62 protein-coding genes, 3 tRNA genes and 4 pseudogenes are annotated in these 57,671 nt (G+C 35.1%); 39 read left to right on the top strand and 30 right to left on the bottom strand.

What is annotated here, in order from left to right; genetic code table 11:
- Nucleotides 1-143: 143 nt before the first annotated feature.
- Nucleotides 144-311 (top strand): annotated as a pseudogene (locus AACK98_RS01175) (IS982 family transposase); the annotation flags it as partial.
- Between the two features lie 196 nt (nucleotides 312-507).
- Here the strand turns inward: AACK98_RS01175 and AACK98_RS01170 are convergent.
- The gene (locus AACK98_RS01170; protein ID WP_339041665.1) at nucleotides 508-870 is read right to left on the bottom strand and encodes a hypothetical protein; all 363 of its coding nucleotides are present in this window, start codon (nucleotides 868-870) and stop codon (nucleotides 508-510) included.
- A 21-nt stretch (nucleotides 871-891) separates the two neighbouring features.
- Nucleotides 892-1,527 carry a hypothetical protein gene (locus AACK98_RS01165; protein ID WP_339041663.1) on the bottom strand — a complete coding sequence of 212 codons (636 nt, stop codon included), beginning with the start codon at nucleotides 1,525-1,527 and terminating at the stop codon, nucleotides 892-894.
- A 716-nt stretch (nucleotides 1,528-2,243) separates the two neighbouring features.
- On the opposite strand from AACK98_RS01165, the gene AACK98_RS01160 reads away from it, so the two are divergent.
- The 3 genes from AACK98_RS01160 to AACK98_RS01150 all read left to right on the top strand — a co-directional run bounded on the left by AACK98_RS01160 (nucleotide 2,244) and on the right by AACK98_RS01150 (nucleotide 6,303).
- A complete protein-coding gene (locus tag AACK98_RS01160) occupies nucleotides 2,244-2,477 on the top strand; it encodes a hypothetical protein (protein ID WP_339041661.1) in 234 nt (77 codons plus the stop codon).
- A gap of 698 nt (nucleotides 2,478-3,175) precedes the next feature.
- On the top strand, nucleotides 3,176-4,234 hold the full coding sequence (locus tag AACK98_RS01155) for a hypothetical protein (RefSeq protein ID WP_339041659.1): 1,059 nt from the start codon (nucleotides 3,176-3,178) through the stop codon (nucleotides 4,232-4,234).
- 653 nt (nucleotides 4,235-4,887) lie between these two features.
- Entirely contained in the window at nucleotides 4,888-6,303 is a 1,416-nt protein-coding gene (locus AACK98_RS01150; RefSeq protein WP_339041657.1) for a sodium:solute symporter family protein, read from the top strand.
- A gap of 895 nt (nucleotides 6,304-7,198) precedes the next feature.
- Here AACK98_RS01150 and tnpA read toward each other — a convergent pair.
- Nucleotides 7,199-7,600: pseudogene (tnpA, locus tag AACK98_RS01145) on the bottom strand (IS200/IS605 family transposase); the annotation flags it as partial.
- A 650-nt stretch (nucleotides 7,601-8,250) separates the two neighbouring features.
- Between tnpA and AACK98_RS01140 the strand changes: the two are divergent.
- The 7 genes from AACK98_RS01140 (at nucleotide 8,251) to fabI (ending at nucleotide 13,519) form a co-directional block, all read left to right on the top strand.
- Nucleotides 8,251-8,325 (top strand) — tRNA-Cys (locus AACK98_RS01140).
- 22 nt (nucleotides 8,326-8,347) lie between these two features.
- The gene (miaA, locus tag AACK98_RS01135; protein WP_339041655.1) at nucleotides 8,348-9,250 is read left to right on the top strand and encodes a tRNA (adenosine(37)-N6)-dimethylallyltransferase MiaA; all 903 of its coding nucleotides are present in this window, start codon (nucleotides 8,348-8,350) and stop codon (nucleotides 9,248-9,250) included.
- A 214-nt stretch (nucleotides 9,251-9,464) separates the two neighbouring features.
- Nucleotides 9,465-9,752 (top strand): hypothetical protein, encoded by a 288-nt coding sequence (locus AACK98_RS01130; RefSeq protein WP_339041653.1) that lies wholly within the window; start codon nucleotides 9,465-9,467, stop codon nucleotides 9,750-9,752.
- A 30-nt stretch (nucleotides 9,753-9,782) separates the two neighbouring features.
- Nucleotides 9,783-10,529, top strand: coding sequence for a flagellar type III secretion system pore protein FliP (gene fliP, locus AACK98_RS01125; RefSeq protein WP_339041651.1), 747 nt, complete (start codon nucleotides 9,783-9,785; stop codon nucleotides 10,527-10,529).
- A gap of 99 nt (nucleotides 10,530-10,628) precedes the next feature.
- Nucleotides 10,629-11,807, top strand: coding sequence for an MFS transporter (locus AACK98_RS01120; RefSeq protein ID WP_339041649.1), 1,179 nt, complete (start codon nucleotides 10,629-10,631; stop codon nucleotides 11,805-11,807).
- A 345-nt stretch (nucleotides 11,808-12,152) separates the two neighbouring features.
- Nucleotides 12,153-12,440 carry an Asp-tRNA(Asn)/Glu-tRNA(Gln) amidotransferase subunit GatC gene (gene gatC / locus AACK98_RS01115; protein ID WP_339041647.1) on the top strand — a complete coding sequence of 96 codons (288 nt, stop codon included), beginning with the start codon at nucleotides 12,153-12,155 and terminating at the stop codon, nucleotides 12,438-12,440.
- A gap of 275 nt (nucleotides 12,441-12,715) precedes the next feature.
- Nucleotides 12,716-13,519, top strand: coding sequence for an enoyl-ACP reductase FabI (gene fabI, locus AACK98_RS01110; protein ID WP_339042497.1), 804 nt, complete (start codon nucleotides 12,716-12,718; stop codon nucleotides 13,517-13,519).
- A gap of 467 nt (nucleotides 13,520-13,986) precedes the next feature.
- On the opposite strand, the gene truB is transcribed toward fabI, so the two are convergent.
- The 8 genes from truB to AACK98_RS01070 all read right to left on the bottom strand — a co-directional run bounded on the left by truB (nucleotide 13,987) and on the right by AACK98_RS01070 (nucleotide 20,645).
- A complete protein-coding gene (truB, locus tag AACK98_RS01105) occupies nucleotides 13,987-14,913 on the bottom strand; it encodes a tRNA pseudouridine(55) synthase TruB (protein WP_339041645.1) in 927 nt (308 codons plus the stop codon).
- Between the two features lies 1 nt (nucleotide 14,914).
- Nucleotides 14,915-15,520, bottom strand: coding sequence for a lysophospholipid acyltransferase family protein (locus AACK98_RS01100; RefSeq protein WP_339042495.1), 606 nt, complete (start codon nucleotides 15,518-15,520; stop codon nucleotides 14,915-14,917).
- 154 nt (nucleotides 15,521-15,674) lie between these two features.
- Nucleotides 15,675-16,232, bottom strand: a complete 558-nt coding sequence (locus AACK98_RS01095; RefSeq protein WP_339041643.1) for a cytochrome c family protein — start codon at nucleotides 16,230-16,232, stop codon at nucleotides 15,675-15,677.
- 833 nt (nucleotides 16,233-17,065) lie between these two features.
- Entirely contained in the window at nucleotides 17,066-17,434 is a 369-nt protein-coding gene (locus AACK98_RS01090) for an IS1 family transposase (RefSeq protein WP_339042493.1), read from the bottom strand.
- Complete coding sequence (locus AACK98_RS01085) at nucleotides 17,341-17,724, bottom strand: hypothetical protein (protein WP_339041641.1); 384 nt, start codon at nucleotides 17,722-17,724, stop codon at nucleotides 17,341-17,343. Before AACK98_RS01085 ends, AACK98_RS01090 begins: the two co-directional genes overlap by 94 nt.
- 106 nt (nucleotides 17,725-17,830) lie before the next feature.
- Nucleotides 17,831-18,004, bottom strand: a complete 174-nt coding sequence (locus AACK98_RS01080; RefSeq protein ID WP_339041639.1) for a hypothetical protein — start codon at nucleotides 18,002-18,004, stop codon at nucleotides 17,831-17,833.
- A 70-nt stretch (nucleotides 18,005-18,074) separates the two neighbouring features.
- Nucleotides 18,075-19,208, bottom strand: a complete 1,134-nt coding sequence (locus AACK98_RS01075) for a hypothetical protein (RefSeq protein WP_339041637.1) — start codon at nucleotides 19,206-19,208, stop codon at nucleotides 18,075-18,077.
- A 201-nt stretch (nucleotides 19,209-19,409) separates the two neighbouring features.
- Nucleotides 19,410-20,645: a hypothetical protein gene (locus AACK98_RS01070; protein WP_339041635.1), complete on the bottom strand. Its 1,236-nt coding sequence runs from the start codon at nucleotides 20,643-20,645 to the stop codon at nucleotides 19,410-19,412.
- Nucleotides 20,646-20,854: 209 nt separating this feature from the next.
- On the opposite strand from AACK98_RS01070, the gene ccoG reads away from it, so the two are divergent.
- The 9 genes from ccoG to AACK98_RS01025 all read left to right on the top strand — a co-directional run bounded on the left by ccoG (nucleotide 20,855) and on the right by AACK98_RS01025 (nucleotide 28,413).
- Nucleotides 20,855-22,237 (top strand): cytochrome c oxidase accessory protein CcoG, encoded by a 1,383-nt coding sequence (ccoG, locus tag AACK98_RS01065; protein ID WP_339041633.1) that lies wholly within the window; start codon nucleotides 20,855-20,857, stop codon nucleotides 22,235-22,237.
- Between the two features lie 200 nt (nucleotides 22,238-22,437).
- Nucleotides 22,438-23,874, top strand: a complete 1,437-nt coding sequence (locus AACK98_RS01060) for an ATP-binding protein (RefSeq protein ID WP_339041631.1) — start codon at nucleotides 22,438-22,440, stop codon at nucleotides 23,872-23,874.
- A gap of 621 nt (nucleotides 23,875-24,495) precedes the next feature.
- The gene (locus AACK98_RS01055) at nucleotides 24,496-25,059 is read left to right on the top strand and encodes a phosphodiester glycosidase family protein (protein WP_339041629.1); all 564 of its coding nucleotides are present in this window, start codon (nucleotides 24,496-24,498) and stop codon (nucleotides 25,057-25,059) included.
- Between the two features lie 101 nt (nucleotides 25,060-25,160).
- Nucleotides 25,161-25,577: a hypothetical protein gene (locus tag AACK98_RS01050; protein WP_339041627.1), complete on the top strand. Its 417-nt coding sequence runs from the start codon at nucleotides 25,161-25,163 to the stop codon at nucleotides 25,575-25,577.
- On the top strand, nucleotides 25,540-25,818 hold the full coding sequence (locus tag AACK98_RS01045) for an IS1 family transposase (protein WP_339041557.1): 279 nt from the start codon (nucleotides 25,540-25,542) through the stop codon (nucleotides 25,816-25,818). Before AACK98_RS01050 ends, AACK98_RS01045 begins: the two co-directional genes overlap by 38 nt.
- Nucleotides 25,819-25,886: 68 nt before the next feature.
- Nucleotides 25,887-26,735, top strand: a complete 849-nt coding sequence (locus AACK98_RS01040) for an outer membrane protein (protein ID WP_339041625.1) — start codon at nucleotides 25,887-25,889, stop codon at nucleotides 26,733-26,735.
- 39 nt (nucleotides 26,736-26,774) lie between these two features.
- The gene (locus tag AACK98_RS01035) at nucleotides 26,775-27,236 is read left to right on the top strand and encodes a hypothetical protein (RefSeq protein ID WP_339041623.1); all 462 of its coding nucleotides are present in this window, start codon (nucleotides 26,775-26,777) and stop codon (nucleotides 27,234-27,236) included.
- A 135-nt stretch (nucleotides 27,237-27,371) separates the two neighbouring features.
- On the top strand, nucleotides 27,372-28,025 hold the full coding sequence (locus AACK98_RS01030; RefSeq protein ID WP_339041621.1) for a hypothetical protein: 654 nt from the start codon (nucleotides 27,372-27,374) through the stop codon (nucleotides 28,023-28,025).
- A 64-nt stretch (nucleotides 28,026-28,089) separates the two neighbouring features.
- Complete coding sequence (locus tag AACK98_RS01025; RefSeq protein ID WP_339041619.1) at nucleotides 28,090-28,413, top strand: hypothetical protein; 324 nt, start codon at nucleotides 28,090-28,092, stop codon at nucleotides 28,411-28,413.
- Nucleotides 28,414-28,422: 9 nt separating this feature from the next.
- On the opposite strand, the gene AACK98_RS01020 is transcribed toward AACK98_RS01025, so the two are convergent.
- A protein-coding gene (locus AACK98_RS01020; protein WP_339040258.1) for an IS630 family transposase occupies nucleotides 28,423-29,293 on the bottom strand; the annotation gives its coding sequence in 2 pieces (ribosomal slippage) (nucleotides 28,423-28,968 and nucleotides 28,970-29,293; 870 coding nt in all).
- A 60-nt stretch (nucleotides 29,294-29,353) separates the two neighbouring features.
- Here AACK98_RS01020 and AACK98_RS01015 point away from each other — a divergent pair.
- The 9 genes from AACK98_RS01015 (at nucleotide 29,354) to AACK98_RS00975 (ending at nucleotide 35,678) form a co-directional block, all read left to right on the top strand.
- The gene (locus tag AACK98_RS01015) at nucleotides 29,354-29,725 is read left to right on the top strand and encodes an outer membrane protein (RefSeq protein WP_339042491.1); all 372 of its coding nucleotides are present in this window, start codon (nucleotides 29,354-29,356) and stop codon (nucleotides 29,723-29,725) included.
- Nucleotides 29,726-29,791: 66 nt separating this feature from the next.
- Nucleotides 29,792-30,142, top strand: a complete 351-nt coding sequence (locus AACK98_RS01010; RefSeq protein ID WP_339040208.1) for a hypothetical protein — start codon at nucleotides 29,792-29,794, stop codon at nucleotides 30,140-30,142.
- Nucleotides 30,111-30,500 carry an IS1 family transposase gene (locus tag AACK98_RS01005; RefSeq protein WP_339040210.1) on the top strand — a complete coding sequence of 130 codons (390 nt, stop codon included), beginning with the start codon at nucleotides 30,111-30,113 and terminating at the stop codon, nucleotides 30,498-30,500. The genes AACK98_RS01010 and AACK98_RS01005 overlap by 32 nt, the downstream gene beginning before the upstream one ends.
- A gap of 162 nt (nucleotides 30,501-30,662) precedes the next feature.
- On the top strand, nucleotides 30,663-31,079 hold the full coding sequence (locus AACK98_RS01000; protein WP_339040770.1) for a hypothetical protein: 417 nt from the start codon (nucleotides 30,663-30,665) through the stop codon (nucleotides 31,077-31,079).
- A complete protein-coding gene (locus AACK98_RS00995) occupies nucleotides 31,042-31,320 on the top strand; it encodes an IS1 family transposase (protein ID WP_339041617.1) in 279 nt (92 codons plus the stop codon). The genes AACK98_RS01000 and AACK98_RS00995 overlap by 38 nt, the downstream gene beginning before the upstream one ends.
- Nucleotides 31,321-31,513: 193 nt before the next feature.
- Entirely contained in the window at nucleotides 31,514-32,182 is a 669-nt protein-coding gene (locus tag AACK98_RS00990) for a hypothetical protein (protein WP_339041615.1), read from the top strand.
- Nucleotides 32,140-32,817, top strand: coding sequence for a hypothetical protein (locus AACK98_RS00985; protein WP_339041613.1), 678 nt, complete (start codon nucleotides 32,140-32,142; stop codon nucleotides 32,815-32,817). The genes AACK98_RS00990 and AACK98_RS00985 overlap by 43 nt, the downstream gene beginning before the upstream one ends.
- Before the next feature lie 104 nt (nucleotides 32,818-32,921).
- Nucleotides 32,922-34,160 carry a hypothetical protein gene (locus AACK98_RS00980; protein WP_339041611.1) on the top strand — a complete coding sequence of 413 codons (1,239 nt, stop codon included), beginning with the start codon at nucleotides 32,922-32,924 and terminating at the stop codon, nucleotides 34,158-34,160.
- A gap of 675 nt (nucleotides 34,161-34,835) precedes the next feature.
- The gene (locus tag AACK98_RS00975) at nucleotides 34,836-35,678 is read left to right on the top strand and encodes an outer membrane protein (RefSeq protein WP_339041609.1); all 843 of its coding nucleotides are present in this window, start codon (nucleotides 34,836-34,838) and stop codon (nucleotides 35,676-35,678) included.
- Nucleotides 35,679-35,993: 315 nt separating this feature from the next.
- Here the strand turns inward: AACK98_RS00975 and AACK98_RS00970 are convergent, their stop codons facing one another.
- A complete protein-coding gene (locus AACK98_RS00970; protein ID WP_339041607.1) occupies nucleotides 35,994-36,194 on the bottom strand; it encodes a zinc-finger domain-containing protein in 201 nt (66 codons plus the stop codon).
- Nucleotides 36,195-36,247: 53 nt separating this feature from the next.
- Nucleotides 36,248-36,994, bottom strand: coding sequence for a YebC/PmpR family DNA-binding transcriptional regulator (locus tag AACK98_RS00965; protein ID WP_339041605.1), 747 nt, complete (start codon nucleotides 36,992-36,994; stop codon nucleotides 36,248-36,250).
- 511 nt (nucleotides 36,995-37,505) lie between these two features.
- On the opposite strand from AACK98_RS00965, the gene AACK98_RS00960 reads away from it, so the two are divergent.
- From AACK98_RS00960 to AACK98_RS00945, 4 genes are all read left to right on the top strand, one after another.
- Nucleotides 37,506-38,918 (top strand): hypothetical protein, encoded by a 1,413-nt coding sequence (locus AACK98_RS00960; RefSeq protein ID WP_339041603.1) that lies wholly within the window; start codon nucleotides 37,506-37,508, stop codon nucleotides 38,916-38,918.
- 129 nt (nucleotides 38,919-39,047) lie between these two features.
- Nucleotides 39,048-39,425: a hypothetical protein gene (locus AACK98_RS00955; RefSeq protein WP_339041601.1), complete on the top strand. Its 378-nt coding sequence runs from the start codon at nucleotides 39,048-39,050 to the stop codon at nucleotides 39,423-39,425.
- The gene (locus tag AACK98_RS00950; RefSeq protein WP_339041599.1) at nucleotides 39,388-39,666 is read left to right on the top strand and encodes an IS1 family transposase; all 279 of its coding nucleotides are present in this window, start codon (nucleotides 39,388-39,390) and stop codon (nucleotides 39,664-39,666) included. The genes AACK98_RS00955 and AACK98_RS00950 overlap by 38 nt, the downstream gene beginning before the upstream one ends.
- Nucleotides 39,663-40,073, top strand: a complete 411-nt coding sequence (locus AACK98_RS00945) for a phosphodiester glycosidase family protein (protein ID WP_339041597.1) — start codon at nucleotides 39,663-39,665, stop codon at nucleotides 40,071-40,073. Before AACK98_RS00950 ends, AACK98_RS00945 begins: the two co-directional genes overlap by 4 nt.
- A 389-nt stretch (nucleotides 40,074-40,462) precedes the next feature.
- Here AACK98_RS00945 and AACK98_RS00940 read toward each other — a convergent pair whose 3' ends face one another.
- On the bottom strand, nucleotides 40,463-41,212 hold the full coding sequence (locus AACK98_RS00940; protein ID WP_339041595.1) for a D-alanyl-D-alanine carboxypeptidase family protein: 750 nt from the start codon (nucleotides 41,210-41,212) through the stop codon (nucleotides 40,463-40,465).
- Between the two features lie 376 nt (nucleotides 41,213-41,588).
- Entirely contained in the window at nucleotides 41,589-41,936 is a 348-nt protein-coding gene (fdxA, locus tag AACK98_RS00935) for a ferredoxin FdxA (RefSeq protein WP_339041592.1), read from the bottom strand.
- 398 nt (nucleotides 41,937-42,334) lie between these two features.
- Here fdxA and AACK98_RS00930 point away from each other — a divergent pair.
- The 5 genes from AACK98_RS00930 to AACK98_RS00910 all read left to right on the top strand — a co-directional run bounded on the left by AACK98_RS00930 (nucleotide 42,335) and on the right by AACK98_RS00910 (nucleotide 44,000).
- Nucleotides 42,335-42,420 (top strand) — tRNA-Leu (locus tag AACK98_RS00930).
- A gap of 47 nt (nucleotides 42,421-42,467) precedes the next feature.
- Nucleotides 42,468-42,911, top strand: a complete 444-nt coding sequence (locus AACK98_RS00925; RefSeq protein ID WP_339041589.1) for a 6,7-dimethyl-8-ribityllumazine synthase — start codon at nucleotides 42,468-42,470, stop codon at nucleotides 42,909-42,911.
- The gene (gene nusB / locus AACK98_RS00920; protein ID WP_339041587.1) at nucleotides 42,883-43,380 is read left to right on the top strand and encodes a transcription antitermination factor NusB; all 498 of its coding nucleotides are present in this window, start codon (nucleotides 42,883-42,885) and stop codon (nucleotides 43,378-43,380) included. The genes AACK98_RS00925 and nusB overlap by 29 nt, the downstream gene beginning before the upstream one ends.
- A gap of 167 nt (nucleotides 43,381-43,547) precedes the next feature.
- Nucleotides 43,548-43,637: transfer RNA gene (locus AACK98_RS00915), tRNA-Ser, on the top strand.
- 126 nt (nucleotides 43,638-43,763) lie between these two features.
- Nucleotides 43,764-44,000: a GIY-YIG nuclease family protein gene (locus tag AACK98_RS00910; RefSeq protein WP_339041585.1), complete on the top strand. Its 237-nt coding sequence runs from the start codon at nucleotides 43,764-43,766 to the stop codon at nucleotides 43,998-44,000.
- Nucleotides 44,001-44,296: 296 nt separating this feature from the next.
- Here the strand turns inward: AACK98_RS00910 and AACK98_RS00905 are convergent, their stop codons facing one another.
- From AACK98_RS00905 to AACK98_RS00855, 11 genes are all read right to left on the bottom strand, one after another.
- A complete protein-coding gene (locus AACK98_RS00905) occupies nucleotides 44,297-44,830 on the bottom strand; it encodes a hypothetical protein (protein ID WP_339041584.1) in 534 nt (177 codons plus the stop codon).
- 274 nt (nucleotides 44,831-45,104) lie between these two features.
- The gene (locus AACK98_RS00900; RefSeq protein WP_339041582.1) at nucleotides 45,105-45,638 is read right to left on the bottom strand and encodes a cytochrome b; all 534 of its coding nucleotides are present in this window, start codon (nucleotides 45,636-45,638) and stop codon (nucleotides 45,105-45,107) included.
- Between the two features lie 611 nt (nucleotides 45,639-46,249).
- Nucleotides 46,250-47,578 carry an ATP-dependent protease ATPase subunit HslU gene (hslU, locus tag AACK98_RS00895; protein ID WP_339041580.1) on the bottom strand — a complete coding sequence of 443 codons (1,329 nt, stop codon included), beginning with the start codon at nucleotides 47,576-47,578 and terminating at the stop codon, nucleotides 46,250-46,252.
- Nucleotides 47,579-47,945: 367 nt separating this feature from the next.
- Nucleotides 47,946-48,680 (bottom strand): 3-oxoacyl-[acyl-carrier-protein] reductase, encoded by a 735-nt coding sequence (gene fabG, locus AACK98_RS00890; protein ID WP_339042489.1) that lies wholly within the window; start codon nucleotides 48,678-48,680, stop codon nucleotides 47,946-47,948.
- Nucleotides 48,681-49,068: 388 nt separating this feature from the next.
- Complete coding sequence (gene fabD, locus AACK98_RS00885; protein ID WP_339041578.1) at nucleotides 49,069-50,028, bottom strand: ACP S-malonyltransferase; 960 nt, start codon at nucleotides 50,026-50,028, stop codon at nucleotides 49,069-49,071.
- A 114-nt stretch (nucleotides 50,029-50,142) separates the two neighbouring features.
- A complete protein-coding gene (locus tag AACK98_RS00880) occupies nucleotides 50,143-51,927 on the bottom strand; it encodes an ABC transporter ATP-binding protein (RefSeq protein WP_339042487.1) in 1,785 nt (594 codons plus the stop codon).
- An 895-nt stretch (nucleotides 51,928-52,822) separates the two neighbouring features.
- Nucleotides 52,823-53,191: an IS1 family transposase gene (locus tag AACK98_RS00875; protein WP_339042483.1), complete on the bottom strand. Its 369-nt coding sequence runs from the start codon at nucleotides 53,189-53,191 to the stop codon at nucleotides 52,823-52,825.
- Nucleotides 53,098-53,481, bottom strand: coding sequence for a hypothetical protein (locus AACK98_RS00870; protein ID WP_339041576.1), 384 nt, complete (start codon nucleotides 53,479-53,481; stop codon nucleotides 53,098-53,100). Before AACK98_RS00870 ends, AACK98_RS00875 begins: the two co-directional genes overlap by 94 nt.
- Nucleotides 53,482-54,057: 576 nt before the next feature.
- Nucleotides 54,058-54,420, bottom strand: a complete 363-nt coding sequence (gene rplT / locus AACK98_RS00865; protein WP_339041574.1) for a 50S ribosomal protein L20 — start codon at nucleotides 54,418-54,420, stop codon at nucleotides 54,058-54,060.
- Between the two features lie 30 nt (nucleotides 54,421-54,450).
- Nucleotides 54,451-54,657 (bottom strand): 50S ribosomal protein L35, encoded by a 207-nt coding sequence (gene rpmI, locus AACK98_RS00860; RefSeq protein ID WP_339041572.1) that lies wholly within the window; start codon nucleotides 54,655-54,657, stop codon nucleotides 54,451-54,453.
- Nucleotides 54,658-55,063: 406 nt separating this feature from the next.
- Nucleotides 55,064-55,192: a transposase gene (locus tag AACK98_RS00855; protein WP_339042485.1), complete on the bottom strand. Its 129-nt coding sequence runs from the start codon at nucleotides 55,190-55,192 to the stop codon at nucleotides 55,064-55,066.
- Nucleotides 55,193-55,276: 84 nt separating this feature from the next.
- Between AACK98_RS00855 and AACK98_RS00850 the strand changes: the two genes are divergently transcribed.
- Nucleotides 55,277-56,147 (top strand): IS630 family transposase gene (locus tag AACK98_RS00850; RefSeq protein WP_339040258.1). Its coding sequence is split into 2 segments (ribosomal slippage): nucleotides 55,277-55,600 and nucleotides 55,602-56,147, totalling 870 coding nucleotides; the frame shifts between segments, so codons are not numbered across the junction.
- A 9-nt stretch (nucleotides 56,148-56,156) separates the two neighbouring features.
- Here AACK98_RS00850 and AACK98_RS08020 read toward each other — a convergent pair.
- From AACK98_RS08020 to AACK98_RS00845, 3 genes and pseudogenes are all read right to left on the bottom strand, one after another.
- Nucleotides 56,157-56,264 (bottom strand): annotated as a pseudogene (locus tag AACK98_RS08020) (IS200/IS605 family transposase); the annotation flags it as partial.
- A pseudogene (locus tag AACK98_RS08015) lies at nucleotides 56,258-56,338 on the bottom strand (transposase); the annotation flags it as partial. The pseudogenes AACK98_RS08020 and AACK98_RS08015, both read right to left, overlap by 7 nt.
- A 135-nt stretch (nucleotides 56,339-56,473) precedes the next feature.
- Nucleotides 56,474-57,520, bottom strand: a complete 1,047-nt coding sequence (locus AACK98_RS00845; RefSeq protein WP_339041570.1) for a DMT family transporter — start codon at nucleotides 57,518-57,520, stop codon at nucleotides 56,474-56,476.
- Nucleotides 57,521-57,671 lie beyond the last annotated feature (151 nt).

Raw genomic sequence — 57,671 nt, 5'->3', positions numbered from 1 at the left:
CAGTGTTTGCTTAGGTACATGAGTAATAATATATACAAAAATTAGGGCAGTGCTAAGTCTTGTGCTAATTTTGGCACATTTAACTTCTCCACAAAAATTTATTTGCTACGCAAATAAATTTTTAGCGGACGGACTTTTGAAACAAGCGTAACTTTATTGAAACAGCTATAAGATAACTGAAGAATATCTGTCATATACAGCACACAAAGCATAGATCCACAACTAATTTCTTAGCAAACCTATTTGCTGGAATCATTGCTTATACTTTAAAAACAAACAAACCAGCAGCATGGAAAAATATAGCCAACTAACTATAAAATAGTTATAAAAGAAGGAAAAAGGAAATGTTAAAAAGATGGCGTATTCATTAGATTTTCGTCTAAAAATTGCTCAATTGATGAACTGTTCTCTATAATTATTTTATAGTTAGTTGGCCATAAAATAATAAACTTAACTCTTATATCGAACTGAGGTTATTTATCCAACAAAGCTAACAAAAGATTCAGCTTAGAGTTCAGAGCTGTGGAGAGCATCATTTGTATTACTATGCTCAATAACAGATCCGCTATTAAATGCATCCAGTAAGTGATCTTGCAAAGTCTGATCCGCCTCTTCTGATCTTTCATCTATAACATTGTTATGAGATATATTTGATTCCTTTATAGCACTATAAGATTGCAACACTTCAGCTAGTAATAATTCTTCTTCATCATTTAGGATATAAGATTCTTGAGTAATATTATTATCTAGTAAAGCTTGGGATATTAACTCCTTTTCTTCAGTATTAAGATTATTATAAGGTAGAGCTAACTCATGAATGGAAGTGCCTTTCACAATCTCCACTACTGCTTTTGCTCCATCGTAGCTCATATTGCAAGCAGCGAAAAATATTCATACTATGTTGGAATTATATTTCGATGCACTAGCTACGGCTTTTGCTCCTTCATCGCCAATATTGTTCAAACTAAGAAACAACTCGCCAATATTGTTCAAACTAAGAAACAACTCGCCAATATTGTTCAAACTAAGAAACAACTCGCCAATATTGTTCAAACTAAGAAACAACTCGCCAATATTGTTCAAACTAAGAAACAACTCGCCAATATTGTTCAAACTAAGAAACAACTCGCCAATATTGTTCAAACTAAGAAACAACTCGCCAATATCAATATTATTTTTCACAGCTTCAGCTATTGCTTTTGCTCCCTCATGACCAATGTTGTTTTTAGATAGGTCCAACGCCGTTATAGAAAGAAAAGTATTGTATTTTAATGCCTCAGCTATTGCCTTTGCTCCTTCGTCACCAATGTTGTTCACACCAAGCATTAAAATTTTCACACCAATATTATCTTTCAAAACCTCAGCGATTGCTTTTGCTCCCTTAGGACCAATATTGTTTTTAGATAAAAATAACTCTGTAATAGCAGAATTATTCTTTAAAGCTTGAGCTAGTTTTTCTTTTACTCCTTCATCTCCAAGATATTGATTAGATAGATCTAGTCTGTTGAATTCTGAAAAATCACTCATCTTTTAGCACCACATAAGAATATATTGTATAAGCACTGAAAAACGGCATACTATAGCCGCTTGCATAGTACATTATGCATCAAGTAGTGAAATTGTTCTACTTTTTGATTCATTACAGCCTGAAGTATTGCTCTAGCGTCTCAAAGTTGTCAGGATGTAAAAGCTAATGCTGACTTATTTAAGCCAGTTCGACATGTGGATGCTTCGCTCATAAATATCAAATTTTACCTGACAAAAATACAATTTAATAAATTTAAGATTATGAATTTTTTTAAGAAACATTAAACCAAATATACCACATGGAAATAATCAACTTTTATACTCCAGAGTAATAGATCAACCTTTGTAACATTAACCATCACGGCTGAATCACTAACTCCCAACCTTAGTGTAACTTGCATGCTGCATAATTTTTATGCGGTATGTCAGGTAGCGCTATAGGTTTATTTGGTATGCACTATTGGTATTATATCAAGGTACTCTGAATATTAGCACGCAGCAGGCAAAATTTACGGAAGATATAGAGATATACGACAAGATCGCACAAGCAGAGTCCAAAGAAAGTAAGTATGATATGCACAGATTTAAAGATGAGGAAAAGCAAGTTATAACAATAGACCTCTTGCATAACCTCATTCTGAGGTAGAAATTCTTATAGAGTAGATTTTTGCAAAACGTCACCAAACAATGATCCACGTGAGTGTTTTTATGTTTTAGTGACAATCAAATCACAGTTTGGAACAGGTTATGCAAGAGGTCTAATATATGATCAATTACAAACTAGGAATTTTATCATAGATATAAAAAAAAGTAAAAATGAAGGTATTGAAAAAGGACTAATGGAAGTTGCAGGCAACCTTTTATTACAGAGTTTTGACACTGAAACAATGGAACGTGTAACCGGCATATCTAGAGCTGATTTAATGAAACTGAAGCAAGAAAACAAGTAGGGCAAACAACGTAGATATAGAGTAAAACTTAAGAAGAGTAATAGTGAATATCACATTTGAGCCTTTAAGTGAGTCAGATTTCACATTACTGCTAAAATGGCTTGAGTCCCCCTCATGTCAAAAAGTGGTGGGACCGAGATATTGTCTATACGATGTATTTTGTGAAAAAGAAATTTAGTAAGCGTATGCATAAACTAGTCATTTCGAATCATTCAAATACAAAAATATACTCATATTGTTATTATCATGGATAAGGCAAAATAGGTTATATCCAAGCCTATAATATCCGTGATTTTACACATGGAAGTTGCTTGGCTCCAACAAAATTACAGATTCTGTATGCGGGGTGGATTTATTTATAGTGGAAGTCAATTATCTGCATCAAGGCATTGGGCCATACATCTTGAATGAATTTGGCAAGCAGGTGTTTGCGTCTGTTACACTTCGATTATTGCCTTATTGATCCTTCTTGTGGCCAATAAGGCGGCAATTAAAGCTTTGAAAAAAGCAGGATTTACATTCGCTGTACAATTTCAAGCTGAGCAGACAACTTGGATGATAAAATCACTATCCATTAAAAGTTCCTAAACTCATATGATATATAAATTCCTTATGTTTTAAGCTGGTGTTACAATATAATTTTCTAGCACTAGCAATTTATTAAAGAATTATACATAATGTAATTAAACAACCATACATTGAAACAACTATATATTGCTTTAGATATGTCAACACTAGCCGTTGCAGATATGTCTCTTGATACTATAAAAGAGAAATTGGAGTCTGCTCAGAATTTTCACAAAGTTTACCAACAGATAATGGGCAATGATAGTATGCCCGATGAGATCAGAAGTATAACACACGATGTGTATTCAAAATATAGTTCTGGTATGTTGATTTTCTTTGATGAATTAAAAAAAGAAGAAGTAAATGGAGAAAGGAAAGAGGATATCTCAAAGTTACTTACGCGCTTCAAAGAAGCAGAGCTGGTTAGTACTCAATACCAGCATTTATCATCAGCAAGCATTAAAAGTATCGATGATGATACTATTCAAGCTGATAGAGAACGAGTAAAGAAATTTTTCACTCAAGCATCTAATAATCAGATGCATAAGTTAAAGATTACACAAGCATATGACTCTTTAGCAAAACATATAGAAGCTACCAAGATTGATGCTAAAGACATAAAAGAAGAACTTGGTATTTATCCGACTATATTTGAGCTATTTTTTGAGCTACTTCGCTCTATTTTTGTTCAGCACGATACACAGAAATTGATAGATATAGATAAAAGAGGCAGAGGTATTATTCACTCTGCTTTACAGCAAAAAATCGAACATTATTCGGCAGAATTAACCTCTTTGGGCAATGAAGGTCGACAATATCTAGAGCAAAAGATAGACCGTTATAAAAACTTAAGAGATGTTGTTGCAGCTAGTGCATTAAGTAGAGAAAAAGTACTCAGTAATGAGCAGCTAAGTATAGAGAAAGATGAGCTAGATACTATACTGCAGAGTGACGCGAAACAAGTTCGACAAACATTAGAACAAAAGAAGCAAGCTCAAGTAAGTGAGCTTGATATTCATGCTAGGATATCTGATTTTTTGAAAATGAGTGAAATGTATATGAGCTATTTAAAGCAAGATAAGGAGAAGATTTTAAGTAAAACAGTGGAATTAGAAAAGCAACCAGGATCTATGTCAGAAAAAATACTTGCAAGTCGTAGAAACAGCAGTATATTGGGTCAAATTCCATAATGGTACATATCTAGCAATAGAAATTTAGCAAACATCTATCAGTATTTTTTCGCCATGATGATTATGCTGAATTTTTGGAAGTGGGATCCCGGCTGTATCTTTGAGTTTTTCATCTGAGAAATCATATTCTCCAAACCTGAATTATGGATTAGCGATATGGTATGTATTAGCAATAGATGGTTTTTGAGCCTTTAATTGATAAGTAATTAAAGTAGCAATTATATGAATAAAAGCATTAACTGGTGACCTATGCCTTGAATGTTCTAGTTGTAGTTTGTTTTTTTAGGTAGTCAAAAACAGTTTCTACGATAGAGCGCTTTCTTAGGAATAAAATGAGAAATGCAGAAAGCAATTGATTGGATATATAAAACAATCTCCCAGTAATGATGATATCTGCTTGAAGGCAGATACGTACTATAAGAGAACTGCTAAAGAGCGATTTGAAAAAAAGCACACTAGGTAAAATAGATCTTGCAGAATTAAAACCCAAAACCAGAAAAGCGTGCATACAATAGATCTCATAATCATTAGACCTCTTGCATAACCTGTTCCAAACTGTGATTTGATTGTCACTAAAACATAAAAACACTCACGTGGATCATTGTTTGGTGACGTTTTGCAAAAATCTACTCTATAAGAATTTCTACCTCAGAATGAGGTTATGCAAGAGGTCTATTATTTCTTATCTTACATTATGTGTATTATCAGGATTTTACAGAGCTAAACAAATTCACTCCTTAAGAGATTATACACTGGGCTCAGGTAGATTTTCTGACATCATCTTAGTATCTACTATCTTTATGACTTTCATCGGTGCGCCGGAAATCATTGGGACAACAGGTAAGGTGTACATGCTTGGAATTTTCTTTGTTATAGCTAAACTAGTTTCACCTTTATTTTGGCTCATTACATCTTGGATCTTTGCTAGGAATATAAGCCAATTTCATGGCCATATATCTATCAGTGGTATTATGTTTCAACTATATGGTTCAGCAGGCATGTGGGTGACGAATGTTGCGTCGATACTACTGTCGATTGGAATGATATCAATACAATCATTAGCTTTAGGTTATATATTTCAGTATTTTCTTCATATACCAAAAATATATGGAATGTGTTTTGGTATGGCAATAACTACTATATATTCTGCACTTGGAGGGATAAGAGCTGTCGCGCTCACAGATGTATTTCAGTTTGCTGTTGTGATAATTGCAATACCAATACTTTGCTCTTTTGCATACCATGATGTTGGTGGATATCAAGGGATTATGTATGCTCTGCCACATGAAATGATGGTACTAGACATCAATAGGGACAATGTTCTGTTGTTTTGTAGCCTTATTTTTTATGGTTTATTACCAGTAAATGGTGGCCCATATCTGCAGAGATTTCTAATTGCTAGTACTACCAAACAAATTACTAAGGTAATGAAGATAATTCCTGCAATTCATTTTTTCTTCATAATTATAGTTTGTATTCTTGGATTGATTATAAAAATAAAGTCGCCTGATACTGATCACAATGAGGCATTATACTACTTCATTAATCATTATGCCACAGTTGGAGTGCTCGGTATAATTTTAGCAGGCTTGCTTGCTACTATAATGTCAACAGCTGATTCCTGGTTGAATACCACTGGGATTTTATTTGCCCATGATGTGATAAAACAGTTATTTCCTAGATTAAATGAAAAAAATGAATTAAGAATTGCACGTATTGCTACTTGTATTGCGTCTATTATAGCTATTTTACTAGCTAGTATAGGAAAGGATGTTTTGGAGCTACTTTGGTTTACTGACAATTTCTGGCTTCCACTGACGATCGTACCATTAATCGTAGGGTTTTTAAGATTCAGAACTAATGGTAAGTCGTTTATAGTTGCTACAATAATAGCAATATTATCTACTTCCATCAGCGGATATATAGTAGGAGATTTAGGGACTATTAGCCTAATGTGTGGTATGATAGGTAGTGCTTGCAGGTTTATTTGGTATGCACTATTGGCAGGTGCATCAAGGTACTCTCAATATGAATACTATGATCAAAAGAGATGCAGATATAGATCATAAAATTGAAAAAGGAGAATTGAAAGACAGTACTAATTTTACCAACATGTTTGAAGGCGGAGAAGAGAAAACTGCAACAATAAACAATAGCAGATGAATTAAGAGAGCAGAGCTTTATTCAAGGCGTGGCAGAGTAGCATGCATGCTGCAAAAAACCTTTTATCACAGGGCTTTGACATGGCAGCCATAGAAAAAATTCAATCTGTATTGATAGTTATGAAAATGATTATAGAATCACTTTCTATATTTCGTTCTATATTTCGTTATAATAGCTTGCGCTATACGTTCGCCTGATTCAACAGCAGCTTCCATAGTGCCTATACATTCTAGAATAGTTGCATGTTCACCAACAAAAAATATAGAATCTTGAATGGGCAAAAATATCGTTTTATAACATACACCGTTATGGTATGTAATATTATCAAGTTTTTTTGAGATTGAAGTTGAAGATTGAAGTTGAATATCCTGAATACGCACCCATTGAATATAAGTCATTATGCCAATGGTGTTGAATAGGCTCTTTGTAGATACTATAGTGCTGTTGTATAGCTTTTGAGGGTTCGTTTGAAAATTCTTGCTGCAGTGTAGTACCCAGACCTACAGCAGTAATATCCATAAACCTTGATGCGTTGAATATTGGTTGATGAGCATATACTAATTGTATGGTCTCATCATGATTAGGAAATGAGATTGTACTATTTGTTACAACAGAATGATAAGAATTTACCAAGTTTAAATTGAGTGGCACGGCAATTTTAAAATTGCTTCCATATTGAATTGAATGAATATCAGATAGTTTACTGTTTTCTATTATAATGTTGGATAAATCTATCAATTACTACCGGCTAAAGCGCGGTAGTTTGTGTAACGCTTGCAAAGCAGATTAAAAGCGTAAACGCTAAAACTCTGATATTCTAAAATCATCTTTTTTGTGATGTTCCTCATGCTGTTCTATATATTTTTGCACTTCTTCTGAATTCACATTGCCAACTGTCACAACAAAATACCCTCTGGCCCAAAGATGTTGTCCACAATACCGCTTACGGAGCAGTGCAAATTCCTGTAGCAACTTACGACTACTTATACCTTTAATATATTGCACAGCTTTAGATATTGATATACTAGGCGGAACCAATGCTAATATATGTACGTGATCAGGACTCATACTGCCACTAATTATATTTATGTAATTAGCAGCACATATTTCTCGGATTACTTCCCTAGTTCTAATCGCAACTTGCCCAGTTAAAACTCTATACCTATACTTAGTACAAAATACTATATGATACTTTAGGTCATATAGGCTGTGGGATCATCTCCTATATTCCATTCGTCCTCCCTTAGCACATTTCCTAGATAACTAATACTAAAGTGTTCGCCTAAAGGCGAGGGTCTTAACCATATCACATATAACTACATAAATTACAAGCTATTTCCTAACCAAAGGCAGTAGACCTCTTTCGAAACTAGCTTCTGGCAAAAAAGTAGTAGAAGATTTAGATACGGCAAGACAAGAGTATATTTGGTATACATGAGGAGCTGCGAACACAAAATCGACGCACAAATTCTTGTCATAAGTAGAGTTTCGAAATAGGTCTAGTGTTGTAATGCAGTAGAAGAGTTATGGCAAGATTAACCTTGGGAAAAAATTAAGTTTGTTGTAACAGGCAAGGACTATGACAGCAGGGAAGTAAGGAATTTTATTAAATCTAAAAATGCTATTCCTGATTAGTTGGCACTACCTTCATCAGTGCTATAGTTGCTGTTTTGCAACACATATAACATCAAAATAAGCATAAAAATCATGTTTTGAGTCTATCCGTGATAAAAGCAATTAACCATATGCTCAAGTACTCTGCTTTCAATACATAGACACATTCTTAGGACGGAAAAAGTATTTGCCCAGATATATCTTATATGATAGCATGCATCTCTCGACGTCGTTATTTAGGCCGAGTAGCAAAGTGGTAATGCAACGGATTGCAAATCCGTTATACGTCAGTTCAATTCTGACCTCGGCCTCCAATTTAGGTCGTGTAGGTGTTTTATGGATTTCAGTTTCATATCTGATCTACCAAGAGATAGCATGATTTTTGTATGCGGCGCGACTGCAACTGGTAAATCTTCGATTGCTCTTGAGATAGCATCTAAGCTTGATGGAGTTATAATCAATGCAGATTCTATGCAGCTTTATAAGGAAATCCCAATACTCACTGCTCAACCTACGTTACAACATACCATTTCTCAACAACATAGACTATATGGTGTAATTAACTGCACTGAAAAGTCATCTGTTGCAATTTGGCTACAACTTATTGAAGATGAAATAAAAAAATGCTTAGAAAGCCGGAAGATACCGATTATAGTTGGAGGAACAGGTCTTTATATTAAGACACTACTCTTTGGCATAGCAAAAATACCTAATATTTCTCAAGAAGCAAAATCAAGAGTCAACTATTTAGTAAATTGCAACACACCACAAGGCCTTCATGCTCTCCTTTCGCTACATGATCCAATTCTTGCAGGAAGAATACATAGTAATGATATACAACGCATAGTCAGAGGACTTGAAGTTTTTGAAGAAACTGGCATTCCACTTTCTACTTGGCAATGTAAAAGCAATAAGGTTTGTAGAATAGATGCAAATCTTCCTCATTTTATGATCTTTGTTAATCCTCCAAGAGATATTATATATAAAAGATGTGACGAGCGTTTTATTCAAATGCTGAAGAATGGCGCTGTCGCCGAAGTTGAAAGTGTACTGAAGTGTTATACTAATATAAGATACCCTAAAGCTCTTGGCTTTGAAGAATTGCACAGCTATATAAATGGTTCTTTTTCTATGGCTGAAGCCGCAGAAAAAGCACAGCGGAAAACAAGAAATTACGCAAAGAGACAATGTACATGGTTTAATAACCAATTTATGTATGATCTTGTGATTACAAGTTAATTCATTATATTCTGTATTGCCCCTTCTAATTTAGTGATTTTTGTACAGCTGTATTGTAAATATTTAACTAGGAACTTGTTTTATTAAGATGCAAGCTTATTTATAACCAAAGATTATATAAATCAACTTATATACAGTTCAATTTTAAATTCATAAAATTACTTATAACAGCCAAAATATCAACTTTTAACAAGGTATTAATATATTGTTTAATATGCAAATTTTAATAGCATTAATTTTAGTTTTAGCCTTGATAGGAATTTTAGCCATCTTCCTCCAAAAAATAAGAAAGGTTAATCTATGGCGCATTACTAAAGAGCAAAAATTACACGTCAAAGAAGTATTGAATATTGATATTAAGAAAAAGCTACTTATAGTAGATTATAACAACAAATCGTATGTGCTGTTGCTAGGCAATAATGATATAGTTGTCGATATAATAGAAAGCGCAGCAGAGGAAACAGAGAAAGAGGTAAAGCAGATATCCCCAACTCTCTATTAACCCCTGCTATATTTTAGTTGATGAGTTGGTATGAGAAACGTTATATTACTTTTTTTAATATTACTATTCTGCTTTGAATGCACCGCATTTGCTGAAGGAATTACTATAGATCTTGGAATTGATAGTCATAAGGATGGATCCACTGTTTTCACCTCTAAGATTATACAGTTGATCGGCATACTGACGATTTTGAGCTTAGCTCCATCAATCTTAATCATGGTCACCTCTTTTACACGTATAGCAATAGTATTATCTTTCGTACGTAGCGCACTTGGTCTGCAACAAACTCCTCCAAATATTGTACTGATTAGCCTTGCGCTTTTTCTTACTTTTTTTATAATGGCACCAACATTCACTAAGTCTTATGAAGATGGCTTGCTGCCACTTATGAATAACTCAATAGGAGAAGAACAAGCATTTGCAAGTATAGCCAAACCATTTCATAGTTTTATGCTACAAAATACAGGAAATAAGGAAAGACAACTTTTTCTAGATATAGCAAAGTTAGACAATGTCTCAAATGATGAAATTCCATTTCATGTTCTAATTCCAGCATTTATGATAAGCGAGCTAAAACGTGCATTTGAAATAGGGTTCCTGATATTCTTGCCATTTTTGATTATTGATATGTTGATTGCATCTGTTTTAATGGCAATGGGTATGATGATGGTACCACCTGCTATGATAGCCTTACCATTCAAACTTGTTTTTTTTGTTTTGATTGATGGTTGGTATATGATATGCGGTAGCATAATTAAAAGTTATGGTATAGGATAGCCGTGAATTGTAATGTTGTACTCAAAATACGTTTCAGCCTTGGTACTTTAACGTATTTTGCAAGTAAATAAAATATAATGTAGGGCAGAAAATGTCATTATGAAGCTTTTTACTTTTATTCTAGTCTCAATATTAACAGGCATAGAGTTAGACCTTTTTATACCAAGCTTTCCAGAAATGCAGCGTTTCTTTGATATTTCAACATTCGAAACACAAATGGCGCTAAGTATAAACTTTATAAGCTACTGTATTGGCGCAATATTAGTTGGATGGCTTGGTGATCGCTATCCAAGAAAACATGTGATGGTATGTGGCATATCACTTTTTGTGTTAGGAAGTCTCTTATGTGTATTTCCATTTACATATGATTTTCTTTTGCTTGGAAGAGCTTTGCAAGGTATAGGAATTTCTGCTCCTTCTATACTCATCCCAGTATTAATCGCAGATGATTATCCAGAAGACAAGCAAGTCCACCTTTTTGGTTTGATTCATGGAACATGTGCTATTGCAATGTCATTTGCACCTATAGCTGGTAGTTATATATCTTTATTATTCTCTTGGCGTGCCAACTTTATAGCTCTATTAATTTGTGGAGTGCTTTGTTTAATACTTGCACTTTACTATATAAAACCTAGTTTACAAAATGTAGTTAAATCATCATTTTACCGTTCATATATTTCTTGTATATTATCAAAAAATTTTTGGTTAATAGGACTTGTTATATGGTTTGCTACAGCACCTTATTGGGTCTTTATAGGAATGGCACCACTGCTCTATATGGATAGGATGACAGTTTCATTAGAAACTTTTGGTATATATCAAGGGTCTTTAGCTCTTGCATTTGCTATTCCTAGCTTATTTAGTGGAGTATTTATCAAAAAGTTTGGACGCAAGGCATGTTTCAATTTTGGATGTATCTGCAGCCTCATTACCTGCGTTATTATTCTGTTAGTTGGAATATTCGAATCTTATAATCCGTTTTTTGTAACAGGTTCGTTCATACCTTGCTCTATAGGAGTTGCTTTTTTAGTAAATATGCTTTACCCAGCAGCAATGTCTTTGCACAAAAATGATAAGAGTAAGATTACAGCATTATTAATAGGAATGCGGCTATTGATATGCTCGTTCTTCTTGCAGCTTGCAAGTTATTATGGACATCAAAACTTATTTCCTACTTCTGCTGTAATATCATTTAGTATACTATTGTCGTTTGTATTTATAATCTTGCTTTTACGAATTATACCAAAAGTTGTGAATATTGGCACTATAATATTATAAACAATAAAAAAGACTAGAATTTAGTCATGAAGCAATGGAAATACAGGAGGTTGACTAATCGCCTGCGTCATAATGCTAAGAAGCGCAGTATTTATCTTGGCATGCAAGCAATTATGATGTATCGAAAGTTCAGCAGAAAAAGTGGTAAAGTTGCTAAAAATTTCACTTTCCGCAAAAATTTATTTGCGCAGCAAATTGATTTTCACAGGCAGACTAACTAATTGTATGATTCATTTGCAAGTTGATATGTCTCTTGTATTTGCAATGTAAATAATTTGAACAGCACTTTATGATTTCATCAACTACAAATTTTAAAATTCTCATAAATATAATTATATAGAACATATGACTATAACTTTAGAAGACGTAAATAAAATTGCTAAATTGGTACACATAACGCTTTCTCATGATGAAGCTGTTTCTTACCAAAGAGAATTGAGTAGTATATTCAAAATGGCTCAAAAGTTAAATGAAGTGGATGTTGAGGGTATAGAACCACTTGTGAATACCATTTCAAATACGCTCACAGTAAGAGATGACACTGCGCAACAACTTGATATTTTGCACAAGATAATTTCAAACGCACCTGATGCAAAATATGGTTGTTTTGCCGTTCCTAAGGTTGTTAAATAATATAAAAAAATAATCAGTAATGCTATTAATTCATTACTGTATTGACATATTGCGATATAAAAGTTATCTGACTTATCTAGTCATGTTTCTTTATCAATATGAAAGTTAAGTTCCAACAGCACATAAAAATGCAACTTAATTAATGACATGTACTGCTTTGCTATTAACAAAAGCACGCTAAACCTAAAGTATAAATAATGTTTTTGCTTGCAAGGTTCATCTTGATGACCTGTACGCTATTTTTGCAAATTGTAGTTCAAAAGGTAAAAAATATAATGAGCGCTTATGGTATTTTAAAAGGCAAACAAGGCCTTATAATGGGAGTTGCAAATGATAAATCTATTGCCTGGGGTATTGCAAAGTCTTGTTTTGAAAACGGAGCAGATCTTGCGTTTACATACCAAGGTGATGTCATGGAAAAACGTGTTCGTCCTCTCGCAGAGCAGGTCAAATCAACGATAGTCTTGCCTTGCGATGTCTCGCAAAACGACTCTATTCATGACGTATTTGCAGAGATAAAATCTAGCTGGGGAACAATTGATTTTATTGTACATGCAATCGCTTTTTCAGATAAAGCAGAACTTCAAGGGAGATATGTTGACACCTCTAGAGACAATTTCTTAAACACCATGAATATCTCATGTTATTCTTTGACTGCTATTGCAAAAGAAGGAGCTGAACTTATGCAAAATGGTGGCTCTATACTCACTATGAGTTATTATGGAGCAGAAAAAGCTATACCTAATTATAATGTTATGGGAGTAGCTAAAGCAGCACTTGAAGCCAGCATTCGATATATAGCAATGGACCTTGGACACAAGCAAATACGAGTCAATGCAATTTCAGCTGGCCCAATTCGCACCTTAGCTGCCTCTGGAATTTCAGATTTTAGACAAGTACTAAATTGGAATGAACAAAACGCACCAATGCGCAGGAATGTGACAATCGAAGATATAGGTTCAAGTGCTGTATATCTACTAAGCGATATGAGTTCTGGAGTAACAGGTGAAGTCTTACATGTAGATAGCGGATATCATACAGTTGGAATGAAAATGTTGGATGCAGTTGAACAAAAATAAACCACTTCGTATATTCATCATATTTTTCAAAATTGGTGCCTTTAAAAAGCTCTTTAAGGAAACAGTCTTATTTTCTTAAATCTTGATAAAGAGTTTCTCTGCTAATGCCAAAATTTCAAGCAATATGACTTTTTGCATCACAACTGGCAACCAGTGTTTTATCTAATCGCTCTGCACCTTGTGATAACATAGCTCTTCATCCATTATAAGCACCACAAGTTAATGCATACTCAAATTTAGGGAATGCACTCTTGACCGACAACAAGAATGTTGACATTGGTTAGTCTTAGTCAGGGAAGAATGTGCAAAAATTAGCCTTTAGATCTGCCCTGCACTAATTTTCGGATATATAATTTTGCCATTTTTGCAGGACTTTTGATGCATAATAATTGCTTGCAGGCCAAGATAAATCCTATGTTCCTTAGAGTTATGACGCAGGCGACTAATTGAAACTGTAATAGGAAAGCTTAAATTTCTCGGTAAGCTTCAGCATTCAAGGTGGATAATATTTTTTTCGGATGTAAATACCCTCCTGTTTGAATGCAAATTCCAATTAATTCTCCATTCAAGTTATCATGAACTGCTACTTCACAATTCTCAGCTATGCTATTTACTGCTTTGGCACGAATTTTTCTTCCATGTCTAATTAGTTTTATTTCTTCATGGCTTGCTATATATATACTCATTCCTTCTAACACAGAATATGGTTTGATAAGTAGCGCCGCAACATCTTCTCTACATTTTACCTTTTCCAATATGTAGTCAACGGAAATTGCATTTTCTACAGTAAAATTTCCTACACTAGTCCTGCGCAATTTAGAAGTATAACCATATACTGAGCAATATTTTGCAATATCTCTAACTAATGACCTGACATAAAATCCTTTTCCACATCGTAGAAAAAACTCGCTCTCTTCTTTGGTATGACTAAGCAACTTTAGCTCTTTAATATTAACAGGCCTACTTTCTATCGAAAAATCAACCCCACTTCTTGCGATATCATATGCTCTTCTACCATTTATATTTATTGCTGAATAAATAGGTGGCTCCTGCAATATCATCCCATGATTACTCGAGATAAATTCAATGATTTGAGAGATTTTTGGCCTATCACAAGAAGTTGCTACAATATTACCTGTCGGATCAATTGAATCTGTGCTTACCCCCCATTTAATACTGAATTTATAAGTTTTTTCTTGTGCCATGGAATATTGTATCAGTTTAGTCGCCTTCCCAACGGCTACCATAAGAAGACCTGAAGCAAATGGATCTAGAGTGCCAGCATGTCCTATTTTATCTGGCTTAACAAACTTTTTTATCTTATTTAGCGCGGCAGCTGATGAAATCCCCTCTGGTTTATCAAGCATTAACCAGCCTTGTACCTCAAGCTTCATTTTATATCATAGAATTAATATTTTCTGAGATGTATTCAATCAACTCATCTTTGCTGCGAGTTTGTCTAGAAAATGGTACAGCAAAATGAATAGTTACAAACCCAGGTTTTTTTATCCACCCACCTTTTGGCCACCTTAAGCCAGAATTTAAAAAGGCTGGGACAACAAGTGTGCTTGGAGAAGAATTATGTATAGCAAGAATACCTGATTGAATATCTGCAACTTCTCCAACTTTTACTCTTCTCCCCTCTGGAAATATTACGATAATTCTGCCAGATTTCAGCATAGCTGATGATTCTTTTAACATCTTCTTGAGCGCTGCTGCTCCTCCAAATCTATCAATGCTGATCATTTTCATTGCTTTCAAATACCATCCATATATTGGAATTCTAGTAAGCTCTCTCTTAAGCACGAATATTGGATCTTTGAAATATTGCATAAAAAACACTGTTTCTAGTGCTGATTGATGTTTTGAAGCCACGATGAATGGTCTAGTATGCGGCAAATTTTTTACACCAGTGACTACAACTTTTATTCCACACAACCATCTTAGTACAAAAATTACTCCACAAGCCCACCAATAACCAGCTTTAGCTGCGGCTTTCACGCTTCCCAAAATAACAAATGGTGAAAGCGCAGAGCAAATTACAACAGTCCATACGCAAAAGAATACGTTAAAAATTGAAGATGTGATAAATAACCTTATAGATTTAAAAATTTTAAACATTCTCATGCTTCTTTAGCCCTTCCTCATACTACTTTTATGGCAAAGGTTCTGGATTATCTGACAACTGTCTTAAAAACATTATCACCCCAGCCCTCTCCTTATCATCCTTTATTCCAGCGAAAGCCATCTTGGTACCTGGCACATATTTTTTTGGTGAATACAGATATCTGTATAGATCTTCATATGTCCAACTTGCTCCACTCTGCCCTCGCTGTTGCATTGCTGGAGAATAATCGAAATCTTGACGATGCGCAACCTTAGCGTTCACTATACCCCAAAGATTTGGTCCTATTTTATTTTTTGCATCCTTTGCATCTGTATGACAAACAGCACATTTCTTAAATACATTTTCACCCAACTTTGAATCTGCATCTGCCATAATCTTTACTATATCTACCTCTTCAGGCAATTCATTGCTATTTGCTTGACCTGCAGCATCCACACCGCCTTCTTTTATTGCTACAATATAACCAGGCTTTTTCAATTCTTTTTCAGGAATATATAGCATATTTCCAACGTTCCAGCTAAAAATGACTGCAAATATACCAAATGCAATAGCGAGCGCTATCTTATCAAACTCAAAATCTAGCACAGTAAGCCCCCATCAAAGCCAAGTTAACATCAAAATCACCACAAATATATCAATATAAGATACCACAATTTATCGTAAAAAAAGCAAAGGTTACTTTGAAAATGTTATATCACATCAAATCTCAAAGTTGAGCTCGTTATACCGCAGATAAATGAAGAGTTGGTATTTATTATACATACGAAGTTAGACTTCAAAAAGAGCTAAGAAGAACTAAGGAAGCATGCGTACACATAAATACATAAGTAGTATTTTGGGTGACACCAATTTTTGAAGTATGACTAGTATATATATAATGGGAAATATACCATAATACCAAATATTGTGAACTTGAAAATTGACAGGTTCATTACTGCATATAAGATACAAATAGAGACTCTGGTTATGTTTTAAAGATTATTAGATTTACCTTGGTTTCAAGCAATTATAATGCACCGAAAGTCCTGCAGAAAAAATGGCAAGATTACCAAAAAATCTTATGGATTTTGTGAGGTACTACCTTCATAAGTACGCGCGTATGAATTTAAAATGGCATGATTTTTTAGAGTACCAGTTAATTTCTGAGTCAATTATATATATTTGAGAAGAAATTAACGAAGTAATACTTGCAAATCAGGCCAAAGGAGGTCTTGCGAAAGTGACTTTACTGGCAGTGCCTAATTAATCTTTGCTAGGTATAGAACAAATTATATACCCGAAAATTAGCGCTGGGGCCTTCGGCTCTGTCATACTCGTCATACTTTTCAAAATTGGCGTCGTCAGATTGCTAATTATACACATTCCACTAGCTCTTTTTGAAGTATGACTTCGTATGTACATAATAAATATGAGAGTTTTCACATAAAGATAGATAAGAGCTGTTCTTGATATTGTTTGAATATTTGTGTAATAGTAAGAGCGCACCAAAGCTTGATGGATCCGTATACCATTGACTCTTTTTTAGAAACGATTTTAGTGCGCCGTGTCATTCGGCCTAAATGATGTCGCGTGTTGCTATTATCTCTCTCGATACATACTGTGCCAGACTTTCCAATTGTATGACGCTCTTTGGGTAAAATTTTAGAAAAAGCATCCCAATCATCCGTATAAAAATGACATTCTTTCAGATGACTCACTTTGTTGTAGAGCTTTTGGAATGTTGCAGTATCACGATTGCCTGTAACCCAGGCAACTGTTCTCCTTGTACTACGATCAACTGCCTTAATGATCCAAAGCTTGTTTTTTTTGAACCAATAAAATGCCACATCTCGTCGAATTCCATCTCCATAATATCCGAAGAGACAACTGGCTCCTGAGTCTTGCCCATCGCCTCTACTACCCAGCGATAAATTATGGACGCCGAATGCCCTAATATCTTGCCTAACATAGAAAAAGAGCCATTACCAAGACTATATAGCATAACGCACAATGCTTTCTTAACAGCTGTTTGAGGCTTCTTGCCCAGATCGCCCTCAACAAAATTTAGAACATGATCTGCACTTATAACGCTGTACACCCCCTCACAATGCCATTCTTTACAAAGATATCAGAGCAACATCCCTTACAACAAACCATAAAACCACTCTTTAGTTTTTAAAAAAGTGATCATATCATACTTCTATCTAATTGTGAAAACTCTCAACAAATGTAATCCAAGCTAAATCACTGTTTGCTATGTCATCAAAAAAATCTGCGTTATCAACAAAATCCTGCCAGGCAGCAGGTGAAGCCGTTGCACTCGCATAATTGATTAGACCTCTTGCATAACCTGTTCCAAACTGTGATTTGATTGTCACTAAAACATAAAAACACTCACGTGGATCATTGTTTGGTGACGTTTTGCAAAAATCTACTCTATAAGAATTTCTACCTCAGAATGAGGTTATGCAAGAGGTCTATTGAAATTGTCTCGCCAGTTGCAACATTCTTCATTCCGTTGAATGATTCGCAAATTATTGCCATAACTTCCGGAAAATATTGATAAACAGGGTTTGCAGATCCTACAGTCTTTATGATGCCCGCATCGTTGTAATACATATTGGTACAAACCTGCCTAAGTGAATTACTAGGTGCGTATTCGTACACAAAGCTACTACATGCATTATAAAGTGCCACCCTCTCAGGCGTTCCAGATTGCGCAATAATTGTATATGAATAACAAGGATATTTCAGAGCATTAATAACATTCTGATAACCAAACAACATTTTTAGATTTGGTATTGCAACGTCACCTATAACATCAGCAATTTCTTTGCCTGCATAATCCGATTCCTTAACGCCAACTTTTGCATTTAATTTCTTAATATTATCTATAAAATTAGTAACTTTGCTTAAGACGTCAGCTTGTGTAGGATTTGCAGAGATATCACGAGCATTTAATGCAACTAGCGTCTGGTTTGCATAACTCTTTGATAATGCCTGATTACTCCCAAGCAAGTGAACAGAATCAACAACTGACCGCGCATTTTGTTTTGTTAGACAAAAATCATTGTCTAAAACTGTTTTGCCAATAGCCTGCAAAGTTCCTTGATATAAATGAATGTCTTTTGGAGGCTCTGAACATGGGTCTGGCTCTGAATATTTTAAAGAAGCTTCTCGAGTAAAAGCATCAGCATCTTCCCTAGCAAAACCTGACAGTTCAACTCCAACTACATCTTTAAAACTTGAGTCGAAAGCATCATCCTTAGCTTTAACAACTTTGACCTGTGCTATGATGTTTGAAGTATCTCCATCATCTTCAGTATATCCAAGCATTGAAGCAAGTGCATTTTGCTGCTCTATTACTTGATTCACCTCTTGAGGCACATAACTTATTTTATTCAGAACACAGCTCTCTCCCGTCTTCAAACAAACACTTGCATGAGCTTCAGCAAGACTCATTTTCGCTTTTGTATCTTCCATCAATTGCACGTTTTCGCTAGACGTGTCTGAAAGATCATACGTATTAACATCAAGGCCCAATTTCCGCAGTATATCAGCTGTTTTTGCCGCTTTTTGCATCTTTAGCAATTCTTGATTGTTTGTTATTACATCAACCATATTTTTCCTCAATTAATTTCTGAGATTAAAGGCGTGAAAGGTTAGAACGAAATTCTCACACCAATCTTAAAGTTCTAGTGCACGCAACAAATAATGATTTAATCTTCATAAAAATATCTCAGAGTTATTTTTTATACGCTTTCAATAAAAGAAATTTGGTAATCAATCAAAAGTGAGCCAAGGATAATCACTTGCCATAATCTCATCCAATAATTTGATATTGTCTGGTAAGTAATTGAAAAAAGTATATGTACCAGTAATCCAACCAGCTGCTGAGACACGCTCAAGATACATATCAATAGCACCATTTCCATCTACCGTTGGAGCTCCAGTAAAAGAACTGCAAGCACGCTGAGCCATAGTAATCACCATCAATATACCGTCTGAAGCCGAAACCGTAACCGTACTCATAAAACCTGCAGTATTTGGAATGAGAGTTTTTATACAAACATTTGAAAGTGCATTGCCAATATCTGTTTTAGAAGTTGCAGCATTCCACTCAATACATGCATCTCTAAATTCTTGCTGAGCATTAGTTAATGACATTGACTCTGTAACACCAACATATCTTTTACATGCTATATCTATTGCGAATTTAGCTTTCTGATAAATGCTTATTTGATTTAATATTGAGGCAGCTTTGATTGTTAAATCTGATATCTCATACTTCTCATAGAGCTCAGGATTCATACCAATTTTTGAGAAAAAATTCTTCTCAGCATCGATTAAAGCCTGCACTTTATTTGCAACATAAGTAGAGTTTGAATTCGCAGCAGTTGGTGTAATTCCAAGCTTTATCAAGATATTATTTGAAGCAACTTGATCTTCATAAAGTTGGCTAACGTCTGATTCAATTTTAGGAGCAGTATCTGGATACAGCACTCTTTTAGATGCAGTGCCACTAACAATCTGGCCAATTTCGTTTAAACTATCCGTGAACAACTTTTTATTTTTTGCTCCCTCTTCAAAGAGCGCTGCATAAAAATAGACATTGTCTCCCTGGACAGTGCCTGTGAGATCTTCAAATGTTGCATCAAAAGCATCACTTTTATAAACATTATGCTTTACTCCTTGAAACACATCTGAACTTGTATCATTAACTCCAAATGCCTCCAAAACTTTACTTGGCAATGATAATGCTGCTCCAAGCCGAACATTTAATATATTCAAATCAGACAAACTGCAATCATTTGGAATGATGGAAATTTGCTGGCAAATATCTTGTTTTATATCATTCATAGACAATGGCTTCAGCCGATTTGTCATAGTAAATATTTCTGCACCTGTCAGATTTGTTGCAGCAAAAGTCTCAAAACTTCGCCCAGAAGACTCAATTTCTTTTCGCACTGCCGCTGCATTCCTTGCTTTAACAAACGCTGGATTACTATAATCTACCATGTTCTTACCAGTTCTTTTTTGATATTATAGAGATGTGCAATACGAAACAGCTTTCTTAACATCGCATTCACAATTCCTTAATAAATTATAAAGCATTATATTGCAGATATAGTCAATTATTAAAATCATATTAAGATGATAAATAATTAGTATAGTTGCCGTTTTGCAACACATATTGCATCAAAATAGGTATTAATAGATACGCAATTATGGATAAAATCTACCATTCCAGCATAACTGGGAAATACAGGAGCATAAAAAATGCGGTAAACGCTGCTCTTTTATTAATATATTTTGGTGCTTCTTGGATAAGGTGGGATAGAGGCAGTTTTGCTCCTAAGCAAGCGTTCTTCATTGATCTTCCAGAAAGGCGTGGATACTTCTTTAGCATAGAGATATGGCCAAATGAGCTATATTATATAGCAGCTATACTTGTTTTATCAGCTCTTGGACTATTTTTATTTACTTCGTTATTCGGCAGGTTATGGTGTGGTTATACTTGCCCGCAAACAGTTTTTGTTGATCTATTTGTCAAAATAGAAGAATTCTTCCAAGGAGATAGAAATACAAGGATAAAATTAGATTCTAGCCCCATAAACAAAGAAAAAGTTATAAAAAAATCACTCACACACCTCTCTTGGCTATTACTTAGCTTCTTATTTGCATTTGGGTGGGTCTGCTATTTTTATGAAGCACCAGACCTTCTACATGATGTAGTTCACTTATCTGTCACGCATGGCGGTGTTGGATGGCTTCTATCCCTAACAGCAAGTACATATTTGTTTGCAGCTATTTTGAGACACAGAGTGTGTATATACATGTGCCCATACGGCAGGTTTCAATCAGCAATGCTTGACTCAGACACAACCGTTGTCACATACCATGACTGGCGCGGAGAACCAAGACATCCTATAGATAAACATACTAATACAGCTCAAGACGTAAAACACGGTGACTGTATAGACTGCGGAAAATGCGTCTTAGTTTGCCCAATGGGTATAGACATTAGAAATGGATTACAGATGGCATGTATAGGCTGTGGACTCTGTATTGATGCTTGTGATAGCGTGATGACAAAGCTCAAGAGGCCAACTGGGTTAATAGCATATGATAGTATTAACAGCATATCCGCAAAGCAATCAGGAATTCTCTTTCACCGCAATATATTTAGGCCAAAAACAATATTTTATGGCTTAATTATGATCATATCCTGCTCACTTCTGCTTTATACACTAGCACATAAATCACGCTATATCATAACAGCACAAAAGGATAGAAGTGCGTTTTTTGTCATTACACCAGATGGTATGGTCAGAAATACATTTTTGCTAAAAATATCCAACAAAACACTTCAAACACAAAAACTTGAGCTGAATTTAGAGTATGCTTATAATGCAACTTTTTTACTGCAAAACATGATGCAGGACTATTCAAATAACTGCACGATAACAGCACCAGAAGACTCAGACGTAACTTATAAAATCTTTGTGAAAACTAATAAACACGACGGGCAAAGTGAATCTCCGATTAAATTCATCATTACAGATTCAAATGGTGTATCTGCTCAAACTTCATCGACATTTTCACAATAAGCAAATTTGATATTTCGAAAATTGTAAAAAGAGCATCCTGACTAAATTTTGCGTATATTGAGTTATGCAAGAGGTCTATTTTAGAGCAGAGCATATTTTTCTGCTCAAAATATAGAATTTATCGCGTTGAGCATTTTTTATTGACTTAATACAATGCTCAACACATTATATATTATATTTTGAGCATACAGGAGATCACTATGTCTGATTCTATCTTCATTGGCCGCAGAGTTGAATTAGAGCGCCTGCAAGCCTTATACAAAAAGAAAACATCAAGCTTAGTTGTAGTTAAAGGACGCAGAAGAATTGGAAAAAGCAGACTAATACTTGAGTTTGTTAAAACCATAGACAGTCAAACGTTTTGGAGTTTTGCAGGTCTTGCGCCACAAGATGGGATATCACCACAAGCACAAAGAGATAATTTTGCAAGGCAATTATCATTAATGCTGAAAGTACCACCTATAACATTTCAGGATTGGAGTGATGCGTTTGAGCATTTGAGCTTACATATCAATCCAGGTGACATCATCCTATTTGATGAAATTTCTTGGATTGGCTCAAAGGATCCAACTTTTATTCCAAAACTTAAAGCTTGGTGGGATAAGCAAACCACGCATATGCTGCTTGTATTCTGCGGATCTGTATCCACATGGATTGAAGAAAATATTTTAAAAAGCACAGCATTCTTCGGCAGAGTCAACCTAACACTTAATCTTGAACCCTTATCGATCACAGAAAGCGCCCAGTTTTTAAGAAAAACAGGCATAAAAATGTCGCCTTATGATAAGTACAAGCTACTCTGTATTATTGGTGGCGTACCATGGTACTTGGAACAATTAAATCCAAAAATCACAGCTGATGAAAATATCAAACAACTTGCTTTTGAGAAAAGTGGGTTATTAGTAACAGAATTTGATCGTATTTTTCACGATCTATTTGATGGTAAGGGCACCACTTATAAGAAAATCCTAGATAGCCTCAAAGATGGAGCTAAGACTTTATCGGAAATTCGCACAGCAATAAAGTTTCCTCATAGCGGCACTTTAAGTCAAATGATGGAGCATCTCATTGTTGCAGGTTTCATAGTCAAACAATCTTTATGGTCTTTCAAAACAACCAGGCCATTAAAGCAAAGTTTATATGCTATTTCAGATCCTTATATGAGATTTTATCTTAAGATGATAGAGCCGAATCTAGCAAAAATTTCCATTAATGGATATGCAAATGTCACACTACAATCATTACCAGGGTTTGAAATTCATTTAGGCCTACAATTAGAATATCTACTTTTACAAAATCGCTCTCTTATTTTCAAAGCAATTGGCATACATGGTATAGATATCGTCTCTAGCGGCCCATATAGACAGATGAAAACCAGTACGCAACAAGGATGTCAGATTGATTATCTTGTACAAACCGTGACAAAAAACCTATTTATTTGTGAATTTAAATTCAAAAAACGCGAAGTTAATAGCGATATTATCAATGAAGTACAAGATAAAATAACAAAGCTGAAAGTACCAAGAGGTTTTGCAAGCATACCAGTGTTACTCCATTTAAGTGGCATCACTGACTCCGTTGCAACAAGTTCTTACTTTTATCGCATCATCGATATAGTTGATTTTTTAGAGAGTTAATTAGAGCAACCATTGATAAAGCTTACCTAAGATTACTTATATCTTCTGATAAATAAAGAGTTGGTATAGACGTATGCGAAGCCTGATTTTCCGATGTCATCTAAAAATGCTCGACAAACTAAACGCTAACGCTTTAAAATTAAACCAGATCAAAAGAGAGGAATGGTAGATTATTTTATGTGGTGAGAAAATCAACTTTTGTTAATTTGATATTATGGTTTTATAATATCAGTAGATTGCTCTATTTTGATTGATGGACATGATATCCATGACGACACGCAAAAATATTACACGAATCCCGCAAGATCCACCTCTATCTCATAGCAGCTTGATGAAAAAATATTCGTTATACAACTAAAGCAGTATAAAAAAGTCATATAGCGTTTTTAAATCGCTCTAAACTTTATGAATGCTTTATAAACTTCTTATCATTTTAATACCTTTTTCCTGAACTCAATAAGATATATTATGCTTTTATTCCTTGAATATCACATAGCATATATCGCGACTCTTTTATACTGTTTTAGCAATATACAAACTTATGCAACCGATTAAGAAGTAATTGAAATCCTTAAAACAGCCCATACCAATAATTAATGCTATTTCTCATAAAAAATTAAAATGGGAGTTAAAAAAATGAAGATCATATGCATAATAATTGCTATGCTCTTACCACAACTTACAACCAATGCTTTAGGTTATACTTATGAGAAAAAGTTAGCAAATTCTAAAGTGATACATATAGTGCACTTAGATCAATCTGAATACGAAGCTGAAATTATTAAAGCGAATAATGGAAATATTGGCCGTGAAACTGTTTCATCTATTGCGCAAAAATCTTCTGCTAATATAGCTATTAATGGTGGCTTTTTTGAAATAGGCGGTAAAAACGATGGAAAAGCAAGCCGTAGTTTAGTAATCCACGGCAAAGTATATGGCCTTAAAAAGCTCATACAACCATTAGTCATTATAAAAAATGGAATCATCACAATTAATCAATCAGACCCTGTAAATTATAAAAACCAAGATATTTCTTTTGTATCTGGTATCCCCATGTTAATCGATAATGGTAAAATCTCTGAGGAGCTTTTGAACAAAAAAAGTGAATTTTATACACGACCTCACGCACGTACGGCCTTGGGAATAGACTCCAATAGAAAGATGAGAGTTTTCACAATTAGATAGAAGTATGATATGATCACTTTTTTAAAAACTAAAGAGTGGTTTTATGGTTTGTTGTAAGGGATGTTGCTCTGATAGCTTGGTAAAAAATGGCATTGTGAGGGGTGTACAGCGTTATAAGTGCAGATCATGTTCTAAATTTTGTTGAGGGCGATCTGCGCAAGAAGTCTCAAACAGCTGTTAAGAAAGCATTATGCGTTATGCTATATAGTCTTGGTAATGGCTCTTTTTCTATGTTATGCAAGATATTATGGCATTCGCCGTCCATAATTTATCGCTGGGTAGTAGAGGCGATGGGCAAGACTCAGGAGCCAGTTGTCTCTTCGGATATTATGGAGATGGAATTCGACGAGATGTGGCATTTTATTGGTTCAAAAAAAACAAGCTTTGGATCATTAAGGCAGTTGATCGTAGTACAAGGAGAACAGTTGCCTGGGTTACAGGCAATCGTGATACTGCAACATTCCAAAAGCTCTACAAAAAGTGAGTCATCTGAAAGAATGTCATTTTTATACGGATGATTGGGATGCTTTTTCTAAAATTTTACCCAAAGAGCGTCATACAATTGGAAAGTCTGGCACAGTATGTATCGAGAGAGATAATAGCAACACGCGACATCATTTATGCCGAATGACACGGCGCACTAAAATCGTTTCTAAAAAAGAGTCAAGGGTATACAGATCCATCAAGCTTTGGTGCGCTCTTACTATTACACAAATATTCAAACAATATCAAGAACAGCTCTTATCTATCTTTATGTGAAAACTCTCAATTTGTTTAAATAATCAAAAATTTTAATTCAATAATAACTAAAAAATGGAGTAATTTTTATGAAGATTAAATCATTACTTGTTGCAAGTGCATGTGTTTTAGCTCTGCAGGCTCAATCTGGGTTTGCGAAGTTTTATGGAAAAGTAGATCTTGGCATGGCACTACCACTTTCTTTTGATAAAAACCCAACAGAGCCAAAGGATTCACAAGGATATGGTGGCAAAAGCCCTTCTACTAGCTTTATTTATGGCTTTGGTGTTGGTATTGAATTCTCTCAAAATTTCAGAGCAGATCTTTCGCTTACAACGTTAAATCAGTTTAAGTTCGATAAGCCAGTTACTACTACGACGAAAGAAGACTATACAACCAGTACGTCGGAAATGAAATCTATATACCCTGAAGTAGAAGCGAATGTTAGACAAAATATAGGTAGTACTGTTACATTTGCAAGCCTTTATTATGACATAGGTCAATTCGGGAATTTTGTTCCATATATTGGGGCAAGTCTTGGTGTCGCTGTGCATGATGCTAAAGATTACATTGCAGAATATCCAAAGGTTGAAAAAGGAGCTTATAATGGTGTCGCAACAGGTATAGCAAGTGGTGAGAACGTTCCTTCGGATAATGTGGGAGTCGCTAAAGATTGGTATAGAGGCAAGAGAAGTAGCGGGCTTGCATTTGGCATTGGTATAGGAGCTGCATATAAAGTGACTGAGAACTGCGCGCTTGAAATTGGGTATATGTATCAAGATCTAGGAAAAGTCTACACGGAAAGAGGATTGACCATAGTGGAGCCTTATACTGGCGCTGGGGGAGATACTACTATTCAAAATATAGCAGATCAAGCAAATGTAGCGACGAAGATTCGTGCACATAACTTTAAGATTGGTGTGGGAATGTCGTTCTAATCTTTCATGCTTTAATTCCGGAAATTAATTGAGGAAAATATGGTTGATGTAATAGCAAACAATCAAGAATTGCTAACCATGCAAAGAGTCGCCAGAACGGCTAATATATTGCAGAAATTAGGTCTTGATATTAATACGTACGACCTTTCAGACACGTCTAGCGAAAATGTGCAATTGATGGAAGATACAAAAGCAAAAATGAGTCTGGCTGATATTCATGCTACTGCTTGTTTGAGCACGAGAGATAACTGTATTATAAATAAAGTCAGTCGCATTCCACAAGAGGCAAATCAAGTAATAGAGCAGCAAAATGAACTTGCTTCAATGCTTGGATATACTGCAGGTGATGGCAATACTGCAAACATCATAGCACAGGCGAAAGTTATTCAAGCTAAGAGTGATACTTTTGACTTAAGTTTTCAAGATATAGTTGGTGTCGAACCTACAGGTTTTGTTGAAGAAGATGTCGGTGCTTTTACTCTAGAAACTTCTTTAACATAACCAGATATAGATCCATGCTCAGGAAAAGAGATTCTGCTGTATCAAGGAACTCTGCAAGCTATCGGTAGAACAATATTTGGCAACAATTTTTGTATAGCAAAGCAAAATGCAGAGTTAGTCGCAGGTCATGTCAGCTTGGTTGAAAGTGAGCAGGCTTTATCAAGAAGCGATGCAAATCAGTCGCTTGTTGCATTAAATGTTCCTAATATTTCTATAAATCCTACACAAGATGATGTTTTGAGCGAAGTGAGTATCTGGATAGATGGCATTAAGAAGCTAAATGCAAAAGTTGGTGTTAAGGAATCGGATTATGCAGGCAAAAAAATTGCTGATGTTGTCAATGATGTGGCAATACCAAACCTAAAAGTGTTGTTTGGCTATCAGAATATTATGAATGCTCTGAAACACACATGTCATATATATATGAGTGACACGCCAGATTCTTCAATACCTGAGAGGCAGGCACTTGATAATGCATGTACTAGCTTTATAGATGAATATGCTCCTAGTAATTCACTTAGGCAGATTTGCACCAATCTATATTACAACGATGCAGGCACCATAAAGACTGTAGGAGCTGCAAACTTTAATTACGCAGGTTATCCGGGATTTATGGCAATTATTTGCGAATCATTAAACGGAATGAAGAATGTTGTAACTGGTGAGACAATTTCAGTCAATTATGCAAGTGCAATAGCGTCACCTGCTGCTTGGCAGAATTTCGTTGATAATGCTGATTTTTTTGATGATGTGGCAAACAGTGATCTGACTTGGATTACATTTGTTTAAAAATAATGAAAGCTTAATTTAATAATAACTAAGAAATGGAGTAATTTTTATGAAGATGAAATCATTGCTTGTTGCTGGTACTTGTTTGATTGGTTTGCAAGCACAAAGTAGTTTGGCAGATATATATGGAAGAGTAGATTTTGGTATGGCGGCGCCTTTATCATTCTCAGACACAGCTCCTACTACTGTTAATGAAAAGATGTATGAGGGTAATAAACCTGGAGCTACCACTTTTTATGGTTTTGGTTTTGGTGCCTCTATATCAAATTTTAGAGCTGAAGCAATGTTCTCTAGCTTAAATGAAGTGAATTTTGAATATAATGCTCCTAATGAGAAAATTGCTGGAACTCAACTCACAGGAAATCAGAAAATACAGCAAAAGATATAGCATAAGTGACTAAGGTGCTGACAATTTAATTGTATTAAAAACAGCATCATAAAGAGTATCAAATAAATCTATAGTTTTTCTAATTTCATTTTTTATCTTAAACCAGTAATGCTCTATAGGATTTAAATCAGGAGAGTAAGTTGGTAAAAATAATATGTAACAACCCACAGATTCAATTAACTCTTTCACTTTAGGATTCTTATGGAAGTTAATGTTATCCATAACAACAGTTTGTCCAGGTTTTAATTCTTTAATTAACATCTCCCTAATATAAGCTTCAAAGACCTCTTTATTGCAATTACCCTCAAATATTACGGGAGCAATAAGATTACAATTACAAAGACCAGCTATCATACTTATTCTAGTTTTATGTTGATACACCTTTTCCCCATAGCACCTTTCTCCTAAAATACTACAACCATATCCTTTACAAGCATTATCTTCTATTCCAGATTCATCAAGATATACTATTTTATCTCTTGTGATGGTTTTTATCTTTTCAATAAATTCATGTCTTAACGGAATATCTCTTTTCGGATGAAGATGAGTTTTTTTTATAGCTATAACCAAGTTTTTTTATCGCCTGTAAGATCGTTGTAGGTGATATATTACACCACTTCTTTGCTAGTTCTTTTGATGTCATAGCAATATTTAATTCAAAAAATTCTTTAAAATCTTCTAGATTTTTGATCTTATGACTGTGACCTTTTTGATAACCACTTGCTGCTTTCAAAGAACCGTGCTTATCTTGCAGAATTTTCCACTTATAGATAGTATCACGACTCACTCTAAATAGTTTACTCACTTTAGTGATTCTTGCACCATTTTCTAATGCTTCTATTACTCTTACCCTAAGTTCTATTGGATATGCTCTTGCCATAATTTTATGCTTTTTATTTCATACTCACTTTTTATATCTTAATTCCTAACTTTTGTCAGTATCTTAGTCACTTATGCTATATATGGCAAGACTCTGATGGCAAATTTCTATTATGATATTGGAAATTTTTCTAATTTAACGCCATATATAGGGGCTAGAATCGGTGTTGCTATGCTGGATCCTAGACAATATGTAGCAGAAGTTAATGGATGGTATGACGTAGTAGATGCTGCACGTTCTAATTCTCTGGCTTACGGCATTGGAGCAGGGCTGGCATATAATATTAGCGATAATTTTATTTTTGATTTGAGCTATATGTACAATGACTATGGAGCAGTAAAAAATAAGGGTGCTCGTGAATATACACTTCCTTCTGACACTGTAGATGGAATTTTGTATTGGGAAGAGAAGGGCATTGCTAACCAAGAATAGATTTTGCTTTTAAATTCGCGTATATGTATACTGCCTTGATAGTAAGTTATATTGGAAGCATTATATATGTTAAGTTGTAAGCATTGTGGCAGCATAGGAAGCACAAAGAATGGCTATATTAAAGGTCGTCAGAGGTATAAGTGCCTAGAGTGTAAAAAGAGCTATAAGTCTGGAGATATGAGAGTAAAGTACAGCCTTAATAAAAAGATGAAGGTTGTTAGTATGTATCTGGAGGGAGTTGGAATTAGATCAATCGAGAGATTAGAAAAGGTCTCGAGTTCACTTATAATAAAGTGGATTAGAAAATTCTCAAAGCTTCTAAAACAAAGGCTGAATGATGTTACGATACCTGAGGATGCCAAGCAAATCTCAATTATTGAGCTGGATGAGCTTTTTAGTTATTGCCAAAAAAACTAACAAAGTCTACATTTGGCTTGCTGTTGATAGGGACAGAAATAAAGTTGTTGATTTTGAAGTGAGCATTGTCAGGGATTTTGCATCCTATCTTCCGATTGCCATGCGATTACAAAGTAGCTACGAGATAGAGATATCATGCAGTGACCATTACGACGTTTATGAAAAATTTAGGATTGCTAAAAAACACTATTCTACTAAGGCAGAAACGTCTTTAGTGGAATCATTCAACTCATTAATACGGCACTATTTAGCCAGGTTTCATCGTAAAACCAAACGTTACAGTAAGGCCATAGATATGATCTATAACTCTATCCTAATGCTTTTTAATAAAGACTTGCTGATATCTATCTTTAGTTAGCAATGCCCATTCATTTCTTCGCAAATATATATAATATTGAGAGTTTTCACAATTAGATAGAAGTATGATATGATCACTTTTTTAAAAACTAAAGAGTGGTTTTATGGTTTGTTGTAAGGGATGTTGCTCTGATATCTTTGTAAAGAATGGCATTGTGAGGGGGTGTACAGCGTTATAAGTGCAGATCATGTTCTAAATTTTGTTGAGGGCGATCTGGGCAAGAAGCCTCAAACAGCTGTTAAGAAAGCATTATGCGTTATGCTATATAGTCTTGGTAATGGCTCTTTTTCTATGTTATGCAAGATATTAGGGCATTCGCCGTCCATAATTTATCGCTGGGTAGTAGAGGCGATGGGCAAGACTCAGGAGCCAGTTGTCTCTTCGGATATTATGGAGATGGAATTCGACGAGATGTGGCATTTTATTGGTTCAAAAAAAACAAGCTTTGGATCATTAAGGCAGTTGATCGTAGTACAAGGAGAACAGTTGCCTGGGTTACAGGCAATCGTGATACTGCAACATTCCAAAAGCTCTACAAAAAGTGAGTCATCTGAAAGAATGTCATTTTTATACGGATGATTGGGATGCTTTTTCTAAAATTTTACCCAAAGAGCGTCATACAATTGGAAAGTCTGGCACAGTATGTATCGAGAGAGATAATAGCAACACGCGACATCATTTAGGCCGAATGACACGGCGCACTAAAATCGTTTCTAAAAAAGAGTCAATGGTATACGGATCCATTAAGCTTTGGTGCGCTCTTACTATTACACAAATATTCAAACAATATCAAGAACAGCTCTTATCTATCTTTATGTGAAAACTCTCGGATTATGTAGGAAAAACAAAGCTGCGTGCTCATACAATCAAGTTAGGGTTTAGAATGGTATTTTAGTGAATCTTAGCTTTCTAATCCTATGCATTTAATCGATCTTTTCGGTTTTTTTGCTCAAGTGGGGTGGTTCAGGGCATATTTTGATGCCATTTAGCTAATAAAAATTTTGGAGAGAAATATGGTTGATTATACAAGTGCCATAAGAGCCAGAAGGGAAGGTACTGTTGATAAGTTTCTTTTGAACCTTGGTCTTAATATTGAAACATTTGATTTATCTGATACTTCCGAATCAAATATGGCAATTTTGAACAATGTAATTGCAAAGATGTATGTAGCAGAACTCTATGCAAAAAGTTGTTTAGCTTCGGCAAATGGATGTACTCCTGCATCGCTTACAAATATGGCAAGTACTATAAAAAGTACATTGACATTTCCTTCCAATATGGCGCAGCTTTTGGGTTATACAGGTGATGTTAATGATCCATATGCCGTAAGAGAGAAGGGCGAAGAGACAGCTAAAAAAGCTGCTGTGATTGACGATACATATGAGACAATCACTGGAAGCGAGAAGACAGGAGTTGTTGCAGACGACGTGGAATTATATGCAGATACTATAGTTGTGCAGGGTATGATTCCTCAATTTCTAAAAAACATAGGGCAAGGAATTATAGGTAATGATTATGTTCCAGAAATAGCAAATCTAGAGCATTTGATTGATACAGTAGCAAGTTTAAAAGAGTATAAAGTAAATCAAACTGCGTATACTGAAAAATCTTTAACAGCATTAAACTGGAAAGAATCTGAATGCCTATTTCTGCAACAGCAGAGCAGGTTTATAACGATGTAAATACTATAGCAACTAATTTACAAAATGCCTTAACTGGTGGCAAATTTGGTGATGCGTTTACATCTGGAATGTTTGCGAATAACAAACTTTCAAATCTTATGCTTGATGCCGAGAAAAGGCTATCTCAGATAGCGGCATATCAAAAGGCTGTATTTGTACTGAAAAATGCATGTAGTTCAGAATTTGGTATTGCGCAAACTCTTACTGCTCCAACAGCTGAACAAATAGCTCTTAAAGAAGCTTGCGCGGACTTTAACGCATTGACAAGTAAAGGTGATGGAATGAAGAATCTTTGTAATAAGGTTTATTTCACCATTACTAGTGCTTCTCGTGCTGTTTTGATTGTGGGGCAGGGTTCTAGCTCTCAGATATCGGCAGCTATCTCGCCAGCAGGGCTTCCTTCCATAATTAAACAAGGCTGTGAAATTCTGAACGGTGCTTGGAATGCAGATGGAACTGAAATCATAAATTTCTCCTATACTCCATATATGTCAAGATTTTCTACAGCAATTCTTGGACTTCCAACAGAGCTTACAACACAGTATACAGATATCTTTTCTGGTCCTTATACACAGTTCTTTGATGATGTTTCAAACACGGATTTCCCTTGGATTACATGGCCTGATGTTGCGTAATTTTACAGTTCAAGAATTACATTTAATTAAAAAGTTAAGAGGAAAGTATGGTAGATGTCATTTCAAATGATGATTTGTTAATGAGAAAGCAAAATGCAGCGAACGTGAGAGAAGCATTAAAAAGAGCTGATTTAGCACTTGAAAACTCTAGAATTCCAGATATTACTGATCTTGATATGACTATTTTGTCTGGTTTGCTTGCCGGTGTAAATATGGGGCAAATTCAAACGCAGCTCTGCACTAATATCCCACTTTTGCCTAACAATTGTAATAACAAAGATTTGTCACAGCTTGATGATAGTCTTGCTATTTTGACTGATGTTGGGCAAATGGCTGGTTGTGCGAATTGTCCAGATGATGAGATGGTAGCTAAAATAAATGCAATGGTCGTAAAGTCCACAGCTTTTGATATGATATTTCCTGTAGTAGCTGGGAAACAGTTAACTGGAAATGTTGATGATGATGTTGAGAGTTTTATTGATAAAATCCCGACTTTTGCAAATTATGCAGCTGCATTTGTAGATATAGGAAAGAATGTCTTAGATAATCCAGACTATAATCCAAGTTCAATGCAAGAGCTCTCAGAGGTTGCTGAGGCTGTAGGTGAGCTAAAAAATTATAAGACGCAAGATATTTCATGGTCAACTCAGACGTTGAATAAGCTTGGTGTTGCTGCAAATGATCCCAGTGCTAATTCCGAGAAGGTATATAGTGAAGTGCAAGCTCTTGCAGATGCGCTTACTTCATTCGGTTCTAAGATAGGTATGACCAGTGCATCTTATTCAGGAGCTGCTAATGTCAAATTATCACAATTATTTTCTTCGGAAGAGATTGTGAAAAAGATGGGGATGATTATTCCATACCAAAAGATGATGGCTGGTGTCAAAGAAGGTTGTCGTATGTATATGATGTGTTCTAATGAGCCAGATACAAATCAAAAAACGCTTGGTGACGCTTGTAAAGCTTTTGTCGCTATGAAAGAGCCTGGTCCTGGTCTTAAAGATGTTTGTTTAGCTGTTTATGGCCCAACTGGAGTGGATCCTAGTATTGTTGTTGCTCCTCTTGCTACTGGAGTGTCACCTAATACGAATGGTCGTAGTACTGTTTCTGGCGCAGGTGTTTCTAGAGCAATTGCTGAATCATGCGCAAGCATTGCAGATGGCCATTTCTATAATGTTGATGGAACAACGTTAATTCCGAGTATTGGTGGTGCTACACAGACTGGGTATGGTTCGTATGGAACATCGACGCTTTGGACTAGTTTTAATGGTGCTCCTTCTAATTTCTGGGATCAGATTTCAAGCAGCCATTATGCTTGGATAGATTTTTCGCCTTTCGCTTAGGAAGATTTGATGCCAATGCTTTATTTTTTATGTTTTTTGCAAAAATATATTTCTAAGCATTCGGGTAGTAGAGTTGGTTATATTAGAAAGCATAGCATGTATCAAAAACGAGATTTAATGGTACTGCTGCGTCGAGATGTGCATATACTCGTTATACTTTTCAAAATTGGTGCTTTTTAAAAATCGCTTGTTATGTATTTATTATATACTTCCTTGTGCTTTTCTTAAGCTTTTTTGAAGTATAACTTCGTATGTGCAAAAGTTCAAATCCCAACTTCCAACTCTTCATTTACCTGCGGTATATGTTTGGTATATAGGTTGAAAATATATTTTTGCGACAGGCTCTTTCAAATCAGTATGTTTTGAATCGCGATAAAAATTTGTTAGTGCGTTAGCAGATCTGTGTTGCATTTTTGATTTCAGCACTGCCTTTATAAGCGCGCGCGAGGATTTTAAGAGCATGACTTTTTGAAGTGTCAAGTTAATTTCTGAGTCAATGCTGATATATATTGGTGAATAAATTAACGAAGTAATACTTGAAAATCAGGCCAAAGGAGGTCTTGTGAAAGTGACTTCGCCAGCAGTGCCTACTATAGATTTTCTTGGCAATTTCGTAGCATTTAGTTTGTAAGCATTCTAATACTGCACAACAATCTTTTATTATAAACATTCATTATGTGCTTTTCTAAATATTTTTCAAATCACAAGTTGCAGTTTTTTATTTTGTTATTTGCTTTGTTTCAAGTTTCAGAATGTAGTGCAAAGTTTTATGGCAAAATTGATTATGGAATTTTAGCTCCATTAAAATTCTCTGATAATGAACCTTTAGATAAAAATGGTTTTGGTTACCTAGAACATAAACCAAACATTGGTAATTTATACAGTTTCGGTGTTGGAAAGGTTTTTGGTAACTTTAGAGGAGAAATAGAAGTGTCGTCGTTTAATGTAATTTATGAGAATTATATTACAGATATGACAGTGGCAAGTGAAACTCAATTGAAACAGGTGGATTTTCCAGATGGGTTTCTGCAGAATATTGCTTCTCCTCCTCAGTGTGATGTCGAAGTACAAGTGCCGCTGATCCAAGTTACAGGGTATGAAAAGCAAAATATTTCTGGAAACTTAGCAATGGCGAATTTTTATTACGACATCGCAAAATTTTCTAAGGTTACACCATATTTAGGTGCAGGGCTTGGTGTTGCAATGAATACGCCTGGTGATTTTACAGTAACTGCAGACAAACATAATTGGATTTATAAGGGTGAGCGTTCTAATCGTATTGCTTACAGTCTAGCATTTGGTTTTAGATATGATATCAGTGATAGAGTTGCAATTGATTTAGGTTATACATATTATGATGCTGGTAAGATTAGAACTAGCAAACCTGATTATATTGTTTTACCTCAATATGATGGAAGTGATTCGAAGTATAGTGCTGCGCCTGAAGGAGCATCACTTCCGCTTTCTACCAGCCTTCATATGCATAGCATAAAGCTTGGACTTAATATGAATTTTTAATTTATATAGAGCCGTATACTATTACTTTTCACAAGTCTTTCTAGATTTCCTATTAAAACTCGCATTTTCCAGTAAAGCAAGTGCAAAGAGCATCCTTCAGGCTACACGATAGATTGTCGCACTTCAAATTAGAATGCACCATGTGTCAAATTGCGTTTAGAGTTGGAAAATAGTGTTTTAAAGCCGTAAGAAAAAACGCAAAAACCTTACGGATTTTGTGAAAGTAGCGTTTTTAGGCACAGGACTAATTAATATGCAAAAATTGCATAGCAAATCAATTTTTGGCGGATATACAAAATAACTTACAATACAATATCAGAGCTCTTTATATATAAACATCTGATTGCAATATGGACATATCACACCATCCTCTTTATCAACATATAAATATACCCTTGGATGCCCAGGACTACCATGTGATCCCTCACAGTAAATATGTTCTTCAACCACAACCTTCGCATCTTTCAAATTATGAAATTCTGGACTTCCAACCTTATCATTAATCAACGCGCACATAAGATTCAGCTCAATTTAGATTCAACAGCAACATTCAAAAACAAACTCTACTCTTAATCCAACTCTGCCATGCTATCAGGTATAGTAAAATTATGATACACATTCTGAACATCATCATTATCTTCCAAAATATCTATAAGCTTGATCATAGTTTTCAACTTGTCTTCACTAAGTGATATTTGCGCATTGGGCTTCCAAATTAACCTTGCAATAGATGGTGTGCCCAGCTCAGATTCTAACTTCTCTCTTGTGCTATGAAAATCCGTATGATCACAAACAATCTCACACTCACTTTCATAGAATATACAATCCAAAGCTCCGGCATCAAGTGCAATCTCCAGCATTCTATCTTGTCCAGCTTTTGAAGCAAAGTTATACACTACAATCCCAAGCCTTTGAAAAAGATAAGATACACTTCCTGTTTCTGCAAGCGTACCTCCATACTTTGAAAAAGCTGACCTAACCTCACCAGCAGTTCTGTTTTTATTATCAGTTAGAGCCTCTATAATGAAAGCAGCGCCATCAAGTCCATATCCCTCATACCTGATCTCATGATAGTTGCTATCTTCGGTATTCGACGTAGCTTTTGCTATAGCAGCCTCCACTCTGTCTTTTGGCATATTCACTTCTCTTGCAAGCGCTATAGCAGCTCTGAGTCTAGGATTAAATGCAGGGTCTATGTGACCGCTACGAGCTGCTACTACAATTTCGCGCACTACTTTTGTGAACATCTTGGCGCGTTTCTGATCTTGCGCACCTTTTCTATGCATTATGTTTTTAAATTTTGAATGTCCAGCCATGTTTTAATACTGATCTCACATATTTTGATCATGATCATAATACACAGCACTGAAGATTGCAAATGAACAGATATAAGTATTTTATGCTGATTACATCAAAAGTTATATTGTATGCAACGTAACTTTTCCATTGATTAGAGTTGCAGCTTCAGCCATACAAATCTTTCTATTCTTTTTCATAAAATTCGCAAGTAGATATATAACAAATTTATGTAGTGTGCAGTGGTACATTCTAATGCCACAATATTTGCCATCAGATACTCAAGCAGTGAAAATTTAAAAATTAATCAAAAATCCATGCGATAATTTAACGGCATTTTAATAAATTTTTCAAAATATTTAACGCAAACTTAATACTATGTCATGCATTCATATGAAAATTTAGCTTGTAAGCAAAGCAAAATGCAGATATGTGCAAATTTACATGTTATAGTTTATAATCTCGCTGCTTTAGAAAATAAAATAGCGCAGCAAGCAGAACAAATTTAACATACCAAACAAGGTTATTATCATGCCAGGTAGCACAAATCAAAACGGTCTTTTTGAATACTATGGTTTTACAAAGCCATCACAAACTAAGTTATTCAGTATATATAACAATCTAGATGACGGGGAAAACGCTCAGTTTTTCAAAGATATACAACGTAATAAATTAGCTGCGCAGAAAAAGGGCGTATATAAATTCATAGAATCGCCAGGCGATTTTAATAACTATATGTCAAAGTATGAACAAAATGCAGCAATGGTATTTTTAAATCAAGGACTGTTTGCCGGCCCTCTTGCTGCAATAAATCAGATTGAGAACGTGGGAAATGAGGCAGGACAAGGGCATGATATTCAAAGTATCGACACAAGAGACCTAGATCTAACTTCTTTAAAAGTAGATTTGGTTTTAGAGAATACGTTTTTATCATATAAAGATAATTCAGATGGAGGTAATGCGTTTAGTTTAGGAATCAAAGCAACTATTATGGATGCTAGGTATTTTGGAGAAATCGAGAGCGCTCAAAAAGCATCAGAGAAAACAATCTGGAATCAAGTGAAAAAAGTTGTTCTTGGCAAAAATTGGGTTGAGCGTCAGAATAAGAATGAATTGATTGAAAAGGTAGGATTATTTGATCTTCAATATTTATTTTGCTTCTCTGACTCCTCTGAAGAAGTATTTATAAAATTGACATCAAAAGGCCAGAAAAATGCCGAAGGGTATATAATCAGCAGAGAAAAGCTGGCAGAATTAGGAAACATCTTTGTGCGTGATGGCGAGGTATCAAATACAGATCGTATTCTATTAATGAAAGCAGAATTTTTTGATACATTACGCTCTGGAACTCTGGGGGTGTACAGAATTGAAGTAGTAGAAAAATTGCTGGCGGAACATATGGCTATATCAAATCACCGTAAAGCATTAGAAGCAGGATTTTCAAATTACGCTACGTACAAAAATACCATACAAATAGTTGAAACCAGTAAAACTGCGCTCTATTTAATAGATAACGCGAACGTCATTTTTTGGACAATAGAAAAAACAGCAGATATTGTATTTGATCAAAATATACAATGGCTAACAACTCAATTTCAACCGCTTGCATCTGATGCATATTTGCCTATAAGCATCACATTAGCTACTGCGCAATACAAACTCGCAGAGCCATTTGCACACACAATTGCAAATACAGTTGGGCATCTCGTTAAGCATAGTGCATCTTTTAATGATATAGAAAATGGCTTTACTAAATGCCTAATTAGCTCAGGAATTAGTACATTAGGTGGTATACTTTCTTTTGGTTTTATTGGAGGCTTATATAGTGGTGGAATAAGCATCGCCGAATGTACTGCCGCCGCACTTGGCATGCATACTTTAAGTGATATTTTTACCACATTAAATATTAGAGAGTTTTCACAATTAGATAGAAATATGATATGATCACTTTTTTAAAAACTAAAGAGTGGTTTTATGGTTTGTTGTAAGGGATGTTGCTCTGATATCTTTGTAAAGAATGGCATTGTGAGGGGGTGTACAGCGTTATAAGTGCAGATCATGTTCTAAATTTTGTTGAGGGCGATCTGGGCAAGAAGCCTCAAACAGCTGTTAAGAAAGCATTATGCGTTATGCTATATAGTTCTTGGTAATGGCTCTTTTTCTATGTTAGGCAAGATATTAGGGCATTCGCCGTCCATAATTTATCGCTGGGTAGTAGAGGCGATGGGCAAGACTCAGGAGCCAGGTGTCTCTTCGGATATTATGGAGATGGAATTCGACGAGATGTGGCATTTTATTGGTTCAAAAAAAACAAGCTTTGGATCATTAAGGCAGTTGATCGTAGTACAAGGAGAACAGTTGCCTGGGTTACAGGCAATCGTGATACTGCAACATTCCAAAAGCTCTACAAAAAGTGAGTCATCTGAAAGAATGTCATTTTTATACGGATGATTGGGAGGCTTTTTCTAAAATTTTACCCAAAGAGCGTCATACAATTGGAAAGTCTGGCACAGTATGTATCGAGAGAGATAATAGCAACACGCGACATCATTTATGCCGAATGACACGGCGCACTAAAATCGTTTCTAAAAAAGAGTCAATGGTCTACAGATCCATCAAGCTTTGGTGCACTCTTACTATTACACAAATATTCAAACAATATCAAGAACAGCTCTTATCTATCTTTATGTGAAAACTCTCAGAAAGATAATTATAGTTTTGGCAGAATATTATTATATAAGAGATATAACAGCTATTACTATGGGTGAAGTACAGTCAATAATAAAAGAAAAAGAGAAAATATTAGCGGAAAAATATAATAAGCAAGATCCAGGAGAGATTACATTAAATGAATTAAAACAAATTTTACGAAATGAGTTGTACACTCAAGCAGGTGTTAAAGGATTAACAATTTTAGAGCTTGCAAAATTAATGCAGGATTTAGGATGTGAATATGCAATTAATTTAGATGGTGGCGGCTCTTCAACATTATGGATTAATGGAAATGTAGTTAACAACACTTTCGGTGACAAAGATGAAGCTGCCGGAGAAAAAATAGAAAGACCTGTGTCTGATGCGATAATCTTTAGGAATAAATGAGTATGTATAAATATAAGCTTATCGATTTAACTTATGTATACTCCTGATAAACAAAGACTGGTATTTAATCTGTCCGTCAAAAATTTATTTGCGCAAATAAATTTTTGTAAAAAGTTAAATGTACAAAATTTAGCCTTTATATCTGACTTGCGCTAATTTTCTGATACATAATTTGTCCTGTACCTAGCAAATACTACTTTAGGCACTACCGACAAAATCCATAAGGGTTTTTGCCACTTTTTCTGCTGGATCTTCAGGTGCCATAGTTGCCCTGCAGGCAAAGATAAATACTGCACTACTTAGCAATGCCTTAGAACTTTAGACTACTAGTATAAATGTGTTAGTTACTGGTTTGCTTTGTTAGCTTTGCACATCATAAAAAGAGAGTGCTATCCAATTTTAGAATTTAAACGGCTCATTTTTTTTGCTTTCATTATATCATACGCACTCTGCAATAGTTGAATTGCATGATCATCTCTATCTTTCCCACCATATGCTTCACCTCCCATTACCACTGCGATTAACCTGCCATATGGACTGTTCGTTGATGTCACAACATGATAGCCTGATGCTTTTAAATATCCAGTCTTACCGCCGTTTGCCCATTTATAACGCTCCAGTACTTTATTATGTCCCTTTATTACTCTTCCATTGTATGTGAACGATGTCTTTGAGAGCATATGATAATACTGCGGAAAATGTATCTGCATTGCAAGCGTCAAAATCGCAATATCATAAGCCGTACTCACTTGTTTGTCATCATGTAGCCCGTGAGGATTACAAAATTTAGTGTCACGAAGTCCAAGTTTCTTAGCTTTAATATTCATCATATCAACAAACCTAGATTCATCTCCAGCAATATGCTCACCGATCGCAACTGATACATCATTGGCAGATTTTACAGAAAGAGCATATATAGCTTCTCTTACTCTAATTTTTGCGCCTGGTTTCAAATTCATATTGCTTCTTGGTTGTGCTGCAGCATGAACAGAAACTGTTACAATATCATCCATCCTAATTCTACCATATTTGAGCGCTTCAAACGTCAAGTATATTGTCATCATTTTCGTCAGAGAAGCAGGGTACCTATGCACTCTCGCATTTTTAGAATATATTATCTCTGCAGTGTCTGCATTCACAACAAGCCCAGCATATCTCGGGGATTGCGTGATACTATTGCTGGTTGTGTGATTTTTATGTGTAGTATGTGACCGCCCTTTCTTGGCTGCATCTGATGTTAGCGGAAATAGCACAATAGTAAAGACTATTGCAGCAAAAATATAAATACTACGCATCTTATAAAATGAGTTAATAAACTTATAAGAAACACACACAAAACATTGAATGCCTTATACATAACATACATTAAACCGCTATATCATATCGGTACAAGCGAGAATGAGCCTGAGATAATCAAAAAAACAATCAACGGCTTTATGTAAGTAAAAGAAAGCACAACAACAATTAACAGAATAAACTAACGTTATTTGAAATGGTAGAAAATTTTACTACACATTAATTTCTATCCAATGCTTCTTTAAAATACTTGAGCATTTTCCCAGGCTCATCCTTGTGTCTCTCGGCATTTGGAAGAGGTTCTTTTTTTTCTGTAATATTTGTCCACAATTTTGAATAGCGCTGGTTAATTTCTACTATGCTGGCTCTCTGAGCTTGATCTTTTATAGCCCCCTCAGATTGTATAGCTTCAATGGGACATTCTGGTTCGCAAACTCCACAGTCTATGCATTCTTCAGGATTTATTACAAGCATATCAGGCCCTTCATAAAAGCAGTCAACAGGGCAAACTTCTACACAATCAGTATACTTACATTTTATGCATTTTTCAGTTACTACGTATGTCATATATCAAGTCGTACTCTATTACATTTCGTTGTTGATTTTATACAATAAAAAGTGTATTTATTCCTACCATGCCTAAAGATTCGACCGACTGGTTCTTTTTGTTTATCACAAGTGCGATTGGAACGAGTTTGATCAGGCTGATTTTAGGGCTGTATAGTGTTTTGTATAATCATTAGCAAACACTATGGAAGAGTCGGTATAATATTGCAATATCATTGATCTGACAATGATAAAGAATTTTAGTTGATACAATAGAATTAGAAGATGTACTTAGACTGAGACTTAGAATCTAGTATTTTTATGATATATGTTCAGCTTTTATTTATCCCTGCCATTTTATTGGTGTGTAGTATCGAATATTGTAATATAATAAGTCTGACAATAGGTAAAGAATTTTAGCGGATGTGGCGGAATCGGCAGACGCGCTAGACTTAGGATCTAGTGCCCTTGTGGCGTGTGGGTTCAACTCCCTCCATCCGCACCATTTTTGTTGGTGCCCATTTTATTTGTTGGAGCTAAAACTTGAGATCAATGAACAAAATATTGATTGTAGAATCTACTTTACACAGAAAAATAGCAAGTCGTAGTCTAGAAGTCGCGCAAAATATACTACAGCACAATAATACAGAGCATATGGTTGTTTCGGTGACAAATCCTCTAAATATAGCAACAGCAATCAATCTATCAATAGAAGCTTATAATTTCGAAGGAGTAGTTGCGCTAGGCTGTATATTTTATGGTAGTTTTTACAATGAAATTCTCATAAAAGAGTGCTTACGAAGTATTAGTGATGTATCTTTAGATTGTGTACTGCCAGTAGGTTTTGGTATAATAGCGTCGCAACATGAAAAGGAAGCAACAGAATTATTAGAGGCTGTTGTGACTGATGCTGTACATTCCTGCTTACAATTAATCAAAGCAAAGAACCAACTGCATTTTATAGAAGATGATCAGTACTCAAAATACAGAAACTAACAAAGAGTCTTTGTGGAAGAAACGGCTAAAGGGAAGATATAGCACTAGAGTACTTGCTGTACAGTGTCTGTATGCAATTTCTGCACATTCAAAAGCGATAGAAAAACTACGTTTCTGTAATTACGATGAAATTATAAATTCTATAATTACAAATATTAATACAACTCAAGAACCTAGTGTATATCGATGGATAGATCAACAATATCTCATTAAAACAGTTCAAAGTGTTTGCCAAAATCAAAAATCTATAGATGAAAAAATTGGGCAATTTCTGTCTTCAAATTGGTCGATGAATAGAATTGCTAAGGTTGTGCAGTGTGTACTGCGTGCAGCAACACATGAAATTTTATCTAATGAAGCAGAAGCAAAGGCATTTTTGATTAATGACTACATAGAGATAGTGAAGCTTTTTAATCACGATGGAGAAAGCGGTTTTGCAAATGGTGTGCTAGACAAGATATCAAAATGAGTATTAATATGCAGTATCGGTATAATTTTTCATTTTGAAAGATGCATAAGGCACTCAATCATTACAGGATCTTGCAATATACGTTTTTCAATTTACCTATAACACTGCTAAATTATTGTTTTGCATAAGCATATATATGTGATATACATTTCATTGTTTTGAAAAAAGGAGAGATGGCCGAGCGGTCGAAGGCGCTTCCCTGCTAAGGAAGTATACGGGTAACCGTATCGAGGGTTCGAATCCCTCTCTCTCCGCCAGCTTTCGTTCTGCGAACTTCGGGCGGCACACCCAGAAGTGAGTTAAAACTAGGAGTGTCTCACGAAGCTTCTTGTCTACCGAAGCTCGTAGAGCACAGGTATATGGCGTAGTGAGACTGCAGAATTATGCATTATGTTTATTTTTTAGAATTATCAAATAGTAATATTTACGTCGGCTTTAGTAGCAATCTAAAGCAACGATTTCAGGCTCATAATGACGGTAAAGTGCCTGCAACTGCTGGATTCTTGCCTGCAAAACTAAAAAGTTATGTTGCAGTTGAAACCAAAGAAAAGGCAATGGCTTTAGAAAAATATTTCAAAACTGGCTCAGGAAAAGCGGTGGCTATGAAGCGCTTTTTGTAAGATTTAGTCACCCAAACATGCGTACCTAGAGAATCACAAAATCACCGATTTTACCCCAAAATCTCCCTTTTTATTCTCCGTTTCTCCGTTAGACGCGAACGTCCGACCGGCTTTGTTGCATAATGCGCAGAGCATATCCTTGAGTTTATCTGCTAAATAAACTAACACGCTGATATTTCAATGGCAGATAAACTTCTTGAAGTAAGAAGCTTTAGGATTTCATATGCACTGATAATGAAATAGTCTCATTATGCAACAATGCCGGATATATTGGCAAATCCACCAATTTTTATACTTTATCGATTTTGCTTCTTCTGATCCTTCTGATTGGGAGTATCCACTACGCGCCCTTTAACCTGCTTCCCTGTCACTTTCTCTCTGGCAATCTCTATACTTTTATTATCCTTTTGCACATGCTTTGAAACTGATTTATTCTCAACATTGCCTTCTTTCGCAAAATCAAATACGCTATTTTCATTGTTACCTGACACCACTTTTTTAGCTTCATATTCAAGCTTACTTAACTTCTCAACGCCTATCTCCTGAAGCAAGCCAAGCTTATCCTCTTTATCAAGCTTTGTTGTAATGCTTGTCACTCTACTAGCCTTAGACTTTCCCGCTTTTTCAGACTTGATCGGATCGTAAATCATTTTATTTTGATTTGAGATAACCATTCCTCCAGGATTCTCAGGAGGCATCTTCGTCATACATTTATCAGATGAAACAAGCGGTATATCAGATACAACTACAGGCTTAGCTACTCTATTATACGCAAGCATAACAATTATAATCAGCACTGAGAACGCAAAAACCAACATCGAGATTTTCACATACAACATAGCTCTCATTAAAGCCTACATCCTCCAAATAACAACAAACTAAAATTCTATTAATATAGCAACTGCCCACAAAGTTATTGTGCAGGCCTTTTTACCTAATTTTCCATACTATTTCATGAATTTCTTTGCAAATATGCAAAAGTATTAGGCGCGTAAATTAACCTGCTCTCTAAAAAATTATGTTTCAAAGTCTTGCGGGTATATTTTGCAAGCAGTGCAATAGCAAAATGATCACAAAACAGACTTAAGAAATTTTTGAGTACTTTCAATTAGCACTCTCAACACGCCATATTCTAGCAAACAAATTTACCTTATCAAATATCAAATGCTTGATAGCAAATAGTATATGCAACACAATCGCAGCAGCGAGTATATAACATACATTCACATGTACTATGTAACTAATTGCTGATAGCTGACTATTTATTGGTAAAAGCTTTGGCAATTCAAAAGAGAAAAAATATACATCTCGACCACCTGCAACTGACATCACATAACCACTCATAGGCATAATCAACATTAATATATATAAAATGAAAACACCAATCTTTGCTGAAATCCTCTCAAATTGAGATATAGAATCTGGAAGTTCAGGAATGTATGAAAACCTTCTAATAATAATTCGTAATACAAGGAGAAAAAACGAAAGCACACCGAACGATTTATGTAAAGCGTACATCTGTGGTTTAGCTTCATTAGGAAGATCAACCATATAAAACCCTATACTCAATGTACAAATCACAACCATAGCGTATAACCAATGCGCACAACGCATAGCATAATTATAATGTTCAGACATTATGACCTTCTAAAATATGTTCTATTTATATCAGACTCGCTAAAATCTAAAGTAATCTATTAAATGCAGAGTTGATATCTATTAACGTACATACAGTTAGACTTCAAAAAGAGCTAGGAAGAGTGCTAGGCAATAATAAATATATAACGAACACTTCTGATTACGCTAATTTTGAAAAGTGTGACTTAGTATTAATATAATTTATTTGCGCAGCAAATCAATTTTTGACGGATAGACTATATAAGATATATAAATTGGCACATCCATACTTTCTTTAATTTGCCACGCTTTTTCTTTAAAACATAGCACGCAACTTATCACTTTTGAGCTATGGCACTGCGCGCAAGTAAGTGCACGCACGCGGATTTTGATAGCATGATTTTTTAGAGTACCAGTTAATTTCTGAATTAAATACTATATACATATTTGTAAAGAAATTAACGAAGTAATACTTGAAAGTCAGGCCAAAAAGATCTGCACAAGTGACTTTGCCAGCAGTACCATACAGATAATATGTATAATGAATAATTTAGGATCAATCACTGCAAGACTAGATATAGAGTTATGATATAAATAATTGTACAAAAAATAAAATTATTTTATGTAATAGTTCACAAAATAAAATTACTTAAGTCACTGGTTTTCACAATGTGTTCCAATTTTTCTTCAACATACTGAGCATTCAAGTTTATAGTCTGGTTTTGCATTACATGTGCATTGAAGCTAATATCCTCAAGCAATTTCTCAAGTATTGTGTGCAGCCTTCGTGCACCGATATTTTCAATTTCATGATTTATCAAGGCTGCAACCTTCGCGATTTTCTCTATACCGTCGTCAGTAAAACTTACAGTAACATTCTCAACACTTAGCAATGCCTGGTACTGTTTTGTAAGACTATGTTCAGGATCTTTCAATATCTTTATCATATCTTCCTCAGAGATCGGCTTGAGCTCAACACGTATTGGCAGCCTCCCTTGCAACTCTGGTAACAAGTCAGAAGGCTTAGCGATATGAAAAGCACCGGAAGCAATAAACAATATGTGACTAGTTTGTATAGTGCCATATTTTGTAGTAACATTTGTTCCTTCAAGAAGCGGAAGTAGATCTCTCTGTACACCTTCTCTACTTACTTCTCCCTTACCACTGCTTGAACCGTTACTTGTTATTTTATCAATCTCATCTATAAAAACGATTCCTTCTTCCTCAGTTATCCTTTTTGCTTCTAAAATAACTTTTTCATTATCTATAAGCGCATCACTCTCTTCTCTTGCTAACAACTCCATTGCTTCTTTGACGCTTGTCTTCACAGTTTTTGTTTTCTTTTCAGTAAATGCTTTACTAATCAGCTCACCCAGATTTAGTATGCCCATCTGCCCACCTGGCATATCAAACATGGGAACATTACTTGGCTGTGCATGATTATCAGAAAGCACAATCTCAATCTCCATATTATCCAAAGCACTGGAATCTAACTTTTGCTCAAACTTCTCTCTGGTCTCAGGACTTGCATTTTCACCAACTAAAATATCTAGTATCTTCCGTTTTGCAACTTCTCTTGCTTGAGATGTAACTTTTTGATGCATAGAAGAACGTACTAAATTTACTGCTATATCTAAGAGATCTCTGATTATGGAATCAACATCTCTACCAACATATCCAACCTCTGTAAACTTAGTTGCTTCTATTTTGATAAATGGAGAGCTAGTAAGCTTCGCAAGCCTCCTTGCAATTTCTGTTTTTCCAACACCAGTAGGCCCCACCATTAATATATTGTGTGGAACTATTTCGCCTTGAAGTGGCTGCGCTACTTGCTTTCTTCTCCAGCGATTTCTAAGCGCTATAGCAACAGATTTTTTAGCCTCTTCCTGTCCCACAACAAATCTGTCTAACTCCTGAACAATCATATGCGGTGTCATAGCAGCGCTATCTGATATCTTCATAATGAATAATTAACCTCTTTTTAATAGCAAGCAAAGCAAGAATTCTAAAGTAAAAACTTTAACTGATGCATAATAATTTCAACACCTTCAAAAATATCACACAATGCACGATAACTTTTGCACCATATAGATTCTATAAATTTGATCTTTTTCTATTTTGACATAAAACTATACAAGTAGAATCATTCTCAGATTTATTACATCATCAAAAGCATAATCCAAGGCAGTCTAAGTGAGCGTGACAACTTACATAAAACCACTGCAACATCAAAAATTAGCTAAAATGTCTCAATAATGCTTAAAGCATATGCTCAATCTTACAAGCAAAATTACTACATATTTCATTGGAAGTCTATATACCACCTAATCAAGACATTACCATACCACCATTTATGTGAAGAGTATGACCAGTTACATAGCTTGCAGAATCAGATGCAAGATATAAAACACCTGCTGCAACGTCAGCTGCAACTCCCATGCGCCCCATAGGAATTTTCCCATTTATCAAGCTCTTTATTTCTTCTTTTAAATTTGATGTCATGGGACTATCAATAAATCCCGGTGCTATACAGTTCACTGTAATACCACGCTTGGCAACTTCAAGCGCCAATGTTTTCGACATTCCAATGAGTCCTGCTTTTGCTGCACTATAGTTTGCTTGACCAAAATTCCCTGTTACACCAACAATAGATGAAATGTTGATTATTCTACCAAATTGCCTCTTCATCATTCTTTTTATAGCAGCCCTATTCAGCCTAAATGCAGCTGTCAAATTTAGATTCAGCACTTCATCCCACTCTTCATCCTTCATTCTAATGGCTAAATTATCTCTATTTATACCTGCATTACAAACTAAAATATCAATCTGACCAAACTTATCTTCTGCGTCATCAAATAATCTAGAAGCTTCCTCTAAATTCTGTAAATTTGCAACCATAGTCTGAATATTGCTATGCGTATCTTGCATTGTATTTAGCGTACTCGCTTTTGTCCCAGTTGCGACAATGCTTGCACCTGCATTATTTAACAAATTCACTATCTCCTTGCCTATGCCACCAGTAGCACCAGTAACTAAAGCACGCTTTGCACTCAAATCAAACAACATATCTATACACAAAATTATTTATATTGAAACACACCAAACTCTCCATGATTATTTGTTTCATCAAAATTTACAGAGAGATAAAACACACAAATCACTTTATGCTAAAATTAAGCAATATGAAATACATGACAATTTCAATACTAGAAATTATCTTGAATATACTTCTCAAAAACGTTGCAATATTTACACAAGCATTTGCGAATGTTCTTTTAAACTAAAATAAAATTAAAGAATGGCAAACATTTTTTGATAAATATAGATAATAAAATGACATTCTATTGTGTTGAAAGCTGTTAAAAGCACTTAACAGTTGTAACATGAAATATCTTATATAATAAGACAAATGCACATGAGACTTATGCAAAACCCACAATATCTTCAGGTTTCATAAAATACTTTCTACAAAACGCTCTATACTATTTGGAGAATCAAGATTAAATACACGTATACCGCTTGACATACGTTTTGCAAGCGTAGTCAAAACCTGACCAGGACCAACCTCTATGAAATTAATTATTTTATAGTCACGGATACATTTCTCAATAGTCTCTCTCCAACGAACTCTACCTCCAACTTGTTTTACCAGCATACTCCTAACTTGTTCAGCATCTGAAACAGCGCTTGCAGAATAATTTGCTATCACTGGAACAACTGGTGCACTCATAACGACCTGACTAAGCGATTTTTGCATAGTGATTGCAGCATCAGTCATTAAACTTGAGTGAAAAGGAGCACTTACATTAAGCTGCACCGCCTTTTTTATAGAAAACTGAGAAGCAAGCTCTACAGCCCTCTCCATAGCTTTCATCTCACCACTAATGACTATCTGTCCTGCACCATTATCATTTGCTATTTCACATAACCCAAACTGTCTCAGACTTTCTACCATTTTTTCTACATTTTCAAGATCTGCTCCAATTAAAGCCACCATACCACCTTTGATATTGGATGCTGCTTTATTCATTGCGTTCCCACGTATCCTCAAGAGAGCAGCTGTATTTTCTAAGCTAAACACACCAGCTGCACAAAGAGCACTATATTCACCAAGTGAGTGCCCTGCCATTACACTACAAATAGAAGTAATAGACAATCTTAACTGAACCAATAATACACGTAATACAGCTATAGAAACAGCCATGATCGCAGGCTGTGCATTCTCAGTAGCTGTTAACTCATTTGCATCTCCTTCAAACATCAATTTAGATAAATTTTGCTGCAATACCTCATCTACAGTCAGAAACACTTCTCTGGCTTCTTCAAATGTTTCATATAATTCTCTACCCATACCTGTATGCTGAGAACCCTGCCCAGGAAACAGTAGAGACGTATTTGCTGAATCTATCATAATTGTTTTATTTCTTTGTTTTACCTACGAATCAGACCACTTCGAATCGATTGATCACTATATTTTTGCCTGTAAAGAATTTCAATGATTAATTTAAGATATGCATGATATTTTTTATGTAGTGTAATTACTGGACTCAGGTAAAATTCCATCATGTTGCATGTTCCATAGCATTGCGTAATGTCCCGCTTTTGCTAAAAGCTCATTGTGGGTCCCATCTTCTATAATAGAGCCTTTATTAAATACCAATATCCTATCCATACGAAGAAGCGTAGAAAGACGATGCGCTATTATGATGACAGTCTTATTAGCAATTAGATTATTAAGCGTTTTTTGAAGCATCTGCTCTGTAAGTGCATCTAGCGCAGAAGTTGCTTCATCCATGATAATTATTGAAGCATTTTTAAGCACTGCTCTTGCAATAGCAATCCTCTGTTTTTGACCTCCAGACAATTTAGAACCGCGTTCACCAACTTTTGTATCATATCTATCTGGCATCTGCATAATGAAATCATGTGCTTCTGCCCTCATTGCAGCTTGCACAACCTCCTCATCGGTAGCAGAAAAATTTGCATACCTAATATTATCTTTTATTGATCTATGAAACAGCAATGGTTCTTGTGGTATAAATGCTATACTCTCTCTAAGAGATTGCAGAGAAACTTTTGATATATCTTGATCATCAATCAAGATAGTGCCACCGGAAATTTCATAGAGACGCATGAGCAAGTTTGTAAATGTTGTTTTTCCACTACCAGAAAACCCAACTAAACCTATCTTCTGTCCACCAGGTATCAATATAGACTTCTTATCGAATAAATTACTATTCTGATGATATTTAAAAGAGACCTCCCTAAACTCTATCTTACCACTTGTGACTTCAAGGTCATGACTATAATCATAGCTTTGCTCATCAGAAGATTCTTGTATTAAGCTTAAGCTTTGTTTACAAATACCAAATTCGTGAAACATATAAGATATCTCATCTCCAGCAAACCAAATCACAGTCATTAGCGTCATAGTTGTATTTACTATAAACACCATATCACCAACTGTAATATATTGGAGTTGCCAAAGCTTAATAGCAAAACAAAAAAGAAATACAACACTCAATATACTTACTATGCTTAGTAAGATTTTAAACTTTTCTATATATAGAAGATTATCTTTATATTTGTTAATTTCATCATTCTGTGTTGCTTGTACATTGCGCAACTCATGACTATGCCCTGCAAATATTTTAATGCTCAAATGATTTGTGATACTGTCTACTATCACACCTTGAACTGCAGCCTTCGCTGCTGAATGAAGATAGGAATACTTTGTTGATTTAATACAAAAGAAAACACTTAGAGAAAAATATATGACAAGCCAGCCAATGAAGCAAAAAGCAAGTGTGATACTATGTATAGATATTACTACTGAGGAAATTATAATTGACATGACTAGCGGAACAAAAACTGTCAATGTATCGTCTACTATCAACTTCGCTGTACGCGGTAAATCATCTATCCTATGCGCAATTGCTCCTGTATGTTTTTTTGTGAAATATTCATATGTATGTTTTATCACTCTATTAAAGGCAAACATCCTTATATTTGCTTCAAACTTAGGAGCAACATTTGCAAGCAACACTCCCTTAGTCCTCTGCATCAATTCCATGAATATCCAGCAAAAAAGCGTGACGCTAAGCGGAGCAGAGAGTGCAATGAATACATTCTCTTCAATCCTATCAAGAGTGCTAAAGAAATCCACTAAAATCCCAATCATGTAGGGCCAAACTGAATTATTTATTATGCTTGCACTGGTAGCAGAGATTGTTATTAGAGTAAAACCAAGCCATTGTCTTTTAACAAAATATAGCAAAAAAGAAACAACGCTCTTTGTAATTTTTACCATAGTCTCATCTTCTACGTTTCGTTTAAAATCAGCATACAAAACAAGCAGCTGCACACGATAAGCAACTGATTAATAATAATCACATACTAACTATAGACTTATTCTCTTCATCTAAAGAAATTATCCATAAAAACTTAATTCAATTTATTAAAACATGTGGAAAGCTAAAGGATAACATCAGAATACTATAAACTTATATTGTTATGTAATTAAATTCGTAATCTTATGTAGAATAACCACATTAAGTAGCAGGAATAGACTCAACGATATAACTACATTGTATAGATTTCTTCTTAAAAACGTTTATTATAGCAGCCAATTTGCTTTGTCGCTTCCTTTGGCTAAAGATGTTCATGTACTTAGTCTGCACTGTCATCCGAGCACCACGTATGCTCCTTGCACTTGCCTAAACTGGAAGCAAGTTTTAAGAAGAAGTCTAATATAAAAACAAACTTACCTTGCAAAAAATGTCATAGCTAATGCAGCATAAAAGAGTTATGCTAAACTTTGTCTTTTGATAAATTTTAAGTCAGCATCTCGCCTAAAGTGGAATTGTATTGCCGATTTCAAGCGAAGAAAAATTTATTCTAAATACTCTTTTGCAATGCCTATTTTATCACACTTTAGCTATATAGTTAACCAATTTAACAAAATCATAGCTACCTACTCTCAGCGCGCTCTTGCAACACCACATCTTAAATGAGTAAATCATCCACGTTATTTAATATGAAAGATTGCTCAGCATAACAACAGCTTCTGCCAAAAATAAGTTAGTAAAGAAGGAGAATCGCTCGAATGCATAGTGTCTAGTCTAGCAATAATACAAAAAAACAATATATAACAAAGTAGATTTAGCACTGAAAAGGTAACACATACCTTTTAAATAAGAGAGTTTTCACATAAAGATAGATAAGAGCTGTTCTTGATATTGTTTGAATATTTGTGTAATAGTAAGAGCGCACCAAAGCTTGATGGATCCGTATACCATTGACTCTTTTTTAGAAACGATTTTAGTGCGCCGTGTCATTCGGCATAAATGATGTCGCGTGTTGCTATTATCTCTCTCGATACATACTGTGCCAGACTTTCCAATTGTATGACGCTCTTTGGGTAAAATTTTAGAAAAAGCATCCCAATCATCCGTATAAAAATGACATTCTTTCAGATGACTCACTTTGTTGTAGAGCTTTTGGAATGTTGCAGTATCACGATTGCCTGTAACCCAGGCAACGGTTCTCCTTGTACTACGATCAACTGCCTTAATGATCCAAAGCTTGTTTTTTTTGAACCAATAAAATGCCACATCTCGTCGAATTCCATCTCCATAATATCCGAAGAGACAACTGGCTCCTGAGTCTTGCCCATCGCCTCTACTACCCAGCGATAAATTATGGACGGCGAATGCCCTAATATCTTGCATAACATAGAAAAAGAGCCATTACCAAGACTATATAGCATAACGCATAATGCTTTCTTAACAGCTGTTTGAGGCTTCTTGCCCAGATCGCCCTCAACAAAATTTAGAACATGATCTGCACTTATAACGCTGTACACCCCTCATAATGCCATTCTTTACAAAGATATCAGAGCAACATCCCTTACAACAAACCATAAAACCACTCTTTAGTTTTTAAAAAAGTGATCATATCATACTTCTATCTAATTGTGAAAACTCTCTTAAATAAAACTGACATTATTACCCAGTAGACCTGCAGCAGAACTTAAACAGACACCACTTACAGAACAATTATACAATTCACACATACTAAACCAGTCTGCCCGTCAAAAATCGATTTGCTGCACAAATAAATTTTTTCAGGAAATTAAAGTATACAAAAATTATCCTAAAGACGTGGCACTACGCTAGTTTTCGGATATATAATTTGTCCAGTACTTAGCAAATACCACTTAACAAAATCCATAAGGCTCTCTTGCTACTTTTTCTGCTGGACTTTCGGTGCAGCATAATTGCTTGCAGGCCGAAATAAATAGTGTGTTTCAAAAGTTATGATGCAGGCGACTAACTAATAGCAATCACTAAAATCGATCATTACTTTAAGAAAGAAGCTTTTTAATGCGAACTACAAAGATAAATAAAGTAGTAGCTCAAACTAATTACGCAAAAACTATTCAAGCAACAGCAAGCGCTTCCTTCGCCTTCCCAACTATTTCTGCAAACACTTCTCTGTCATGTATAGCAATCTCAGAAAGCATCTTTCTGTTTAAGTCCATGCCAGCAAGCTTGACGCCCTTTATAAATTGTGAGTATACAATACCATGCTCTCTACTCGCAGCATTAATGCGCTGAATCCAAAGAGCACGAAAATCTCTTTTTTTATTTCTACGGTCTCTATAAGAATAGGCAAGTGCCTTTTCCACTTTCTCTACAGCAATACGGAAGCAGCTCTTAGCCCTGCCTCTATAACCTTTAGCCATCTTTAGTATCTTCTTATGACGCGCTCTAGCAGTCACACCTCTCTTCACTCTAGCCATACAACTCTCTTCTTAGTATTTTCATAAAATCTATAAAGCGCTGGTATAAGGAATATATTGATATATTCTCTTTTCCTCTACAGCGCAGAGCACCACAGTTCCTCTTTGCATACGCAACTGCCGCTTACTACGCTTTCGCATGTTATGTTGTTTATTAGCTTGGCTAGAACGAACGTGCCCACTTGCAGTAAGACTAAACCGCTTCTTGACACTACTTTTTGTTTTTAATTTAGGCATTTTTCCCTCGAACATTTGTTTAATTCTTCAACAAGCATAAGCGGCGCCATAGGCATGCCAAAAAAGCCTATGACACCAAAAAAATCGATCACCAAAGTGCGTTTGAACACTTGGAGGAATGTTACTTATACATTATATACTAATGAAAACACAAGCATTTTTATGACTTGTAACACACAGATAACGCTATAGCAAGAAATTGTACTATCAATTGCGTACACATCAATTACTACCGGCTAAAGCGCGGTAGTTTATGTAACGCTTGCAAAGCAGATTAAAAGCGTAAACGCTAAAACTCTGATATTCTAAAATCATCTTTTTTGTGATGTTCCTCATGCTGTTCTATATATTTTTGCACTTCTTCTGAATTCACATTGCCAACTGTCACAACAAAATACCCTCTGGCCTAAAGATGTTGTCCCCAATACCGCTTACGGAGCAGTGCAAATTCCTGTAGCAACTTACGGCTACTTATACCTTTAATATATTGCGCAGCTTTAGATATTGATATACTAGGCGGAACCAATGCTAATATATGTATAGCATAAGTGACTAAGATACTGACAAAAGTTAGGAATTAAGATATAAAAAGTGAGTATGAAATAAAAAGCATAAAATTATGGCAAGAGCATATCCAATAGAACTTAGGGTAAGAGTAATAGAAGCATTAGAAAATGGTGCAAGAATCACTAAAGTGAGTAAACTATTTAGAGTGAGTCGTGATACTATCTATAAGTGGAAAATTCTGCAAGATAAGCACGGTTCTTTGAAAGCAGCAAGTGGTTATCAAAAAGGTCACAGTCATAAGATCAAAAATCTAGAAGATTTTAAAGAATTTTTTGAATTAAATATTGCTATGACATCAAAAGAACTAGCAAAGAAGTGGTGTAATATATCACCTACAACGATCTTACAGGCGATAAAAAAACTTGGTTATAGCTATAAAAAAAACTCATCTTCATCCGAAAAGAGATATTCCGTTAAGACATGAATTTATTGAAAAGATAAAAACCATCACAAGAGATAAAATAGTATATCTTGATGAATCTGGAATAGAAGATAATGCTTGTAAAGGATATGGTTGTAGTATTTTAGGAGAAAGGTGCTATGGGGAAAAGGTGTATCAACATAAAACTAGAATAAGTATGATAGCTGGTCTTTGTAATTGTAATCTTATTGCTCCCGTAATATTTGAGGGTAATTGCAATAAAGAGGTCTTTGAAGCTTATATTAGGGAGATGTTAATTAAAGAATTAAAACCTGGACAAACTGTTGTTATGGATAACATTAACTTCCATAAGAATCCTAAAGTGAAAGAGTTAATTGAATCTGTGGGTTGTTACATATTATTTTTACCAACTTACTCTCCTGATTTAAATCCTATAGAGCATTACTGGTTTAAGATAAAAAATGAAATTAGAAAAACTATAGATTTATTTGATACTCTTTATGATGCTGTTTTTAATACAATTAAATTGTCAGCACCTTAGTCACTTATGCTATACGTGATCAGGACTCATACTGCCACTAATTATATTTATGTAATTAGCAGCACATATTTCTCGGATTACTTCCCTAGTTCTAATCGCAACTTGCCCAGTTAAAACTCTATACCTATACTAGTTAAAACTCTATACCTATACTTAGTACAAAATACTATATGATACTTTAGGTCATATAGGCTGTGGGATCATCTCCTATATTCCATTCGTCCTCCCTTAGCACATTTCCTAGATAACTAATACTAAAGTATTCGCCTAAAGGCGAGGGTGTTAACCATATCACATATAACTACATAAAAAGCGCAATCTACCGTTTACGCTTCATTAAGTCCAGCATTCAATATTTCAGTTTGCTTGGTTTGCTTCTGTTTTCTATATTCAGCTATCACAACTAAAATACCAGCTGTTATAATCATTGCATACCCAACATAAGATACCGCCATTTTAGGAACTTCTCGCCATATTATATATCCAAGCGAACCTGAGCAAACTAACTTTAGATATACAAGCGGTGCTATCGATGTCATATCGCCTTTCATTCCCTGGAAAAAAGCAACACTGTGAATTAAATAAAAGAGAGAAGCAATAGAAATTAATCCTATCTCTTTCAAGCCCAAATTAGCATCAAAAGCTGCATTAAACCCTCCTGGATATGGTATAAAGAACCAACTCACCACGGCAAAATGCTTCCATTCTACAAATGCGACGCAATATGAAAATAAAGACGCAAAGAGCATTACATAGAATAACTGTGCTTTATTAGTTGCCTTTCTATTCCCTAAAAGTTTCACCAGAGAACTGTTCACAACCCAGAGCGCAACTGTCAGAAAAATAAATAAATATCCTTTATTAAACTCTGCGACAACTTTATCTTGAGAAATGAGGTTATGCAAAGCTTCCGGCTTTACTATTATGAAACCACCAAAAAATGCTAGTAACACAGCAACTATTTTTGTTGTCGTGATGCGCTCGTTGAAAAAAACAGTACCAACAACTATCCAAAGCATCTGCTCAAGGTGCGTAAGAGCTGTAACATCTAGCAATTTTAGAAACTTTAGCGAGTACATCATGCTTAGAGAACCGCCCGCACTAAATACGCTTCTCAATAGATGTAACTTTACGTTTGGAGTTCTAATTGCATTTATTCCATCTTTATAAAAGATCCATGGCAGAATAAAAATCAGTATTATGAATTTATATAGAAAAGTAGCCTGGTTAGAGTTAACTGAACCTGTAATGAACTTCATTGTTGCATAAAGAGAAGCAAGGCTTATAGCATTAAGCGCCATAAAAAGCATGGCCCTGATGTTAACGTTGTTATTCGATACCATTCTTAAGTCTCCTATAATAAAAACCGGCACGGAAGAATTTAGTTAAAACTGCTATATATAGCAAAAAAATAGCCCGCTTACTAGCGAGCCTTAATTAAAAATGGTCAAGATACAAAAATTTCCCAGAACTATACATATACCTATAACTGCACAATTAGCGCCGATAAAATAAAGCACAAAA

It is taken from the genome of Candidatus Lariskella endosymbiont of Hedychridium roseum (assembly GCF_964020185.1).
Taxonomy (GTDB): Bacteria; Pseudomonadota; Alphaproteobacteria; order Rickettsiales; family Midichloriaceae; genus Lariskella.
Note: the sequence above shows the minus strand (reverse complement) of the source record. Positions and strands in the feature narration are given on the sequence as shown.

Excerpts from the sequence above, each read along its gene's own strand:
- AACK98_RS01170 (WP_339041665.1), bottom strand. The coding sequence starts at position 870 with ATGAGCTACGATGGAGCAAAAGCAGTAGTGGAGATTGTGAAAGGCACT.
- AACK98_RS01165 (WP_339041663.1), bottom strand. The coding sequence starts at position 1,527 with ATGAGTGATTTTTCAGAATTCAACAGACTAGATCTATCTAATCAATAT.
- AACK98_RS01150 (WP_339041657.1), top strand. The coding sequence starts at position 4,888 with ATGAGGTTATGCAAGAGGTCTATTATTTCTTATCTTACATTATGTGTA.
- miaA (WP_339041655.1), top strand. The coding sequence starts at position 8,348 with ATGGATTTCAGTTTCATATCTGATCTACCAAGAGATAGCATGATTTTT.
- AACK98_RS01130 (WP_339041653.1), top strand. The coding sequence starts at position 9,465 with ATGCAAATTTTAATAGCATTAATTTTAGTTTTAGCCTTGATAGGAATT.
- fliP (WP_339041651.1), top strand. The coding sequence starts at position 9,783 with ATGAGAAACGTTATATTACTTTTTTTAATATTACTATTCTGCTTTGAA.
- AACK98_RS01120 (WP_339041649.1), top strand. The coding sequence starts at position 10,629 with ATGAAGCTTTTTACTTTTATTCTAGTCTCAATATTAACAGGCATAGAG.
- gatC (WP_339041647.1), top strand. The coding sequence starts at position 12,153 with ATGACTATAACTTTAGAAGACGTAAATAAAATTGCTAAATTGGTACAC.
- fabI (WP_339042497.1), top strand. The coding sequence starts at position 12,716 with ATGAGCGCTTATGGTATTTTAAAAGGCAAACAAGGCCTTATAATGGGA.
- truB (WP_339041645.1), bottom strand. The coding sequence starts at position 14,913 with ATGAAGCTTGAGGTACAAGGCTGGTTAATGCTTGATAAACCAGAGGGG.
- AACK98_RS01075 (WP_339041637.1), bottom strand. The coding sequence starts at position 19,208 with ATGCAAAAAGCGGCAAAAACAGCTGATATACTGCGGAAATTGGGCCTT.
- AACK98_RS01070 (WP_339041635.1), bottom strand. The coding sequence starts at position 20,645 with ATGGTAGATTATAGTAATCCAGCGTTTGTTAAAGCAAGGAATGCAGCG.
- ccoG (WP_339041633.1), top strand. The coding sequence starts at position 20,855 with ATGGATAAAATCTACCATTCCAGCATAACTGGGAAATACAGGAGCATA.
- AACK98_RS01060 (WP_339041631.1), top strand. The coding sequence starts at position 22,438 with ATGTCTGATTCTATCTTCATTGGCCGCAGAGTTGAATTAGAGCGCCTG.
- AACK98_RS01055 (WP_339041629.1), top strand. The coding sequence starts at position 24,496 with ATGGGAGTTAAAAAAATGAAGATCATATGCATAATAATTGCTATGCTC.
- AACK98_RS01040 (WP_339041625.1), top strand. The coding sequence starts at position 25,887 with ATGAAGATTAAATCATTACTTGTTGCAAGTGCATGTGTTTTAGCTCTG.
- AACK98_RS01035 (WP_339041623.1), top strand. The coding sequence starts at position 26,775 with ATGGTTGATGTAATAGCAAACAATCAAGAATTGCTAACCATGCAAAGA.
- AACK98_RS01010 (WP_339040208.1), top strand. The coding sequence starts at position 29,792 with ATGTTAAGTTGTAAGCATTGTGGCAGCATAGGAAGCACAAAGAATGGC.
- AACK98_RS01005 (WP_339040210.1), top strand. The coding sequence starts at position 30,111 with ATGAGCTTTTTAGTTATTGCCAAAAAAACTAACAAAGTCTACATTTGG.
- AACK98_RS00990 (WP_339041615.1), top strand. The coding sequence starts at position 31,514 with ATGGTTGATTATACAAGTGCCATAAGAGCCAGAAGGGAAGGTACTGTT.
- AACK98_RS00985 (WP_339041613.1), top strand. The coding sequence starts at position 32,140 with ATGCCTATTTCTGCAACAGCAGAGCAGGTTTATAACGATGTAAATACT.
- AACK98_RS00975 (WP_339041609.1), top strand. The coding sequence starts at position 34,836 with ATGTGCTTTTCTAAATATTTTTCAAATCACAAGTTGCAGTTTTTTATT.
- AACK98_RS00970 (WP_339041607.1), bottom strand. The coding sequence starts at position 36,194 with ATGTGCGCGTTGATTAATGATAAGGTTGGAAGTCCAGAATTTCATAAT.
- AACK98_RS00965 (WP_339041605.1), bottom strand. The coding sequence starts at position 36,994 with ATGGCTGGACATTCAAAATTTAAAAACATAATGCATAGAAAAGGTGCG.
- AACK98_RS00960 (WP_339041603.1), top strand. The coding sequence starts at position 37,506 with ATGCCAGGTAGCACAAATCAAAACGGTCTTTTTGAATACTATGGTTTT.
- fdxA (WP_339041592.1), bottom strand. The coding sequence starts at position 41,936 with ATGACATACGTAGTAACTGAAAAATGCATAAAATGTAAGTATACTGAT.
- AACK98_RS00925 (WP_339041589.1), top strand. The coding sequence starts at position 42,468 with ATGAACAAAATATTGATTGTAGAATCTACTTTACACAGAAAAATAGCA.
- nusB (WP_339041587.1), top strand. The coding sequence starts at position 42,883 with ATGATCAGTACTCAAAATACAGAAACTAACAAAGAGTCTTTGTGGAAG.
- AACK98_RS00910 (WP_339041585.1), top strand. The coding sequence starts at position 43,764 with ATGCATTATGTTTATTTTTTAGAATTATCAAATAGTAATATTTACGTC.
- AACK98_RS00900 (WP_339041582.1), bottom strand. The coding sequence starts at position 45,638 with ATGTCTGAACATTATAATTATGCTATGCGTTGTGCGCATTGGTTATAC.
- hslU (WP_339041580.1), bottom strand. The coding sequence starts at position 47,578 with ATGAAGATATCAGATAGCGCTGCTATGACACCGCATATGATTGTTCAG.
- fabD (WP_339041578.1), bottom strand. The coding sequence starts at position 50,028 with ATGATAGATTCAGCAAATACGTCTCTACTGTTTCCTGGGCAGGGTTCT.
- AACK98_RS00880 (WP_339042487.1), bottom strand. The coding sequence starts at position 51,927 with ATGGTAAAAATTACAAAGAGCGTTGTTTCTTTTTTGCTATATTTTGTT.
- rplT (WP_339041574.1), bottom strand. The coding sequence starts at position 54,420 with ATGGCTAGAGTGAAGAGAGGTGTGACTGCTAGAGCGCGTCATAAGAAG.
- rpmI (WP_339041572.1), bottom strand. The coding sequence starts at position 54,657 with ATGCCTAAATTAAAAACAAAAAGTAGTGTCAAGAAGCGGTTTAGTCTT.